The sequence below is a fragment of the Methylococcus mesophilus genome, assembly GCF_026247885.1.
Classification (GTDB): Bacteria; Pseudomonadota; Gammaproteobacteria; order Methylococcales; family Methylococcaceae; genus Methylococcus; species Methylococcus mesophilus.
Genome location: NZ_CP110921.1, coordinates 2,555,955 through 2,613,625 on the forward strand (window position 1 = coordinate 2,555,955; position 57,671 = coordinate 2,613,625).

The following is a 57,671-nucleotide window of genomic DNA, read 5'->3' on the forward strand; positions in this document are numbered from 1 at the left end:
AAGCGGACATCGAAGCGATCAATGAAACGCTGAACGCCCAGATCGAGGCCGAAAACGAGCGCCTGAATGCCGCGATCGAAGCCGAGAACGCGGCGCTGAATGCCCGGATCGAAGCGATCAACGCCGCCAGCCAGGCTCAGATCGATGCGATCAACCAACAGGCCGATGCCGCTGCCGAGGCGCGCCAGGAAGCCCAGCAGGCGGCGATGGACGCGCTCAACGAGCAGCTGCAGACCGCGAATCAGCTCAAAAACGCCATCAAAGGAATTGCCGACTACGCGAAATCGCTGCAAACGGCAGCGGATTCGCCGCTGTCGCCCGAGGCCCGGCTGAACGCGGCCAAAAATCAGTACGAAGACACGCTGGCCAAGGCGAAGGCGGGCGATGCTGAAGCGGCCGCTCGCTATCAGCAGGACGCCGAAGCCTATAAAAGTGCCGCTAAGGACTACTACGCCAGCAGCGCGGGTTATGGTCAGGTCTATGGCCAGATCCAATCTGATGCCACGGCGCTGGGCAATACCAACGTCACCAGCCCCGACAGCGTCGAATCCCAGCTCAAGGAGTTGCGCAAACAACAATCCGAAGAAAACAAGGCTGCCCAGAAGGCCGTCCAGGATCAGATCAAAGCCGTTCAGTCCTCAGCGCAGGATCAGATCAAGGAGGCGCAGAAAGAGTCCCAGGAACGCATCAAGGCGATGCAGGATGCGTCGAAAGACAGCATCGCCGCAATGAAGGCGAATGCCGAAGCACAGATCAAAGCGATCCAGACCGCATCGGCAGCCGAGATCAAGAAGGCCCAGGATCTGGACTCGCGTCCGGACGTGCAGGCGCTAAAGAAGGACACGATCACCCAGCTTGAATTGCTGGATAAGGACCTGGTCGCCGCCTACGACGCCGCCGCCAAGCAATATCAGACGTTCCTCGACTCGCTCGCGGGTGTCGTCGGCGCCAATACGACGGTGATCGGGTCACTTGTCGAGTGGCTGCGTAGCCAGGGCGTCAACGTCACCGCGCCGCCTGACCCCGATCCGGGCGTATACGAGCCAACGTCCTCGACCGCGGGCGGCTCGGGCGATCCCCGCATGCCGCCGCATCATGCAGCCGGCGGCCATTATCGCGGCGGTCTCGCTCTCGTCGGCGAACTCGGCCCGGAGCTGATCAATTTCAACCGCCCCGGCTACGTCCACACCGCGGACGAAACCGCGCGGATCCTCGCCGCCGTGAGTGGGAGCGGCTCCGCCGCGAGTCCGGATGACCAAATCAACCAGATGCTCGGCGGCCTGCCGTTCGACCCGCGCCAGCTGCTATCGATGTTCTCGGCGGCCAACGACGCCCACGGCGCCTACGCCAACATCCTCGACCTGCCGCCAACATGGCCGAACGCCGCCGCGGCCGTCCAAAGCCTGATGCTCAAGCCGACCGCCGCGCCGCAGGCGGTAGACATGCCCTCCGTCGGCTATCAGCCGCCGACCAGGCCCACCGTATCCCGCCAAACCGCCCAGATCGAGGATCGCCTCAGCCGCATCGAAGCCAACCAATCCGGCACCGAACTCAAGGGCTTGAAAGAAGCGCTGGAATCGATCCGCCGTGAGTCGAAAGCCGGGGTCAACGTGCAAAGCGCGGGATTCTCGCAGTTGCTCGCAGTGATGAACCAAATGCTGGCGCGCTTGGAAGAAATTGAGCGCCGGTCGAGATACGCGTCATAACCACCGGAGACACCCATGGCAACGAAGTCGAATTACCTGGAAAATAAGATCATCGATCACATGTTCAAAGCGACACCCTTTACGGCTCCCGCTGTCATGGCGGTGGCGCTGTTCACTGTGAACAAGGGGCAGCGCGCCAACTCGACCGCATACGTCACTACAGACTACGTATGGCTCACGGCCAACGACGGCAAAACCCATATCTATAAGTGCACCACGGCTGGCAGCACGGCTGCCGCTCAGGGCACCCTGTATCCCGGCACCGCCAACGAGGTCATCACGGACGGCACCGCCGTGTTCACCGAGCAGTCGTCGCAATTTGACGCCAATGCGCTCACCGCTCTGGAGGTTTCTGCCGGCGGCTACGCGCGAGTCGCCAATAACCCTTCGGCCACAGCCAATTGGCTGAACACCCAAGGCACGGCATCCGGGGCGTCCACGGGTGCCGGAGGCTCAACGAGCAACCAGAACGCCATCACGTTCGGGACGCCGTCAGCCTCTTGGGGCGTAGTCGCCGCGATCGGCATTTACGATGCGGCGAGCGCAGGCAACCTGCTGTATTGGGGTTACATGACGACGCCGAAAACGATCAACAACGGCGACCCAGCGCCGGCGTTTGCTGCGGGCGCCCTCACGATCCTGGAAGACAACTAGCCCTGAGTCGGCGGCGTCGCAGTGGCAAGCGTAACCCTACGCCCGGGCACGATCGTATCAGCGACCGGGGCTGGATCGGTCGCATGGTCCAATCCCGGCAATGCCGGCGCGTCGGATAATGCCTATGCCACGGCGAATGTCGGCACCTCGCCCGGCGAATCCCAGTGGCTGCGCTGCACCAACTTCAATTTCGCCAGCGTCATCCCCGCCGGTGCGATCATCAACGGATTTACGCTGACGATCGAACGCAAAGGGTCGGCGATCAACTCGGTATACGACACCCGGCTTTACCTCTATTCCGGCTCCGCCGCAATCGGCAGCAACAAGGCCGTCGCAACCAAATGGCCGACCTCCGACGGCATAGCTACCTACGGCAGCTCGTCCGATCTGTGGGGAACCACCGGGCTGACCGGGGCAGACGTCAATGCGACCGGGTTCGGCATCGAGCTCGCGGTTAACTCGTCGACGTTTACCACCACGGCGTCGGTCGATGACATCGCGCTCACGATCGACTACACGCCCCAAATCGATCTCGCCGCTTACCTCAGCAGTGAATCGTTCGTCCTTGCCGATCTCTCCACGTCGATAACGTTTCAGAGTGATCTGCAGGCGTTCGGAGGCTTGGCAGCGACGCTCTCGACCTCGATTCCGCTTCAGGCTGCCCTGGTCTCCGAGTCAGCGTTTTCGGGCTTCTTCTCGGTGGCCCTGTCGGCCGACCTTTGGGGTCAATCCGCTCTCACCGCTGATCTATCGACCGGCATCGCTTGCAGCGCGAATTTGCAGGGCAATGCCTGGACCGCTGCAGATTTGTCCACCCAGATCCCGCTCAGCGCCAGCTGCGCCGGGCAGTCCTCGCTGACGGCGGACTTCACCACGCAAATCCGTTTCTCCGCGGCCCTCTCCGGAATCTCTCAAGCCTACGCGGGACTGACTACCGAGATCGCCTTGGCAGCCGTGCTGTCGGGCAATGCGGAGGCAACCGCGGCCCTCACCATCGGCCGAGTCTTCATCCCGCCCGCGTCCCAGCGCATCTACCTCGCCGAGATCACCTGCTATGACCCGGCCTTGCCGGGTATCCGCACCTTGCGCTACAGCTCGGGGGCGGATGGCTACGACGATGCCGGCACGTTCTATCCGCCGCTGATCGAGCAACCGGCGACGATCCGGCGGGAAATCCCGGCCGATGTCGCCGGCGGGCACGTGTCGGCCAGTTATGGCGCGCTGACCCTGGTCAACGCCAGTGGCGCGCTCGATCCGCTGCGGGACTACTACTATGACGGTTACGAACTGACGCTTAAGGTGGGCGATGCCGGTGCGGGCTATGGCACGTTCGTCACTCGGCTTAGAGCGACGATCGACAACGCGAGCTTCGAGCGCAATCGCGTCACGGTCCGACTGCGCGATCGGGCCGAGACCCTGAAAACGCCGCTGCAGACCAATACCTACGGCGGCACCAACGCGCTCCCCAATGGCCTGGACGGTACCGCCGACGACCTCAAGGGCAAGCGCAAGCCGCTCATTTTCGGTCGGATCGCCGCGCTGCAGCCGGTGCTGGTCAACACCTCCCGCCTGATCTACCAGGTCAACGATGGTGCAGTGGATGCCATCATCAACATCTTCGATTCGGGCGCTTATCTCACCCGCGGTACCGACTACACCGCCGGTCAGCAGTCGACGTTTGAAAGCGCCGCGGTCGCGGCCGGATCGTTTTCCACTTATGCGCCGGCCGGGCTCATCAAACTCGGCTCCAAGCCGTTCGGTACCCTGGCCGCCTGCGTCGCCGAGCGGTGGGATTACACCCAGATATCCGCGGCCGGCGTCACCCAGCGCATGCTGCAAATGCGGGGCTATGGATCGGCCGACTGGATGGCGCAGGATTTTCTCGACCTCGATGCCGTCAACTGCGGGTCAGTCGGCGTTCAGACAGAAGATGGCGAGAACGTTGACATCCTCATCGACCGGACGCTGGGATCGGTTGGGGCGTGGTGGGGATTCGACGCATTGAACAGGTTCCGCCTGCGCCGCCTGGATGCGCCGACCGGTACCGCTGTGGCCACGATTACCGACGACCATATCCTCGAATACGACCCTGTGCAGTCCAGCCAGCGGGCGCTCTGGCAGGTCACCCTCCAGGGCGATGCCAACTATGCCGTACAGGACAAGGCGAACCTGGCCGGCATCGTCGCGGCGGACCGGGCGGCCTGGTGGGAGAAGGCGACGCGCGACCAATCGTCGACCAGCACTGCAGTGAAAACGACCCGATTGCTCTCTCAGGACGCAACATTTGCCAGCGTCGCGAACGGCATCAGCCAGACCCAGGCCGAAGCCGTCCGCCGTCGCAGCCTGTTCGACGGCCGACGCGACACCCTGGGGCTGACGGTCGCAGCCCCGAATGACTGGATGGACCTCATCGATCTCGGCAGCGAGGTGACGATCGTATCCGCCAAATGCGGCTATCCCGCCGGCCGCAACATGATCGTCGTAATGACCCAGCCGGACTTCCAACGCAACCGCCTCGACCTGATCCTGTGGGGATGACATGCAGCCTATCGTGATCGGCTACGCCAATCTGATCGACATCGCCACGCTGAGCGGTCCGGGCTGGCAGACGAGTTATCCGCTGAGCAACCTGCAGAACCGTTATGCCGGCAGCAAGGCGCGCGCGACCGGACTGACTGGTGTGATCGATATCAATCTCGGGGTGCCCGACGCGGCCATTCGGACGTTTGGGATCAAAAACCACAACGCGGCTACGATACGGCTGCAGGGCTCGTCCGCGAGTGATTTCTCGACCGTCGCCTACGACACGACGGTGCTGCCGACCTACGCCGACACCTCCTACCTGCGGGCACTGCCCGTGGCCGTTGTCGCCCCCTATTGGCGGTTAACTCTAACGGGGACGTCGGCCAATCCGGAACTCTCGCGGATTTTTCTCGGCGCCGGCATGCAGCCGGCTCCTGAGAACAACATTGAATGGGGCGCCTCACTCCGGATCGAGAGTAAAACGGAGGTGGCCGAGTCCCTGAGCGGCTACGAGGATTTCAACGTCAAGCCGAATCGCCGGGTGTTCCGCGGCCGGTTCGATTTTCTGCCCGATGCCGATGCCTGGGGTGTGCTGCTGCCGATGATGCGGTCGCAGGGCATCCACCGCGAGTATCTCCTGATCGCCGATCCGGACGATACGACCTACCAGGCGCAGCGCAACATGTTCTGCAGGATGCGCGAACTCAGCGAGATCGAGGATCCGTACCTCAACGCCCATACGGTGGGCGTGGAATTTTCGGAGCTGCTGTAGATGGCGCTTGCACTCTACCGGGAAAATGCAACCGGATTCCTGGTGCGGCGGGATACGCCCGGCGCTGGCTATACCGCCATCGCCGCCATGCCGACCGGCAGCATCGCCGCCCGCGCGAGCTGGTACCGGGACCTGGACACCCACGGCCAGTCCAGCGCCTGGCACCCGTCGCAAAGCGCGCCGGGGCCGGAAAATGCGGCGCCAAGCGTCGATTATGGCAACGTCACCGGCACAAAACCGCCAGCGGATGCGACGCATAACAAGATCTGGCCCCCCTCGACGTCCGCGCCCTCATCGGGAGTGCAGTCGGGAGACATGTGGCAAAACAGCAATACCGGCGTGTTCTACACCTACAACGGTTCGGCCTGGGTGCCGGTCGCCTCGAAGAACATCATCTGGCCTCCATCGACGGTCGCTCCCTCCGGCGCAAACGCGGGAGATTTGTGGCAGGACAGCAGCACCAAAACGTTCTACACCTACAACGGTTCACTCTGGGTGCCCGTATCCGATGTCACGGCGTATAACACGGCCGCAGCAATTACCGGGCAAGGCTCGTTTGCGACCATCAGCCAGATCGTCGCAGGGAACATTCCGGCATTGATTGCCGCCGGAATCATCGGGGCGAATTACATCACGGCAGGCGCCCTGCACTCGCAGTGGGGGACCGTTGGCAACTCAAACGCGCCATACGTGGCGGCTGGAAATTGGACAGCGGGAGCGTCCGGGTGCATCTGGACCAATGTCGCCGTGTCTGCCAATGCCTACCGAACATCCATAGTTGTATTCGCGTTCGCACAATACGGCGACGGCACTCGGCAAGCCGACAAGCCGGGGTACGTCAATGTCGTCGTCGGCGTGAATTCGCAGACACTGACCGACCAAGCCACGAACGAAATCCTTGGCGGGCAAGTGCAAAAAGACAATGCGCCAACTTACATCACCATGCCGGGCATCGCATTAGCGCCCATGATGTATTACGACGTAGCGCCTGGGACTGCGGGCCGAACCTATTACATCGGCTTTCGGCATGATGCCAGGGCCAACGGCACGGACACGATGCCGCTTCGGTACGCCATTCTGGTTATGGAATTTTCGAAGTAGGAGAAAGAGATGCCAAACAAGCAATATCGCCGCGTTGCTACTCGCACCGGAGAAATCCTCTCTGTAGTGTCGATTCCCGACACCGATGCGGCCAGGGATTTGTACAACACGCACCTCGAAGAGGGTTCCGGAGACAGTCGGACAGAGTATTCCGTGAACGGCATACTGACGCCTCGCCCGCCGATGCCCTACGTGCTCGACACGGACACGATCACTGCCGACGGAGCGGATACCGCCCGCATGACGTGCCTTCCAATCCCAGCATCAATCAGGGTGTCCGGCCCCCACGGACTTCAGGTAATGACCATCGACGACGGAGAATTCGAGTTCCAAGCCGATATGCCGGGAGACTATCAGCTGGAGATCGAGGCGTTCCCCTACCGGCAAGCGGAGGTCGTAATTCATGCGGTTTAAGGCCACCCTGCCGCTGCCGGAGCTGCGGCGGCTGAAGCAGGACCAGGTCAATGCAAAACGCGCAGAGCGCCTGGCCGAAGGCTATGCGTTCGAGGGCGCCATTTTCGCCACCGATCCGCAGTCGATCGCCAACATGACCGCGGTGCTGGCCGCCATAGGCGCCGGCGTTGACCTACCGGACGGGTTCGCGTGGCGCGATCAGAACAATGTCAACGTGCCGATGGACGCCGAGACGTTCAAGCGCTTCGCCGGCGGTCTCCTCGCACGGGTGAACCAGATTTATACCCAGTCCTGGAGCAGGAAGGATGAGATCGAGACCAGCGACAATCCGGCGTCTATCGATGCGGATTTGATGCTTTGAAAGACAGCGACTGGCCGAGTGCTACGAACACCCGGCCAGCCAGCTGACCCGCAGCGTATACCTGCAAGCCAACCCAAGGCTGCCACCGAATGGCCACTCGGTGTGGCAAGCCTAGTGGATTTCTAACGTTTCTGAAAGAGGCTTGCGTCCTATGCAAAATGCGAAACCTATCGTCCCCTGGATCGGCGGCAAGCGTCGTCTGGCGCGGCATATCCTTCCTTTGTTCCCGCCTCATGAGTGCTATGTCGAGCCGTTCTGCGGTGCGGCGGCACTGTTTTTCCTGAAGGAGCCGGCCAAGTGCGAGGTTATCAACGACATAAACGGCGAGCTGGTCACCCTGTACCGGGTGGTGCAGCATCACCTCGAGGAGTTCGTCCGCCAGTTCAAGTGGGCGCTGACGTCCCGGCAGATCTATGAATGGATGAAGGCCACGCCCGAGGAAACACTGACCGACATCCAGCGGGCGGCCCGGTTCTTCTATCTGCAGAAGCTGGCGTTCGGCGGCAAGGTGGAGTCCAGGACTTTCGGCACGTCGACCACGTCGGCGCCGCGGCTTAACCTGCTACGGCTCGAGGAGGAGCTGTCGGCGGCACACCTGCGGCTGTCACGAACCACCATCGAGCATCTGCCGTGGGAGGAGTGCATCCGCCGCTACGACCGGACGCACACACTGTTCTATCTCGACCCGCCCTATTGGAGCACGGAAGGTTACGGGGTGGAGTTCGGGTTGGAGAATTACGTCCGTATGGCGGAGCTGGCTCGGACGATCGAGGGACGGATGGTTATCTCGGTGAACGATATCCCAGAGATGCGGGCGGCATTCGAAGGGCTGCCGACGAAACACGCCGAGCTCTGTTACTCAGTCGGTGGCGGTAAGCGATCCCGCGGATCGAGCGGTGAACTGATCATTCGGAGCTGGGCATGATCTACGCGGCACATGCGTTGCTCATGAGGTTATTATGTTTCCCCACGCGCAAAATCGTCATGGACGATTTATCTCACAATTTCGTGTTCGTTTATCGCGCGCGGCTTCACCTATGTCGTCGCCGCCACCGGCAAGGGGCAAGCGGTTGCCGTGATCGATACCGGCGTACAAGCAGACCACCCTTTTCTGAGCGGAAAAGTCGTTGCCGAAGCATGCTTTTCCAACGGCGCGAACAAGAACCGGTCGCTCTGCCCGAACGGCACGCTCAGCCAAACCGGGCCAGGCGCTGCCGATCCCACGACTTCGGCCTGCGTCGAGGCTTCGGGAAATATCTGCATCCACGGCACCCATGTGGCAGGAATCGCCGCCGGCCGGGATACCGCCGGCACCGGCCAAGCGGCCAATGGCATCGCCAAGGAAGGCGGCATCGTTGCCGTTCAGGTGTTCACCCGCGTCGACGACAACACCCTTTGCAATAACCGCTCCCCATGCGTACTTGCGTATACCTCGGACGTCCTCGCGGGCCTCAACTGGGTCTACGGCAACCTCGCCGTCCTGTCCGGCGAAGCCAAGGTCGCGTCGGTGAACCTCAGCCTCGGCGGCGGCAAATACACAGGCTACTGCGACGGCCACCCCTTGAAGCCGATCGTGGACAACCTGCGCTCGGCGGGAGTGGCCACGGTCATCGCCGCAGGCAACGAAGGCTATGTCGATGCGGTGGCGAGTCCCGGCTGCATTTCGACGGCGGTGACGGTGGGATCCTCCACCAAGCAGGACGGCATTTCCTGGTTTTCCAACATGGCTTCGATGGTCGACCTGCTGGGCCCCGGCTCCGGCATCGTTTCGTCCGTTCCGGATAGCGCGTACCAATCACTGAACGGCACTTCCATGGCCACGCCCCATGTCGCCGGCGCCTTCGCGGCGATCCGCTCCCGCCTGCCGAACGCGACCGTGGCTCAAATCGAGGAGGCCCTCAAGAGCACTGGCGTTGTGATCGCCGATGACCGAGCCTCCGCCCCGCAAACGGCCAAACCACGCATTCAGGTCGATCAAGCGCTAGCTGCCCTGGGAGCCGTACCCCGGTCGCTGACCGTGAACCGGACCGGCTCCGGCACCGTCACCAGCGAACCGTCCGGCATCGATTGCGGTACCGCTTGCAACGCGAACTTTGACGATGGAGCGACGGTCACCCTGACCGCAACGGCTGGAGCCGGCCATCGGTTCAGCGGGTGGGGAGGCGCATGTTCCGCCAGCGGCGGCGCCTGTACGCTTACGATGAACTCGGATCAGTCCGTGGTTTCAACGTTCGTCCAGACACATCCATTGACGGTCGCCCTGACCGGCGACGCCACGGGCCGGGTCACCAGCGAACCCGCCGGTATCGACTGCGGCACCACCTGCGCCGCGGAGTTTCCGGACAAGGCTCCCGTCGTGCTTACAGCCATCGGCGGCACCTACGTCGCTTTCACCGGCTGGTCGGGCGATTGCCAGGGGATGGGATCGTGTTCCATCGCCATGGACGCCGCCAGGAACGTCTCCGCGAATTTCGTAGTGGGCGCACCCTTGACCGTCGTGCTCCAAGGCGGCGGACGAGTCGTCGCCGACAACGGCGGCCTCGCCTGCCAGGAAACCTGTACAGCTGCGGTCCCGAAAGGTGCCAAGGTCCTCCTGACCGCGACTCCGGCGGAAGGCTACAAGTTCAAAGGCTGGTCGGGGAGCGGCTGCACCGGGAGAAAACCCTGCCGGGTAAAGGTGCAAAAGGCCAAATCGGTCAAAGCGAAATTTCAGCCGGTGCGGTAACGGTTTGTGTTCCGGATGAATAGGTTCGTCCGGGATGTGACATATACGGTTTAGCATGTCCCGCTCATTTGTTGTCGCTATATACCCAAGCCATGAATAACTGATACCCCAACGCCAGCATGACGGACCCCAGAAACAGGCCGATGATGCCGCCGGTCGCCATGCCGCCGAGGGCGCCCAGCAGAATCACCGGCATCGGGGCGTCCACGCCCCGCCCAAGCATGAAGGGCTTGAGTATGTTATCGACAGAACCGGCAACGATTGTATAGATAGCGAACATTATCGCCACGATTGTGGAGTCGTTGGTCATGAAGACATAAATGACCGTCGGCAGCGATATCAAAAGGGCTGGAACTTGCATGATACCCAGCAGCAAAACCAATAATGCCAGAATCCCCGCGGCTGGAACGCCGACCAGGATAAAGCCGGCACCCAGCAACAGCGCCTGAATGCAGGCGATGCCAATCACGCCTTGCGCCACGGCGCGAATGGTCGTCGTCGAAAGCCTGACCAGGGCATCCCCTTGCTCGGGACCCGCCATCCGGTTGGCGATGGCTCTAGCCGCCGCGTGGCCGGACGAGGCATAGGCCATCCAGACGCCCGCAAGCACCAGGGAAACCAGGAACTTCAATACCGCGGAGCCTGCACTGGCCGCGTAACCCAATATCTCTTTGGTGACGGTGCGAATCTTGGGCTCGAATTTCGCGGCCACGGCACCGACATCATCGTATGCGGCCGACCAAAGCGCGTACAGTTTGTCTCCCAGCAAAGGCCATTCCGCAACAAAAGCGCGGGGAGCCGGCACTTTGAGGCTGCCGTCCCGGACCTGCCGTACCAGGTCGGTCGCCGAATCCGCGAAGGATATGGCAAGAAGCGCAGTGGGGATCAGCACGCACAGGAGTATCACTAGTACCAGGACAGTCGCGGCACGGCCCTGCTTGTCCCCCATTCTGCGGGCCAACGAGACCTGCATGGGATGAAACGCCACCGCCAGTATGACGGACCACAGCATCAAGCCGATAAATGGCTTGAATATCTGATAGCAATAAATGACCAGAAAACCTATCAGCCCAACCCTGATGAACAGATCTATCAGCTTGTGCGAGATCATTTTTTCCAGCATTCCGTCGGACGCCACGGTTTCACTTGTGTTCATTTGCAAGGCTCCTTTAAGGTTTCGATTCGAGGCCGTGTCTTCGCAGCCGTCCGTCCTGGCGGTCCGGCCATGCGGCCGGAACTCCCGCCGGCCACGGGCGGGCGGCCCATCCCCGGTCGGCTCGAGACCCATTTTCTCAAGTTCACTGAAGGTAAAACCATGGACATTATGATCAGGCCCGCCGAGACGCGTGACGTCGAAGCGATGGCGGAACTGCTCGGCACCCTGTTCTCGATCGAGGCGGATTTCGCCTTCGATCGGGACCGCCAGCGCCAGGGGCTAACGCTGTTGATCGGGAGCGGCGCGGACCGGGTGCTGGTGGCGGAAGTCGAGGGCCGGGTGATCGGCATGTGTTCGGTACAGACGCTGATTTCCACTGCCGAGGGCGGCCGGGTGGGGCTGGTCGAAGACATGGTGGTGGCGCAGGACGTCCGCGGGAAAGGCATCGGGCAGCGGCTGCTGGGCGAAATCGAGCGCTGGGCGGCCGACTCCGGCCTCACCCGCTTGCAGCTCCTGGCGGACCGGGCGAACGAGCCGGCGTTGGCCTTCTATGACCGGCTGGGCTGGGAGCGGACGGCGCTGGTCGGCTTGCGGAAGATGCTGCGCGACGCGGGTTGAACCCAGGTCGGTTGCGTTTCCCCCGGCATCCGTGGAAACTCCCGCGCTTCTTGAACGACTGGGAAAGTATGGACACTGCAGATTCGGTTTTCGGAGGACTCGTTTTCATTTCCGCGGCGCTTTGGAGCGTCATCCTGGCGCTTCCGTGGCGCCCCTGGCTCAACCGTGAAGTGCTGCGAACCGTATCCGGCGGGCATTTCTACGATCTCGACGATGTGACGGTGGTGATCCCAGCGCGGGACGAGGCCGAGGTGATCGGGCAAACCCTGGCCGCGCTCAAGAATCAGGGCAGCGGTCTGCGCGTGGTGCTGGTCGACGACGGTTCGACGGACGGCACCGGCGAGGCGGCCGGGCGCGTGGAAGGGCTGGCCCTCACCGTCCTGCGGAACGAGTCGCTGCCGCCGGGCTGGAGCGGCAAGCTGTGGGCGCTGAAACAGGGCGTGGCCCGGGTCGGCACCGAATATACGGTACTGCTGGATGCGGATATCGTGCTGCAGCCGGGCGTCCTGGGCACGCTGCGGGAAAAGATGCGCTGCGACGGCATCCAGTTCGCCTCCCTGATGGCCTCGCTGCGGATGGAGAACTTCTGGGAAAGGCTGCTGATGCCGGCCTTCGTCTATTTCTTCAAGATGCTGTACCCCTTCGCCCTCGCCAACTCGCCGGACCGCCGCTTCGCCGCGGCGGCGGGCGGCTGCATCATGCTGGAAACCCGGCTGCTGGAGCGTATCGGCGGGTTTGCCGCGATCCACGGCGCACTCATCGACGACTGCACCCTGGCGAAAAAGGTGAAGGCGACGGGTGCGAGGACCTGGATCGGGCTGTCGCGCTCGGTGGTGAGCCTGCGCCGCTACGATACATTGGCCGATGTGTGGGACATGGTCGCCCGCACCGCGTTCACCCAGTTGCGCTATTCGGTCTGGCTGCTGGCGCTGTGCACGCTGCTCATGCTGATCCTGTTCTGGCTGCCGGCGGCGGGCCTGTTCGCATCCGGATACGGGGTAACGCTTGCCGCCGGATGGGCGGTGTTGCTGATGGCGGGCACTTATATACCCACCCTGCGCTTCTATGGCAGAAGCGCGGCCTGGGGGTTGCTGATGCCGGTCGTCGCGGGAGCTTATCTGGCCATGACCTGGAGTTCGGCGCTGCGCTACCGGCGCGGCGAGCGCAGCCGCTGGAAGGGACGTATCTACTCGAGCGAAGAGGAAGCCGGCTGAGGCGGCAATCGGCCGCTCAGCCACAGCGCATAGCCCAGATAGCCGACCACGGCCAGATTGATGCCCAGGGTCGAGAGCTTGAGCCAGGACACGCCTTCGGCCAGTTCGTAGAGCTCGAAAGGAATGTAGATACCGCCGCTGGCCACGCCGAACCATTCGGCCCAGCGCCGCTCGCGCCACAAGCCATAGGCCTCGATGAAGCGCAGCGCGGCATAGCCGAACGCCAGGGCGGCCAGCGCCCAGAGCCGCCGGTCCGACAGGTTGCCCAGCAGATCGAGAAAAATCCGGGGATAACGGCTGGCCAGGTTGAGGTGGGTATGCCGCACCAGTTCGTCGACGACGGGCTCCAGCCCGTGATGCAACAGCTCGACCACCCCGAAGCCGGCCAGGAGTACGACGATCCCCTTGGCGGCTTCCATTGCGGCGACGACGCGGACACCGTGCATGCCCGGCGTCACGAAGCCTCCGCCGCATCGCCCGGCGCCGCGGCCTCCGCCTGTTCGAGTTCCCAGCGGCGGAAATCTTCGAGGTCGGACTTCACCTGCCTGAAGGTCCAGGCCAGGAGGGCGGCGTCGTCGGCGAACCCGAGGCTCAGGATGAAATCCGGGATCAGATCGACCGGCATGGCGAAATAGACCACGGCGGCGACGATCAGGCTGAGGCTCTGCCAGGGCAGGGAGTACCGCTTCTGGGCACAGGCTCTGAGCAGCCGCAGGCAGGCCATGAGCGAATCCCGCACCTCGCTCAGTGGCCCCTTCTTCGCCTCGGCCTTCTTGGAAGCCTTGTCCAGCAGCGACGACAGCTTTCCGGGATCGCCGGCGTATTCGTTCGCCTTGGATCGGGCCTTGGCGAACGCCACACTGTCCTGAACGGTCTTTTCGGTGAGTATCATCGGTGTGCCCTCTTACGCGGCGGTCTCGGCTTGACAAGGCCTGAGCCCAGGAGCATCGTTCCCCGCCACTTAGGTTTTTCCAGATTCTACCCCCGATGAACGACCAGAACACCGGCCTGCGCGTGGAATGGGATCCCGCGCTGATCCGCAAATACGACCGCAGCGGGCCGCGCTACACCTCCTATCCCACCGCCGACCGCTTCGTGCCCGGCTTCAACGCCGCCCGCTACGAGGAATGGCTGCACCGGCGCGCGGCCGAGGCGAATCCTTCGCCGCTGTCGCTGTATTTCCACATCCCCTTCTGCCAGACGGTCTGCTTCTACTGCGCCTGCAACAAGATCGTTACCGCCAACCGCGAGCACGCCGGCAAGTACATCGACTACCTGGAAAAGGAAATCGAACTGCAGGCGAGACACCTGGGGCGGCATCGCGAGGTGCGCCAGCTGCACTGGGGCGGCGGCACGCCGACCTTCCTGAACCACGAACAGATGCGCCGGCTGATGGGAGCGACGCGCGGGCATTTCGAGCTGGCCGAGGGCGAATATTCGATCGAGATCGACCCGCGCAAAGTGGACGAGGCCACCATCGCCCTGCTGCGCGAAATCGGCTTCAACCGGATGAGCTTAGGGGTGCAGGACTTCGACCCGGAGGTGCAAAAGGCCGTCAACCGCATCCAGAGCGAAGAGGAGACGCTGCGCGTCCTCAACGCCGCCCGCACCGAAGGTTTCTGCTCGGTCAGCATCGACCTGATCTACGGCCTGCCCAAGCAGACGGTGAGCGGCTTCCGCCACACCCTGGACCGCATCCTGGCCGCCGATCCGGACCGGATTTCGCTCTACAACTACGCCCACCTGCCGCATCTGTTCAAGCCACAGCGCCAGATCCGCGACGAAGACCTGCCCAGCGCCGACGCCAAGCTGGAAATCCTGCAAAATGCGATCGCCCACCTGACCGGTGCTGGCTACGTCTACATCGGCATGGATCATTTCGCCAAGGCGGATAACGAGCTGAACCTGGCCCAGCGCGAAGGCCGTCTCCAGCGCAACTTCCAGGGCTACTCGACCCACGCCGACTGCGACATGGTCGCCATGGGCGTCACCGCCATCGGCAAGGTCGGGCCGACCTACAGCCAGAATTTCCGCACCCTGGAGGACTACTACGCCCGGCTCGACCAGGGCGTGCTGCCCATCATGCGCGGACTGGAATGCGATGACGACGACCTGCTCCGGCGCGCCGTGATCCAGGCCCTGATGTGCCAGTTCGAACTGGACTTCGCCCGGCTCGGGCAGCAACACGGGGTTGACTTCGCCCGCTACTTCGCCGCCGAACTCGGCGACCTCGAACCGATGGCCGCGGACGGACTGCTGGCGCTGGGGCCTGACCGGCTCACGGTCACCCCCAAGGGGCGCCTGCTGATCCGCAACATCGCCATGGCGTTCGACCGCTACCTGCGCCAGGACCAGGAGCGGCGGGCCTATTCCAAGGTCATCTGACGCTCGATTGCGCCACACTTCGGGGTGGTATCATCGGGCCATCCCGAAGCCCGAAGGTGTGAACGATGTATGATCATCTCGAGACCGCCGAGAATCCCGAGAGCCTGAAGCGCGTGGTCATCGACCCGGTGACCCGCGTCGAAGGCCACGGCAAGGTCACCCTGCTGTTGGACGAGGACAACCACGTCCGCCAGGCGCGGCTCCACATCGTCGAATTCCGCGGGTTCGAGCGTTTCATCCAGGGCCGCCCCTACTGGGAGTTGCCGGTCCTGGTCCAGCGGCTGTGCGGCATCTGCCCGGTGAGCCACCACCTCGCCGCGGCGAAGGCCATCGACCAGGTCGTCGGCGTCGACCGGCTCACGCCTGCCGCGGAGAAGCTGCGCCGGCTGATGCATTTCGGCCAGTTCCTGCAATCGCATGCGCTTCATTTCTTCCATCTGGCGACGCCCGACCTCCTGTTCGGCTTCGACAGCCCCGCCGGTCGCCGCAACATCTTCGCGGTGCTGAAAGAGTATCCGGACGTGGGGCTGGAAGGCGTCCGCATGCGCAAATACGGCCAGGAGGTGATCCGGCTGATTTCCGGCAAGCGCATCCACGGCAGCGCCGCCATCCCCGGCGGGATGAACAAGGCCTTGACGGTGGAGGAAAGGGATTTCCTGCTCCAGGACATCGACACGGTCCTCGGCTGGTGCCGCAATGCGCTCGCGCTGATCCGCCGAGTATACCTCGCCAACCGCGAGCATCACGAGCGCTTCGGCCTGATCCGTTCCAACTTCATGGGGCTGATCCGCGACGACGGCGCTTTCGAAATCTACCACGGCGGCCTGCGGGCCAAGGACGCCTCCGGCCGGACGATCTTCGACAAGCTCGACTACCGGGGCTACACCGGCATCCTGCGCGAAGAAGTGCGCTCCTGGTCCTACATGAAATTCCCGTACATCGAGGCGCTGGGCAAGGAAAACGGCTGGTACCGGGTCGGACCGCTGGCCCGCATCAACAACTGCGACTTCATTCCCACCCCCCTGGCCGAAGAGGCTCGGCAGGACTTCCTGGCCCAAGGCGCCGGCGGACCGGTGCACGGCTCGCTGGCCTTCCACTGGGCCCGGATGATCGAAACCCTGCACTGCGCCGAGAGCATCCGCGAACTGCTGCACGCCCCGGAGCTGCTGGGCACCGACCTCGTCGTCCACGGCGAGCGGCAGCCGGAAGGCGTCGGCGTGATCGAGGCGCCGCGCGGCACCCTGTTCCACCATTACCAGGTCGATGAAAACGATCTCGTGACCCGCGCCAACCTGATCGTCTCCACCACTCACAACAACCAGGCGATGAACGAGTCTATCCGCCAGGTGGCGTCCGAATATCTCGACGGCCAGACGATCACGGAAGGGCTGCTGAACCACATCGAAGTGGCGATCCGCGCCTACGACCCCTGCCTGTCCTGCGCCACGCATGCCCTGGGCAAGATGCCGCTGGTCATCGAGCTGATGGACGCCGGCGGCGGGATGCTGGACCGTCTGCAAAAGCGGGCGGACGGAACGGTATCGCGCTGAGGTGGCGGGGCTGCTGGTTTTTGGCTACGGCAACCCGAGCCGGGGTGACGACGCGCTCGGGCCGCTGTTCCTCGAAGCGCTGCAAGAACGGCTGGCAAGCTCGCCAGGGGGGGACATCGAATTCCTGCAAGATTTCCAGCTCCAGATCGAGCACGCGCTCGACCTCGCCGGACGGGACCGGGTGCTGTTCGTGGACGCCCACGTCGGCTGCCCGCCGCCGTTCCGGTTCGAACGGCTCGTTCCCCGGCGCGACGGCAGCTACACCACCCATGCCGTCAGCCCGCAAGCCCTGCTCGAAGTCTACCGGCGCCTCAACCGCGGCGAGCCGCCGCCCGCTTATCTCCTGAGCATCCGCGGGGAGCGGTTCGGCCTGGGAGACGCCCTAAGCCGGGAGGCGGAATCGAATCTCGAGTCCGCGCTGCGTTTCGCCGAAGCGCTGATCCGCAAGACGACGGGGACTGGCTGGGATTCCCTTCCCAGCGGACCGGATCAGAAATACGGCTTTTCCTTGGCCTGATTGTAGCGATCGATGCTGCCGGTGATTTCCAGCAGCGCCTCGTCGATGTCGCCCCAGCCGTTGATCTTCACCCACTTGCCGGGCTCGAGATCCTTGTAATGCTCGAAGAAGTGGGCAATCTGGGCCAACTGGGGCTCGGGGATGTCGCGGTAGGACTTGACCTTGGCGTACAGCGACGAAAGCTTGTCGACCGGTACCGCCAGGACCTTGGCGTCACCGCCGGCCTCGTCCTCCATCTTCAGCACGCCGATCGGCCTGCACCGCACCACCGAGCCGCTCAGCAGGCGACAGGGCGCGATCACCAGGACGTCGACCGGATCGCCGTCCTCCGACAAGGAGTGGGGGACGTAGCCGTAATTGCACGGATACTGCATCGCCGTGCCCATGAAACGGTCCACGAACAGCGCCCCGGTTTCCTTGTCGACCTCGTACTTGACCGGGTCGCTGAACGCCGGGATCTCGATGACCACATGGATGTCCTCGGGCACCTGCCTGCCGGAACTGACTTTCATCAAAGCCATGACTTCTCTCCAGAAATGAGCAAATAGCCCATTATAACAGTCGGGATAATCGATGATGGCCGCAGGGGATGGCGTTCGCTAGCCGCCCGACAGGACGATGCGGGCCATCGCGTAATACCCCTTGAGTTTGGCGAGCAAGCCGGGCGCCGGGTGCAGGGGATAAACGCCGGGCATCGCCTGGCCCTTCGCCAGCCTGGCGATCTTGCGCCGCACCGGCGCGTCGAGCTGGCCGTTGGCCGCCAGTTCCATGAACAGCGCCTTGACGTTGCCCAGGTCGAAGAAATCGCGCTGCCAGCACCATTGATGATTGCCGCCGTAGCGGAACCAGGAACCGCCGAGCCCGGCGACCTCGTAATGGCTGCCGTCCGCCCGCCGGGCCGGCGATACCTGGCGCCAGAACCCGATGACCTCGCCCCGTGCCTCGTCGATCAGCACGTGGTCGTACGGGTAGCGCCATTGCTCGAAACCCTCCATGTGGAAGCCGAGCGCCCAGTCCATGATCTGCTGCCGCCCGCGGGCCAGGAACTCCTGATCGGGCCCCATGTTCCAGCCGTATTCGGCGTCTTCCGTATACATCGCGCCGAGCGACTGGATCCAGTCGCCGGCGCGCTCCGCGTCACGGTTGGCCGCCAGCCAGCGCGAAACCATTTCTTCCAGTTCTGCTCGGGGGTATGCGGGCATCGAAACTCCTCATTTTTGATCGTGGTTTATCGAAGGCACCGCATAGCGCGGGCCCGATCGCGTGACGCGATAGTTTACGCAGTTCAGGGCGCGGCAGCTTCAGGCCGCAGGAATCGGGCGTCAGCGTCGGGCGACAGCCGCCTGCAGATCGGCGTGATAAGACGAGCGCACCAGCGGCGCGCTGGCGACGCTGGTGAAGCCGAGTTCCCGTGCGCACGCCGCAAGCTCGTCGAATTCGGACGGCGGAACGTAGCGCATCACGGGCAGATGGTCCCGGCTGGGCTGTAGATACTGGCCCAAAGTGAGCATCTCGCAGCCATGGTTGCGGAGATCGCACAGCACTTCCCGAACCTCATCCAGGGTCTCGCCCAGGCCGAGCATCAGCCCCGACTTGGTCGGCACGCCCGGCACCCGCTCGCGGAATCGTGCCAGGAGATCCAGCGACTGGTCGTAGTCGGCGCCGGGCCGCGCCTGGCGGTAGAGGCGGGGCACGGTTTCGATGTTGTGGTTGAACACGTCGGGCGGATCGGCGGCGAGCAGATCAAGCGCCGTTTCGATGCGGCCCCGGAAATCCGGGGTCAGAATCTCGATGGAAAGTGCAGGGGAGCGTGTGCGCAAGGCCCGGATACAGGCGGCGAAATGCCCCGCGCCGCCGTCGCGAAGATCGTCCCGGTCGACCGAGGTGATCACCACGTAGCGCAGCCCCAGCAGGGCGATGGTTTCCGCGAGATGTTCGGGTTCGGCCGGGTCGGGCGGTGCCGGGCGGCCGTGGGCGACGTCGCAGAACGGGCAGCGGCGGGTGCAGATGTCGCCGAGGATCATGAAGGTGGCGGTGCCGTGGCCGAAACATTCCGCCAGATTGGGGCAGGCCGCTTCTTCGCAGACGCTGTGCAGGCCGCGCTCGCGCAGCAGCCGCTTCACACGCTGGACTTCCTCGCCGGTACCGGCGCGGATCCTGATCCATTCGGGCTTGCGCAAAGGCGACGCGACGGGTTCAACCTTGACGGGGATGCGCGAGAGCTTTTCCGCTCCCCGTTGATGGGAAGCTGGGGTCTGGCGCGAAGGCGCCCGATTGTCGTCGAAAGTTTTCATATCTCGATTTCCTCGTCGCCGAGCTGGACCATCAATTCGCGCACCAGCGCCGCCGCCGGCTCGAACACCTGCGCATCCACGCCCAGATCGGCCAGCCGCGTCACCGGCAAGCCGGCATAGCCGCAGGGATTGATCCGGCCGAAGGCTTCCAGCTCCGGACGGACGTTGAGAGCGACCCCGTGATAGCAGCAGCCGCGCCGCACCCGCAGGCCGAGCGATGCGATCTTGGCCCCCTGCACGTAGACTCCGGGCGCATCGCTGCGCGCCTGCGCACTCAGACCGTACTGGCGCAACAGCGCGACGACGGACTCTTCCAGCGCGCTGACCATCCGTCTCACCCCGAGTTTGCGTCTTTGCAGGTCGACCAGGGCGTAGAGCACGAGCTGGCCGGGGCCGTGATAGGTCACCTGTCCGCCCCGGTCGGTCCGGACCACCGGCACGTCCCCGGCATCGAGTATATGGGCGGCGTCCCCGTTCATGCCGAGCGTGTAAACCGGCGGATGCTCGACCAGCCACAGTTCGTCGGCGGTGTCATCGGTGCGCTGCTCGGTGAACTCCTGCATGGCGCGCCACACCGGTTCGTAGTCGGCTCGCTCCAGCATGCGGACACGGAAGGCCATCTGCGTTCAGTTCAGCAGAAACAGGGTGGCCAGCCCCAGGAAGATGAAGAATCCCATGCCGTCGGTGATGGCGGTGAGCAGCACGCTGGTGCCGATGGCCGGGTCGAGGTCGAGGCGGGCGCGGATCAGCGGGATGAACAAACCCGTCACCGCGGCGACCAACAGGTTGAGGGTCATGGCCGCCGCCATCACGGAAGCCAATTCCGGATCGCGGTACAGCGCATAGGTCAGAGCGCCGATGACACTGCCCCAGACGATCCCGTTGAGGAGGCCGATGCCGATTTCCTTCAGCACCAGGCGGCGCACGTTTGACGAATCGACCAGCCCCAGCGCCAGCGAACGAACGATCAGGGTGCTGGTCTGGGTGCCGGTATTGCCGCCGATGCCGGCGACGATGGGCATGAGCGAGGCCAGCGCCACCACCCGCCCGATGGTGTCGTCGAACAGGCTGATGACACGGGTGCTGGCGAACGCGGTCAGCAGGTTGATGCCCAACCATACCCAGCGGTTCTTGACGCTTTTCCAGATGCTCGCAAACAGGTCCTCCTCCTGCATCAGGCCGGCCTGCGCAAGCGCTTCGTCGTCGGACTCCTGGCGGATGTAGTCGACGATGGCGTCGATCGTGACTCGGCCCTGGAGGCGCTGCTGGTCGTCGACCACCGGCACCGAAAGCAGGCCGTAGCGCTCGAAGGCGCGGGCGGCGACGGAAGCCTCGTCGTCCAAATGGAACATCACGACTTCCCGGGACATGACGTCGCCCACCCGCGCATCCGGGCTCCGCAGCAGGAGGCGCTTCAGCGAGAGCACGCCCCGGAGCACGTTCTGCTTGTCGACCACGAACAGCTTGTCGGTGTTCTCGGGCAAGTCGCCGCGCTGGCGGAGGTAACGCAGCACGACGCTGAGTGTGGTGTCCTCCCGGATGGCCACCATGCCGAAGTCCATGATCGCAGCGACGGTATCCTCCTCGTAGGACAGGACCGATTCGAGCTGGGCGCGGGTCTGGTCGTTGAGCGACTTCAGCAGATCCTGCATGACCTCCTCGGGGAGGTCGGGGGCAAGGTCCGCGATCTCGTCGGTGTCGAGCTGCTCGGTGGCGTGGAGCAGTTCGTCCCGGTCCATGTCGGAGATCAACGACTCGCGCACGGCATCCGAGACATGCAGCAGAATTTCGCCGTCCATCTCGGGGTCCACCAGCGCCCAGATGGCCAGACGCTGCACCTGCGGCAGGGCCTCCAGCACATAGGCGATGTCGGCGGCATGGAGCGAATCGAGCTTCTGCTTGAGCGCGACCTGATGCTGCTTGTGCATCAGGCTTTCGATCAGTTCGTGCCGGGACATCGGCTGATGCTGAAGAATCGTTTCCTCCAGTTTCTGCTTGTCCAGCAGGTCCAGCACTTCGCGCACGAGCCGGCGCAGTCTTTCGTCACTGGTTTCGATGATGGAATCGGACATGGCGGGAAACGGACGTCGATGATCACGGCGCCGACGGAACCGCCGGCGGATGCGAAGAGCGTCCGGGCTTATACCATACCCGGACGGAAGTATCGTTAAAGAACCATCAGCACGCCGGGCAGCGTGCCGATACGCCCATAGATCGCTTCGATCTGGGCCTGGGTCGAGGCCGTGATCGTCACCGTCACCGCCACGAACCTGCCGCCGCCGCTGGCCCGGACGGCGACGGTCACCGCTTCCAGCTCCGGCGCGGCGAGACGCACCGCAGCCTCGACCGACGCGGCGAAACCGCCTTCGGCCGAGCCGAATACCTTGATCGGGAACTCGCAGGGGAAGTCGAGCAGCGCGTCCAGGCTCATGCCATCACGCCGCTCTTGAGTCGGCGCTTGAAATCCTGGTACAGCGCGCTGACCCGCTCCCAGACGGGTCCGGGAGTTCCCCGGCCGACCGGCCGGCCGTCCAGCTCGACCACCGGCAGCACTTCCCGCGTCGAACTCGTAATCCAGATTTCGTCGGCACCGGCAAACTCGGCCAGCGAGATCGCCCGCTCCCGTGCCGGCAGGCCTTCCGCCTGAACCAGCTCCAGCACCAGGTCGCGGGTGATACCCGGCAGCAGTTCCGGGCCCTTGGGCGGGGTGACGATCACGCCGTCGATCACCGCGAACACGTTGCTGGCCGTCCCTTCGGTGACGCGGCCATCGCGGACCAGGACAGCCTCGGCGCAGCCCCGGTCGACGGCCTCCTGCCGCAGCAGCACGTTGGGCAACAGCGTGATGGCCTTGATGTTGCACCAGCGCCAGCGGATGTCGTCCAGCGTGATGGCGCGGACCCCGGCGAACGGCACCGGCGCGATCGGCGAACACATGGCGAAGACCGTGGGCGTGACGCCGGCCGGGATCGCATGGTCGCGCCTGGGGCCCGCACCACGCGTCACCTGCAGATACACCGACTGGTCGTCCGGCCCGTCGATCAGACGGCCGACGACTCCCGCCCACTCGGCCCGGCTCAGGGGAGAAGCCATGCGGATGCCGCGCAGGCTGCCGTCCAGCCGCGTGAGATGCTCTTCGAGCCGCAGCGGCCGCCCGCCATAAACGGGGATGACCTCGTAGACGCCGTCGCCGAACAGGAATCCCCGGTCCAGGACGGACACGCGGGCCTGTTCCAGCGGCAGAAATTCGCCGTTGAGATAAACCAGGGGACTGTTCATGCCGGAAAGTTCGAATCTAGCCCCGCCGCTTCAGCCAGAGCAGGATGTGATCCAGCGCCCGGCGGAAAATGCCGCCTTCCGCGACCTCCTGCAAAGCCACCAGATCCCGCTGGACGACCGTTTCGTTGCTGAACGTGACCTGGATGCTACCCAGCTTGTCGCCTTTCTTGACCGGCGCCAGGGCGTTGGCATCCACTTCCATCGCCGTCTTCAGGTTCTGGAACTGCCCGCGCGGAAAGGTCGCATACAAATCCTCGTCCACGCCGACCGGCACCTCGGTCTGCTCGCCTTTCCAGATGCGGGCCTTCGCAAGCTCTTCGTTGCCCTTTTGAATCGGCTTGGTTTCAAAGAAGCGGAAGCCGTAATTGAGCAGGGCCTGATTGGCATTGGCGCGCTCCGTATCGCTCTTGGTGCCCAGAACCACCGAAATCAGGCGGTCGCCATCGCGCAGGGCGGACGTGATCAGGCAATAGCCCGCTCCTTCGGTGTGGCCGGTCTTGACGCCGTCCACCGTGGGATCGCGCCACAGCAGCCGGTTGCGGTTCACCTGCTTGATGTCGTTGAACACGAATTCCTTGATGGCATGCCACCCGTAGTACTGCGGAAATTCCTTGATCATCGCCCGGGTCAGCGTCGCGAGGTCGCGGGCGGTGGTGTAATGGTCCGGGTCGGGCAGCCCCATGCTGTTCTTGAAATGGGTGTTGGTCATCCCCAGACGCTCGGCATTCTGGTTCATCATCTGGGCGAACACCGATTCGTCGCCGGCCACATGCTCGGCCAGGGCTACGCTGGCGTCGTTGCCGGACTGGACGATCATGCCCTTGAGCAGGTTTTCCACCGAGATCTGGGCGCCGACCTGGGCGAACATCCGCGAGCCTTCCGTGCGCCAGGCCTTTTCGCTGACGGTCACCATGTCCTCCAGCTTGACGTGTCCCTTGGACAGCTCGCGGAACAGGATGTAGGCCGTCATCACCTTGGTCAGGCTGGCGGGCTCCAGGCGCTCATCGGCGTTGCGCTCCGCCAGCACCCGGCCGCTGAGGAAATCCTGCAGCAGATAGGCCTTGGCCGGCAGATCGGGCGGCGCGGGAATCAATGGCGGCTCCGCCCGGAGCGGCAGGCACCATCCGGCCAGAAGGACAAGGGAAAGGAAAACATGCCATCGGGCGTGAATCAGGAGGGCTTTCACGTTCATCCGCCGTAGGGGGTGGGTTGATTTGCAGTTCGGCTAGTTTAACACGCGGTCCGCCGCGGGCGTGCCCGCACAACCCCCAAAGCCCCATCGACTCCCTCCAATGACACTGCGCTAATCGAAGCTACCACCGCTGGGCGGATGCCGTGAGGCGATCCGCCATTACGGCCGGGCCAGGATACAGGGATGGCCCTGCCAGTACATCCGCACTTCGGAACCGGGCCGGTCGGCGCGGATTTCGATGTCCCGGCTCATCACGAGGGTGAGATACGGCGCAGCGCAGAGGACAAGAGCAGGACCGATCAAGCTTTCATGCGCTCAGCCCGGCAGCAGCTTGCGGTGAGTCTGGATGGACATGAGGATGCCGAAGCCGGCGAGCAGGGTCACCATGGATGTGCCTCCGTAGCTCACCAGCGGCAGCGGCACACCCACCACCGGCAGGATGCCGACGACCATGCCGGTGTTGACGAAAACATACACGAAAAACGTCAGGGTCAGGGCGCCGCTCAGCAAACGGGTGTAGGCGTCCTGCGCCTGGATCGAAATGTGGACGCAGCGCCCGATGATGAACAGATAGATCGCCAGCAGCCCCAGGCAGCCGATGAGGCCGAACTCCTCCGCCACCACGGCGAAGATGAAATCGGTCGACTTCTCCGGCAGAAACTCCAACTGGGCCTGCGAGCCCTGCAGCCAGCCTTTGCCGTAGAACCCGCCGGAGCCGATGGCGATCTTGGATTGAATGATGTGATAACCGCGGCCCAGGGCATCGGCCTCGGGATTCAGGAACATCAGCACCCGGTCCCGCTGGTAGTCGTGCAGGAAATGCCAGACCACGGGCAGCAGCCCCGCCCCGGCGCCCCCGATTACCAGCAGATAGAGCCACCGGATACCAGCGAGAAATACCACCATTGCACCCGCCGCTCCGACGAGCAATGCGGTCCCGAGGTCAGGCTGTTTGGCGATCAGTCCCGCGGGTATGGCGATGAACACGCCGGCCACGGCGATATGCCGGAACGCCGGGGGAACCGGGCATTCGGACAGGTACCAGGCCACCGTCATCGGCACCGCCAGCTTGAGGATTTCGGACGGCTGGAACCTGACCACGCCGAGGTCGAGCCAGCGCTGTGCGCCCTTGCCGATCTCCCCCATGACCAGCACCGCGGCGAGCAGCAACACCCCCACACCGTACAGCATCGGGCTGTAGAAACGGAAATGGCGCGGATGGATTTGGGCGATGGCGAGCATGACCGACATCGCCAGCAGGAGGCGGATCCCCTGGCGCAACAGCACGTCGAAGCTCTGGGCCGAAGCCGAGTAAAGGATCACGAGGGCCACGCCGGACAGGGTTATCAGGCCGGCGAACAGGGAAATGTCGATGTGGATCCGCTTCATGATGCGTTCGAGGCGGGTCTCTCCGGCACTGAAACCGGCCAGGCCGGAATCGTATCTCATCGCGCACTCCCGTTCAGATAGCGCTCCATCACAGCCCTGGCGACCGGAGCGGCGACGGAGCCGCCGTGGCCCCCGTGCTCGGCGAGCACGGCCACCGCGATACGGGGCTGTTCCGCCGGCGCGAAGGCGATGAACAGAGCATGATCGCGCATCTCCTTGCTCACCTCGGACTCCCGGTATTTCTGGCCCTGGCCGACGGAAAACACCTGCGCCGTCCCGGTCTTGCCGGCGACATGGTAGGAAAGGCCCGCGGCGATACTCTTCGCGGTGCCGCGGGCACTGTGCACGACGTCGATCATCGCCTGAATCACCGTGTCCCAGTGCTCCGGCGCAAAGGCCAGGGTATCTCCACCGGACTCGGCCGCCGCGCCGGCCCCTCCCTGCGCTGCATCCAGCAACCTCGGTATCACCACGCGGCCCCGGTTGGCGAGGATGGCAGTCGCCCGCGCCAGTTGCACCGGCGTCACCCCGACATAACCCTGTCCGATGCCGGTGATGACCGTCTCGCCGGGAAACCAGGGGTCTTTGCTGTGTTTCTTCTTCCAGCCTTTGGAGGGGTAGACGCCAGGCAGTTCGCCAGGAATGTCGATGCCGGTCCGCTTGCCGAAGCCGAAACGCCCCATGAATTCACTCAACTTGTCGATCCCAAGGCTCAGCGCGAGCTTGTAGAAATACACGTCGCAGGACTGGGTGATCGCCGATTTCAGGTCCACCGCGCCGTGGCCGCCCTTGCGCCAGTCGCGGTACTGGTGGGAAGAATTGGGCAACTGGAAATAACCGGGGCAAGACACCCTGCGGTCGGCGGGGAGATCCCCGACTTCGAGGCCCGCCAGCCCCTCGAACGGCTTCACCGTCGATCCCGGCGGATAGACCCCGCGCAGGGCCCGATTGTACAGAGGGCGGTCCGGCGAAGCCTGCAGCCGGCCGTAATCCTCTTTCGGGATGCCGTAGACGAAGGGATTGGGATCGAAGCTCGGCTTGCTGACGAAGGCCAGCACCCGGCCGGTCGCTGGCTCCATCGCCACCACCGCGCCGTTGTATTCGCCCAGGGCGTCGATCGCCGCGCGCTGCAGGCCGATGTCCAGCGAAAGGCGCAGATCGGCCCCCGGCACGGGCGGCACGGTGTTGAGGACGCCGATCGAGCGCCCCTGAACGTTGGTTTCCAGCTCCTGGTGGCCGGTCCTGCCGTGGAGCAGCGTCTCGTAGGTCTTTTCGATCCCGCTCTTGCCGATGTGGTAGGTGCCGCTGTAGAGCGAAGGATCGAGCGTCTTCAGATCGGCCTCGCTGATGCGGCTGACGTAGCCGACGGCGTGTGCCGTGAGCTCTCCGTAAGGGTAGGTGCGGATCATGCGCACGGCGATCTGGACACCTGGGAAGAACGGCTGCTTGACCGCGAACCGCGCGATCTGCTCTTCGTCCAGCCGCATCTTGAGCGGGATGCTCTCGAAGCTCTTGTGCTGCCCCTTGAGCTTACGGAAACGGCGGACCTCCTCGTCGCTCAGCCCGAGCAGGGACTGGAGTTCCGCAAGCGTAGCATCCAGATCGTCGACGCGCTCCGGCACCAGTTCCAGACTGTACGAGGGTACGTTGTCCGCCAGCACCTCGCCGTTGCGGTCGTAGACGATGCCCCGCGTGGGCGGCAGCGGCGCGATCTTGACGCGGTTGTCCTGCGACAGCGTTGCATAATGCTCGTGGCCGACGACCTGCAAATAAACCAGACGCACCACCAGCGCCGCCACCGCCAGCAGGAGCAGGACCACGCTGAAGACGATGCGGGCCTGGAACACCCGGACGTCGTTCTGGAGTCTTCGGACTGCGCGGATGCTCATGGATTCGGTCCTGCTGGCGGAACCATGAACCTATGCCGCGCCGAACCGGCGCCGCAGCCCGTCGAGCACGGCACACACGAAGGGCCAGACCAGACCGCCGGAAAGCGCCGCGAACCAGTAGCCTTCCGGCGCGCTGGCCGCACCCCGGATATGGCGGGTCCATAGGATGAGCAGGAGCCCCAAGCCGAGCAGCAGTACGACGGCCAAAACCTGCTGCACCATCGAATAGATCTGAAAACGCCGGTGAAACCGTATGCCGACATAGATGACCAGACTGTATGCGAGTGCCTGCTGGCCCAGCAGCCGGCCCGTCAGCGCGTCGGCCAGAAGGCCGGTCAGCCAGGCCGTACCGACGCCGACGCGATCGGGAGCCGCCACGGCCCAGTAGACCAGCAGCAACAGAATCCAATCCGGATTCCACGGCGCCCAGCCTTGCGGCAACGGCAGGATACGCATCGCCATCGCGACCGCCAGGCTCGCGAAAATCAGGATGCGGGGGGATGTCCGCCTAGCGGGCCGCATGCTGAGCCGCTGAGCCGGCCGTCGCGGGGGGCGGCCCCTCCCTCACCTTGTCCTGGCTTTGAACGTCGCTGCGGGTCCAGACCAGCAGAACCTCGTGGATGCGGTCCAGTGGGGCGATCGGCTCGGCGGAAACCTTCGCCAGCGAACTGCCGGTGTTGGAAATGTCCACCACCGTCGCCACCGGATAGCCGGCCGGAAACACCCCACCCATGCCGGACGTCACCAGCCGGTCGCCCTCCCGGATGTCGGCACTGCCGCTCAGGTAGGGCAGGATCAGTCGGTCGATACGGCCGGTGCCGACCGCGATGGTCCGCAGCTCGTTGCGCTCAACCTGGACGGGAATGGCGTGGTTGGGATCGGTGATCAGCATCACCTCGGCGCTGACGGGCGATACGCGCAGCACCTGCCCCACCACGCCGCGGGCATCGAACACCGGCTGGCCGACGTGGACGCCGATGTTCGAACCCTTGTTGGCCAGCACCAAGTGCTCGTAGGGCACCAGGTTGATGGACAGCAGCTCGGCGATCAGGAAATGCTCGCCGATCTTGATCGACGCCCCCAGCAGCGCCCGCAGGCGGATGTTTTCCTGCTCCAGCGCGGAGAACTTAGCCAGCCTGGCTTCCAGGCGGATGCGCTCCTCCTTGAGCCTCTGGTTTTCTTCCAGAATTCCGGCGTAGCCGGACACATTTTCCCGGAGCCACTCGGCGAAGCGAACCGGCGCGCTGACGAACTGCTGCAAAGGATAGACCGCAGCGCCCAGCCCGCTGTGGAGCGCGCCGATCGTTCCGCGGCGGTCGGCCGCAAGCAGGACCAGGGAGGCGATGGCGAAAACCAGCAGCCGGAAGTTCTGGGCCGGCTTCTTGGTGAATGCAAGTTTGATGGCGTGCCCCTCTCGTCGCACCGCTGATGGGGAACGAAATTATTCGAGGAAGAAGGGGGTACCGCCTTTCTGGTCCAGCAACTCCAGCACCTTGCCGCCGCCGCGGGCGACGCAAGTCAGCGGGTCCTCGGCCACCACCACCGGCAGGCCGGTCTCCTCGGCGATGAGCCGGTCGATGTCCTTCAACAAGGCGCCGCCTCCGGTCAGGACGATGCCGCGCTCCGCCACGTCGGCACCCAGCTCCGGCGGGGTCTGCTCGAGCGCCTGCTTGACCGCCTCCACCACCCCCGCGAGCGGCTCCTGCAAGGCTTCGAGGATCTCGTTGCTGTTCAGGGTGAAGCTGCGCGGGATGCCTTCCGCCAGGTTCCGCCCCATCACCGCGATTTCCTTGACTTCGCTGCCAGGATACGCCGAACCGATCTCGTGCTTGATGCGCTCGGCGGTGGCCTCGCCGATCAGGGTCCCGAAATTGCGGCGAACGTAGTTCATGATCGCCTCGTCCAGCCGGTCGCCGCCGATGCGGACCGAAGCCGCGTACACCACGCCGTTGAGCGAGATGATGGCGACTTCCGAGGTGCCGCCGCCGATGTCGATCACCATCGAGCCGCGGGCCTCGCTCACCGGCAGACCCGCGCCGACCGCGGCGGCGATCGGCTCCTCGATCAGGTAGACCTCGCGTGCGCCGGCGCCCTCGGCGGAATCCTTGATCGCCTTGCGTTCCACCTGGGTCGAGCCGCAGGGCACGCAGATCAGGACCCTGGGGCTCGGCCGCAGCAGCCGGTTCGGATGAACCTTGTGGATGAAATACTGGAGCATCTTTTCCGTCAGGGTGAAGTCGGCGATGACGCCGTCCTTCATCGGACGGATGGCGGTGATATTGCCCGGCGTGCGGCCGAGCATGGACTTGGCCGCGGATCCCACGGCGGCGATGGACTTGGCCCCCCGGTTCTTGTCCTCCCGGATGGCCACCACCGAGGGCTCGTTCAGGACGATGCCCTGCCCCCTGATGTAAATCAGGGTGTTGGCCGTGCCCAGATCAATCGAGAGATCGTTCGAGAAATAACCGCGCAGACGCTTAAACATCGGGAACCGGCCTGGCAAAAAAACATACTCTAGCAACGGGCTGGGGGGGCCAGCAAGACATGGGGTATGATATGAGTGGTAACGCCCATCAACAGGATACTTTACATGTCGCTCAGCGCAGCAGAAGTCAACAAGATCGCGTGGCTGGCACGCCTCGCCATCGACGACGATAAGACCGAAGCCTATGCCCGCGACCTGTCGCAGATTCTCGGCTTCGTCGAACAACTCGGCAGCGTCGACACCAGCCGGGTCGCGCCGATGGCGCACCCCCTGGACGAGGCCCAGCGCCTGCGTCCCGACAACGTCACCGAGAACGACCAGCGCGCCTTGTTCCAGGCGCATGCGCCCTTGGTCGAGGCCGGACTCTACCTGGTGCCCAAGGTCATCGAATAAATCGGTTCCGCCGTCTCCCCTTATCAAAATTCGCACATTTCGGAGCCCCACCGCATGCATCGCAAGACCATCGCCGAACTGGCCACCGGTCTCGAACGGAAAGAATTCAGCAGCGTCGAGCTGACGCAAGCCCACCTCGCGCGCATCGAGCGGCTCGACCCCTCGCTCAACAGCTTCATCACGGCCACCCCGGAAATCGCTCTGGCCCAGGCCAGTGCCGCCGATGAGCGCCTCGCCAAAGGCGAAGCCGGCCCCCTGACGGGCATCCCCATCGCCCAGAAGGACATCTTCTGCACGAAAGGCGTGCGCACCAGCTGCGGCTCCAGGATGTTGGACAATTTCGTCTCGCCCTACGACGCCTGCGTGGTCGAGCGCTTCAACGCCGCCGGCGCGGTCATGCTCGGCAAGCTGAACATGGACGAATTCGCCATGGGCTCATCCAACGAGACCAGCTACTACGGCCCGGTGAAGAATCCCTGGAACACGTCGACCGTCCCCGGCGGCTCCTCCGGCGGCTCGGCTGCCTCCGTTGCGGCACGGCTGACGCCGGGCGCGACCGGCACCGACACCGGCGGCTCGATCCGCCAACCCGCGGCCTTCTGCGGCATCACCGGCATCAAGCCGACCTACGGCCGGGTGTCGCGCTGGGGCATGATCGCCTTCGCTTCCAGCCTGGATCAGGCCGGCCCGATGGCCCGCACCGCCGAGGATTGCGCCATCATGTTGCAGGCCATGGCCGGCTTCGACGAGCGCGATTCGACCTGCGTCGACCGCCCGGTACCGGACTACCGCGCCGCCTTGGGCAACAGCCTGGAAGGCCTGCGCATCGGCTTGCCCAAGGAGTTTTTCGGCGAAGGCCTCGATCCCGCCATCGCCGCCCTGATCCAGGGTGCGGTGGAGGAGTACAAAAAGCTGGGCGCCACCGTCAAGGAAGTCTCGCTGCCCAACATGCATCTGTCGGCTCCGGCCTACTACGTGGTCGCCCCGGCGGAATGCTCGTCCAACCTGGCCCGCTTCGATGGGGTCCGCTTCGGTCACCGCTGCGAAAATCCCGCCGATCTGGCGGATCTGTACACCCGCTCGCGCGGCGAAGGCTTCGGCGCCGAAGTCAAGCGCCGCATCCTGATCGGCACCTATGCGCTGTCGGCCGGCTATTACGACGCCTACTACCTCAAGGCCCAGAAGATCCGCCGCCTGATCAGCGAAGACTTCCGCCGTGCCTTCGAGGAAGTGGACGTCATCATGGGGCCGACCGCGCCTTCGGTCGCGTTCGAGTTCGGCGCCAAGAGCGCAGACCCGATCGCCATGTATTTGTCGGACATCTACACCATCGCCGTGAATCTGGCCGGCCTGCCCGGCATGTCGATCCCGGTGGGCTTCTCCAACGGCCTGCCCGTCGGCATGCAGATCATCGGCGGCTATTTCAGCGAGGATCGGCTGCTGAACGTCGCCCACCGCTACCAGCAGGCCACAGACTGGCATACGCGCGCCCCGGCCGGCATCGCCGATTAACCTAAAGCTTCAGGTGTAACCGAACATGGAATGGGAAACCGTCATCGGGCTGGAAATCCACGCCCAGCTCGCCACCCGCTCGAAGATCTTCTCCGGCGCCGCCACCGCCTACGGTGCCGAACCGAACACCCAGGCCTGCGCCGTCGATCTCGGCCTGCCCGGCGTGCTGCCGGTGCTCAACCGCGAGGCCGTGCGCATGGCGGTCAAGTTCGGCCTGGCCATCGGCGCCGAAATCGCGCCGGTGTCGGTGTTCGCCCGCAAGAATTACTTCTATCCCGATCTTCCCAAGGGCTACCAGATCAGCCAGTACGACCTGCCCGTGGTCGCGCGCGGCCAGCTCGGCATCAACATCGACGGAAAAGCGCTGACCATCGGCATCACCCGCGCCCACCTGGAGGAAGACGCCGGCAAATCACTGCACGAGGACTTCCACGGCTACACCGGCATCGACCTGAACCGGGCCGGCACGCCACTGCTGGAAATCGTCTCCGAACCGGACCTGCGCTCGGCCAAGGAAGCCGTGGCCTACATGAAGAAGCTGCACGCCCTGGTGCGCTATCTGGAAATCTGCGACGGCAACATGCAGGAAGGCTCGTTCCGCTGCGACGCCAACGTCTCGATCCGGCCCAAAGGCCAGGAGAAATTCGGCACCCGCGCCGAGATCAAGAACCTCAACTCGTTCCGCTTCGTGGAAAAGGCGATCAACTACGAGATCGAACGCCAGATCGAGATTCTGGAGAGCGGCGGCCAGGTAATCCAGGAAACCCGTCTGTACGACTCCGCCAAGGACGAAACCCGCTCCATGCGCAGCAAGGAGGAAGCCAACGACTACCGCTACTTCCCCGATCCGGACCTGCTGCCGCTGGAAATCAGTACCGGCTTCATCGAGGAGGTCAAGGCCACGCTGCCGGAGCTGCCGGACGCCAAGCGTGACCGTTTCAAGGCGCAATACGGCCTGAGCGACTACGATGCCGAGGTGCTGACCGCGACCCGCGAAATGGCCGATTTCTACGAAACGGTGGTGCGTGAAGCCGCCTGCGATCCCAAGCTGTGCGCCAACTGGGTCATGGTCGAGCTGTCCAGCCTGGTCAACAAGGAGGGCCTGGAAGTCACCGAATCGAAGATCGACGCCGCGGGGCTGGCCGGCCTCATCCGCCGCATCGCCGACGACACCATCTCCGGCAAGATCGCCAAGCAGGTACTGGAAGCGATGTGGACCGAAGGCGGCAGCGCCGACGACATCATCGAGCAACAGGGGCTCAAGCAGATCACCGACACCGGCGCCATCGAAGCAATCATCGATGAGATCATCGCCGCCAACCCCGACCAGTTCGCCCAGTACCGCGCCGGCAAGGACAAACTGTTCGGCTTCTTCGTCGGCCAGGCCATGAAAGCGACCCAGGGCAAGGCCAACCCGGCCCAGCTCAACGAGTTGCTCAAGAGGAAACTGCAGTAAACCCGCGGTCCCCGACGGCATTCGCCGGACCGCAAATCGCGGGAGCTTTTCGCTCCCGCTTCATTGTCTCCCCTTGCACCACTTCGTAAGCGGCGCGTCCGGCGGGGGCCACATCTCACCGCGACGAGGCCAGCCCCGCGGACGCAGTTCTGCCCTAGTGTCTAATCGCAGAAATTGCAGCAACACATTCAATCCTAACCGATTGATGTGTAAAAATTCTTTCCGACAAAGGCTTCTGCAATCAAGCACCAGCCATACGCCGTGTCACCCCTGCTACGGCCCCTCCACCGCAACCCAAGGCGACCGAACGCCGTAACGGGTACCCGTGGGAATATGGATCACCGTGCCTCCGCATTGCACTTGAAACGCTTCCGTAGGGACGGCGTCGATCAGCTCTCCAAGTTCTTGCCGCGTGCGGTACGGCTGTTCAGCCCCATCCGTATGTTGACCCAGCGCCCCTGAACGGTTTTGAGCCAAGTCAGCAACCACCCATGAATAGCCGTCCACAGCGACCCAGTCCGGGTTGTTTTCGGCGATATGGCAGACTTCGAGATCGCCATCGGGCTGGTAGGTCAGTGTGACCTCTTTGACCGAGTCGGGCAGAGCGACGCTTGGCGCTACCGAATCCGGCCTAGGCACGAGGTCGTTTAGGAAGCGGTCGAGATCGTCGCCGCAACGCACCGGCAGCCCTACGTAATTGAACCTAGGCCGGTCCTGCCCGCTGTCGGTCATCGATTTGCCGCACTTCAGTTTGGAAATATCGAGTACTGGCCAGCGCGGCAGCGACACAGGCCTAGGTTTAGGGTTGTCTAGTTCCCAAAACGTAGGCGACGAAGAAATGTCAGGTCCTTCACAACCAGAAGAAGTTTTCGAAAAAATCAAGTGGAACGGCTTAAGGTAAGGAAGGTGTTGCCTGTAGCCATTGTTAAGGTCTTCCAAAATGGAAGCGGAGTTTTGTTGCACATAATTTGAACGCCACCGCATAATATTCTGAACTTCCTGTTCGGAACAAACCATGCCCTTTAGCTGTTTGCCTGGGAGTTGATCATTCCCTATCCCACTGGCGATGAAGCAATTCATCTGGACGCTATTTGGGCCGGGCCTGCAATTGCCGCTCACAAATCCAGCGTGTCCGCGCAGACCAGCCCACTTCACAGGAAACGTGTTTCCCATCCAGAATGGCCTATCGGTAATGTGCTGGAAACCGGCCTTTTCATGCATAAGCATCGGCAGATCCCTTCTCTCATCGTCCTTCATCACGAATAAAAACTCCAGCGCCAGAAATTGCCAGGACTGGGGGTCGGCGACCCAGGGGTAAGTGAAGAACTCTTTAGTCCTATCCGGGTTAGTCGGCGATGGGAGCGGGTCTGCAAAGCCACCTCTAGTATCGCCGTAGGCGTCCACGTCGCGCACCCATAGCCACTGTTTATTGGCCCATGGCTTATTATCCGGCGGACGCTTCCCCCAATCCCTCAGCCCCAGCGACAATACAATCTCATCGGAGGAATAAGGCGCGCCGGCACGCTCGATCTGCGCCACCATGTTTTTGTAAGTTCGACTGGTCAGGTTCGTCGCATCGTCACAGTGGATTTTTGCCGCTGCCCAGACCGCCGAATCCGGATCACCGGAGCCGGCCTTCTCACGCACGGTCGCGCAATATCCCACCGTGTCGCCGGGCGAATATTCGATCTTGCCCTTGCTGATTTGGTTCTGGGCATACCAAACATCGATGTCCTGCAACATTTCAAGCGCCATGCCCTGATAGCTCAGAGCATACCCCAGGATTTCATAGATGCTTTGGTAATAGCCGCGGTCGTCGAAGGGTGTTTCGGACCTCTCTTTCCATTGTTCGTAGCTTTTCACCATGCACTTTTCGAGCGGGCCGGTTGTATTCGACAAGGACGGAATCAGGGACTCCTGGATTGAGTTGAGGGCTTGCCTAAGATCCTTCTCGTAATTGTCGATGAAGCGTTGAACGTTCGGAGTGATGTCGGGGACTACCGTTTCAGGCTTGTCGGCGCGGGCCGCATAAGCCTTGAGCACGCTTTGGCTCAGATCGAGGAGTTTGGCGTATTCCTGCTGGGCGGTTTGTACCTTCACGCCGGTATTTCTCAGCTCCTGCAAGCTGATGGAGCAGGCCGTGTCAGTCAGCTCTCTTTCGATTCTTTTCAATGCGGTGTCGATATTTTTCAACTCGGCTTCGATGCGCGCGACGGCCACTTTCAGCTCCTGGAGATCCGCTTCGACCCGCTTCAGCGCCTCGGCGACCGGGTCCGGCGGTTTCGGCAGAAAAGACTGCAGCGCCGAAAGGACCAGCCCGGCAGCCAAAAGCGGTATCTGAACCTTGATGGCCTTGGCTTCCGCCTTGGCTTCCGCCTTGTCCCATTTCTGATCCGTGCCTTTGCCGTAGCCGACCAGACCGGTGCCGAGATAGGCGGCGATCTGCGTCAGAAACGCGAAGGGGAAGCTTTGCGTGCTCACCGTCGAGAACGGTCCGAACGCACCCACGGCGTTGGGCTGGCTGCCCCAGCAGTTCATGCGGCCGTCCAGTCGCACGCCGCACGCCTGATCGCCGCCGACGGCCAAGGCCTTGAAGTATTCGCCGGCTGGCACCTCGAGCTGGCCACTGTCGCTGCGCCCCCAGCACGCTACGCTGCCGTCGAAGCGCAGTCCGCAGGTATGGAATTTTCCGGCCGCGATGTCCTTGAAGGTGCCTTCAGGCGCGGCGATCTGGCCGTAGGCGTCATTGCCCCAACAGACCGCGCTGCCGTCGTCGCGGAGCGCGCAGGCGTGAATTTCACCGGTCGCCACGGCTTTGAAGCGGCCCTGCGGCGGCACATAATCCGTGAACGACCGCTCGCCCCAGCACATGATCCGGCCGCCGGTATCGACGGCGCAAGTGTGCTGGCCTCCGGCACTGAGCGATTGGAATCGCCCTTCGGGAGCCTCGACTTGGCCATAGGCCGAGGCTCCCCAGCACTTGACTCTGCCGTCGTTGCGGAGCGCGCAGGTATGGGCATCGCCGGCGGCGATTTCCTTGAACTCGCCGTGAGACAGCTTTTTCGGCCGGGTAGTCTCGGCGCCCCAGCACTTGAGCGTACCGTTATTCCGGATGGCGCAGCTATGATCCAAGCCGACGGAAACGGCGAATTAACGGCCTTTGGGCGGGCTCGCCGCACCGAATACATTTTCGCCCCAGCAGACCAGCCGGCCGTCTGCCTTGATTGCACAACTGTGCGTGCTGCCTACGCCGACGGCATGTACGGGGTCCGTTGGATTGCCTGCCGAATCGGACTTGCCGTAACCGGCCGCCATCGGGGCGGCGCTCTCCAGCGACTTCGACGCCGCCAGCGGTGAGATGACTGCCGACAGAGCGGGTCCGGCTTGGCCCGATGAAATTCCCAGAAAGACTGTAAAACAGACCCAAAAGGCACTCAGGCCCGCGGAAATCAATGCCTTCATATATTTTTCCGGATCGAAATAAAGGAGGCAGGACCGGTTCAAGCGCCGTGAACCCGCCTCGGTTCCTCAAAACAGCGGCATTGCTCCCGCATCGCATCGATGACGCATTTCCTCCACTGCCTTCCTCAACAAAACGCACCGATCTCACAGAGTCCGGGCCGCGGTGAGCGAATTCAAGAACGCTATTGCTTGTCGACAAAAATGTGATGTGCAAAGCATTTACGTCGAGGCCAGCGCTAAGCCAGAGCGAATAAACAAAAGAGCCGGCCAACTTTCTCCAGGGCAGCTTCGTTGAGTCGGGCACGCCGGTCTGACGCGGATCGCTTCTCCTTATTGAGGGTCGGGCAACACCGGCATTTGCGCCAGTGTGCCTTGGCGTATGAACCGCGCTGCAAGAATTGAAACCGGCACCAATCCATTTATGTGGGTAATACGTTGATTCTGCGCGCCCGGCTTCGCTTGCGCGCCGCTCGGAACGATGGAATCGATACCGAGCCATCCCACCCGATCGGAGCCGAGCCCCCGCTTTCGCATGGCCCGAATAAGGTTTTCCGAATTGCCCTGGGTAAAAAATGCCGGACCTCCCGTATAGTTTTCAGGTACCGGGTATGCCGATCCGGCAAACGGCACGATCTCGTCCTGTAGAATTCCGACAGCATATACTTGAGCCTGGGGCGCCCAATCAATGTTGTCGTTGTCGAACCACAGCTTGAGAGCAGGATTGCCAAGGTCCCTATCGGTAATCGCTTCGACCAGGCTGGGATTCAACAGGACCTTTGGGTTGGCATTTACAACGGGGTATCCCAGCCTGGTGGCAGCACCGCTCAGCGCGGCCAACGCGGAGTTCAATTTCTGATTTGGCATAGGAATGGCGTTTCGCTGGCTCCACTTCACCAACACCGGCCGGAGCAGACTACCGGGATCTGAGCCGGTAATTTCCCATGTTGCCTGAGCGGTAAACGTCAGCAGAACGGGCTTGGCAGCCCGTGTAGTCGAATTTTTGGGCTGCTTGACGATCAGAGACTGGGCCGTTGCCCCGGTCATATCGTAATTTCCGGCCATCGGCACGATCAGAGTGGGATGCAGGTCGGCCGCCTGCTCCTCTTCGAGCGCCCTCGCCAGCCAGAGAGCGTTCCCGCCCCCTTCGCTGTAACCGGTAACGTAGAGCCGGGAGTCCGGCGGCGCGCCCGTCAACTGGAAGACCAATTCACGGGCGGCTGTGACGATGTCGATGCCGGCCCGGACGTTGTACTTCCCGAAAGGGTAGGGATGAGGATCTTGATTCACCCCGTAGCCAAGATAGTCCGGCAGTGCAACCACACGCTCCTCTCCGGCAAAGGCCGTCAACATGCTGCAGGCCTCCGGCGAGGGCAGGCTGGCTGCGCCCGTATCGGACGCGAGTTTGGTCGCGTGCATGTACACCACCAATCCGTCGGAAGCCGGTTTCGCCGGAACGGACACCAGGCCGCTGAGGATCGTAGCCTCGCCGTCATTCCGGGTCGAGCGGTATTGGATACGGTAGATGTCCGCTCCATCGAGCGCCGGGCCGTAATCCCCCAGCGCCGAACCGTCGGGGAGGGTAAGGGCCTGATACGGAGCCGCCGCATCCTGTCGAGCCCGTTGTATCGCGTCGCGCGTGACCCGGCCGACCAACTGGCTGTTGATGAGCGACGTCCCGCCGGTAGCCTGCTGTAGCGGCGCCTGACCCACTCCAGCAAGTGCGGCCTCACCGGTATAGGGCGTACAGACATCGCGCTTTAACACCGGCTCGGGATTACCCAACACCCCGGAAGACGCTCCGGCTTCTACTCCCCCCCCAAGAATACCCAACAGACCCAGCATGATTATCGGGCCGGTATTTACGCTATGATATTTCATTCTGAATACCCCCTATATGGATGCAGAAATTAGCAGCTAATGTGGTGACCGCCGGATCGAAGAGCCAAAGCAGCGCGAGCGGCTGAGTGATTCCCACTCCTAATCAAGCGAGCCATCGCCACTCCCAAAGATCCGTCATTGTGGCGGCCACGGCTTAACATTGTTGTTCGTGTCGCCCCATTGGCTGGAAGATGCGCAGACATTACTCATGCCAGGGAGAGGCTGAGCACAGCAGGAGGGAGTAACGGCACGGTGTAGGGCTGCTTCTCGCCTACCGTAATCAAGCATCGTTCCCTGATCCTGCTTTCTCCGCCGTAACAGACGCAATAAGACAAGTTTGGATGCCTTTCCCAGACCACGGCGGGGCTTCCGATATGACACATTGATCCGAAATTGTGAACTGAGCACCGGAGTTGTCAGGATTCTGAAAAGGGCGCAACCTGCGGACCGCTCTTTGCCAAAGCCCAATACCAATTGTTCACCTGTATACCGATCCCAGGAAGGGATGAATAATCCCCAAAAATAGAGATCGAATTGCCGCCCGGCTGGATCGCTTGCTGACCGCCAGCGGAAGTGAAAATACTGGCCGTGTTACCATTCGCGCAGGGAGAAGTCTGGCTCACGTTGTTCTTAATCGCGATCCTTTTCGGAAACGTATCAAGCAGACCCAAGGAAGGCAACGGATGGGCATCTGGACAAAAGGTGACGACATAACCCGTACCTGCCGAACAAGCAGGCTGTTTTCGGTCGGTAGGCGTTTTATACGCGTCAGGGCAGGAAGCCTCCGTGCAAATGAGGTCAGTGCCGCCCTGAGGAAAAGCACACGCGCCGCTGTCGCTCACTTCAACCCTTACCGGAACATTATAGAAAATATTGGCTGTTTCATTCACGCAGGTATCAGGATCAATACCCTGCTTACACAAATCAGGCGGCGAGTAGGGTCCGCTCCCATAATTCGTACTGAGGTCGAAATAATCCTGCTTGGTTGGCGTGTTCGGAGTGATCTCGAAGGTCGTACCAAACGTCTTGTCGTAATTCATTTGGGAGCCACAGCAGGGAGTGGATGAAGCGCTGTTACACTGTTTGGCTGCCGCATTAGTGGGTTGACAATAAGCCGCATACACAGGGTTGTTGTCCCACATGTACCCCATGCGCTGACCCGGAACTTGTATATCCGCCCAGTTCTCGCATTTTATCTGGGCACATTGCGCATCCGTGGTGACTGGGGCCGCCATGAACGTGTTGGGTGCGTTTTGCGCTAAATCGCCACCCGCCCCAGTCGAATAAAATTTACTGCCGTAGGGGTCCAGCACCGATCCATTAATTCCCCCGCTGGTGGGAGACATGATTTTTAGGGGTTTGTCACAATTGTTATATAGTATGAGCTTTCCAGAAACCGGGTCGGGTGATTTGCCAGAAACGGCAGCCCTTAACGCATCGATTTCATGGATCATACCCTGCTCCAAGGGCGGCTCCGGACCGACGGTCAAGTCCTTATGCTCGATGCATAAGTCGCCACTCAGTTTCTTTACCGAATTGATCCGCCGATCATAAATGTCATCGCATTTTTGTTGAGCTGCTTTGTTTGCTGTCAGATCCTGGCCTTTTACCAAGGCAGCCTCAGCCTTCAGACGACAGGCCAAATAATCGCTTGCATATCGGTAAATCTTCGCTTGGCAATTCGTTGCACTGGAAGGCGCCCCCTGTGCTGCGGTCGTCACCAGCGGAATGCACAAGATCGCGCGGCGTAAGGCGGTCATGCCTATGCCGGGGATATTTTTCATGGTCCATTCCTTTTTCTAAATCTTTTATGACAATGAGAAATATATGCTCACAATCATTAACGCTCAGCGATTGTCTCAGAACACGAAACGCCAAGCTACCGTCCGTTCGACAAGGTGCTTACCCGCAGGTTCCACGTTGAAATATTTGTCGGCAAGCCGCAGCGGCCTGAGATGCCGCGATGGGCATGCTCGACGCGGAATCGTCTTCGGATTGGCCGCGCGGAAGACCCGCCCCGCTTGCCGGCTGAGCTTTCCACACAAGTGCCCAGCCGGCTACGCTAGGTGAACCAGCCACTCCCTGCTGCGACGGATGAAACACCGAGGACCCTCACCATGAAACGCAAGCCCCCCGCGACACGGAAATCCCACCCGTCGGCGCACTGGCACCTGCTGGAGCCGTGGCAGACCACCGCCTGGCTCAAAGTCGATCCGCGGACGGGGCTGTCGCAACGGGAAGCCGAGCAGCGGCTCGCCGAACTGGGTCCGAATCTCATCGCCGAACAGCGGCTGCGCGGCCCGCTGGCGATGCTGCTGGGCCAGTTCGCGGATTTCATGATCGTGGTCTTGATCCTGGCCGGCGTCGTCTCCGGCCTGGTCGGTGAGATCGCCGATACCGTGACCATCATGGTGATAGTCGTCCTCAATGCAGCCATCGGCTTCGCCCAGGAATACCGCGCCGAGCGCGCCATCGCCGCGCTGAAAAGCATGGCGGCGCCCACGGCGCGGGTCGTGCGGGACGGGCAGCATCACGACCTGCCGGCCCACGAGCTGGTTCCCGGCGACCTGGTGCTGCTGGAAGCCGGCAACATCGTGCCGGCCGACATCCGCCTGCTGGATACCGCGCAGTTTCGAGTGGAAGAGGCCGCCCTCACCGGCGAGTCCCAACCGGTCGGGAAGTCCACCGAAGCGATACGGAATCCGGATGCCTCGCTCGGCGACCGCAGCAACATGGCCTACAAGGGCACGATCGTCACCTACGGCCGGGGCCTGGGCAGCGTGATTGCCACCGGCATGGAAACGGAACTCGGCAAAATCGCCCAGCTCCTGCGCGAGGAGAAGGAAAGCCGCACGCCCCTGCAGAACCGGCTGGCCCAGCTCGGCAAGCGGCTGGCCCTGCTGGTGCTGGCGATCTGCGCCATCATCTTCGTGGTCGGCCTGCTGCGCGGCGAACAGCCGGTACTGATGCTCCTCACCGCCGTCAGCCTAGCGGTCGCCGCCATTCCGGAAGCCCTGCCTGCCGTCGCGACCGTCTCCCTGGCGCTGGGCGCGCGCAAGATGATCCGCCAGCACGTGCTGATCCGCCGCCTCCCGGCGGTCGAGACCCTGGGTTCGGTCACTTATATCTGCTCGGACAAAACCGGCACCCTCACCCAGAACCGCATGCGGGCAGAAGCGTTCTATGCCGATGGCCGCGCAGGCCCCGAATTGCCGGAAGCCATGCTGCGGGCCATGGCGCTGAACAACGATGTCCGGCTCGACAAGGACGGGCGTGTCCTGGGTGATCCCACCGAAACCGCGCTGTACGAAGCCGCCGCCTCCGCCGGGCATCACGGCGTACAGATCGCCGCGTCGTCTCCGCGCACTGCGGAGATTCCCTTCGATTCCGAGCGCAAGCTGATGACGACGCTCCATCGCGAAGGCGAAGGACTGATCGCCTATACCAAGGGCGCGCCGGAAAAGCTTTTGCGGCAATGCCTGACGGAATGGAGTGCCGAAGGTCCCCGTCCCATCCGGATCGACGATTTGGGGGAAATAGCCGAACGGATGGCCGCGGACGGACTGCGGGTCCTGGCTCTGGCTTTCCGGGAGTGGCCGGAACCGCCGGCGGATCTGCATTCCGAAACCGTCGAAACCGGGCTGTGCTTCCTCGGCTTCGTCGGGCTCATGGACCCGCCGCGGCCCGAAGCCGCGGAAGCGGTGGCCCTGTGCAAAACGGCGGGGATCAAGCCGGTCATGATCACCGGCGACCACCCGGCGACCGCACGCACCATCGCCCGCCGCCTCGGCATCGCCGACGAGGGCGACTCGGTCCTGACCGGCGAGGAACTGGCCCGGCTGAGTCTGGCGGAATTCGAGAGGCAGGTGGAGGAAATCCGGGTCTACGCCCGCGTCGCCCCGGAGCAGAAGATCAAGATCGTCCGGGCCCTGCAGGACAAGGGAGAGTTCGTGGCGATGACCGGGGATGGGGTGAACGACGCGCCCGCCTTGAAATGCGCCAACATCGGGGTCGCCATGGGCAAGATCGGCACCGACGTGGCGCGGGAAGCCTCGCACATGATCCTCCTGGATGACAACTTCGCCTCCATCGTCGCCGCCGTCCGGGAGGGGCGCCGCATCTTCGACAACATACGCAAGTTCATCAAATACACGATGACGAGCAATTCGGCGGAGATATGGACGCTGTTCCTCGCGCCGTTCCTCATGCTCCCCATTCCACTGCTCCCCATCCACATCCTATGGATCAATCTGGTCACCGACGGCCTGCCGGGCCTGGCCCTTGCGGCCGAGCCCCAGGAACGCGGCATCATGCAGCGCCCCCCGCGGCCGCCGCAGGAAAGCATCTTCGCGCATGGCATGTGGCAGCACATTCTCTGGATCGGGCTGCTGATGGGGGGCGTCTCCCTGCTGTCGCAGGCCTGGGCCTACCATACCGGTTCGGCTCGCTGGCAAAGCATGGTGTTCACCGTGCTCACCCTGTCGCAGATGGGGCATGTCCTTGCCATCCGGTCGGAGCGGGAGTCGTTCTTCGCACAGGCGTTCTTCTCGAACAAGCCCTTGCTCGGCGCCGTGCTGCTCACGTTCCTGCTGCAGATGGCGGTGCTCTATATTCCGGCCTTACAGCCCATCTTCAGGACACAGGCGCTGGAACCGCACGAACTGGTGGTCTGTCTCGTCCTGTCCACCGTGGTGTTCTGGGCGGTGGAACTGGAGAAATGGATGCGTCGGCGCGGCTGGATTTACCGGGAAAATACAGCGTGACCGCTCATTCGGAGGCCAGCAGGAGCTCGACTTCGCTCAACGCCGACGCCGGCCCGATCCGGAAACCCCGCAATTCCAGCACCCCCTTGGTATTCAGCGAGACAATGAGGTGCAGCGCTTCCGGATAGGCGGCGAATTCCAGATCGACCGAGGAGGGGACGGCCGCGGCCATGGGGTGCGAATGGAAAATCGCGAACAGCTCTTCCCCCCGCTCCCGCATCGTGCGCATGGCATCGATTTGCCCCTTCGAGTCGAGCAGGAAGCGGCATTCGGGGCGGTCGGCGACGTTGGGCACCGGATAACAGCGCATTCTTCCCCGCGCGGCAGCACCGATCAGGCCGCAGACCTCGATCCCAGGCGATGCCTGGGCCAAATGGAGGATCTGGTTGACCAGATGCCTGGGGAGCGCGCATTGCTCGTGGGTCACTGATGATGTCTCCTAGTAGAAGGGGGTCAGTACGACTTGGCTGAAGGAGCCGTCCGCATATGCGCTTCGATGACACCGAAGCCGCCGGGGCGGTCGCAGACCGCCTGCATCACACGTATCCGCCGGGTCTCCCCCTTGTAAGTCAGGCAGCATCCGCCCGAATTCGCCGACAGGGCAACATCATAAATTCCGGCGCTCAACCCCAGGAAAGGCAATTCCACCAGAACGCGCCCTCGCCCTCCGGCCAGGGATAGCCGGCGTTCCCCCGGCGCCACGGTGGCGGCCGCGAGCAGGCCCGCCGTGTTCCAGAACTCGAGCCGCAGCTCGACCCCCTCGAAATTCCGCTCCGCCCGGTATTCCAGTTCGAATGCAAGCGGCTGGCCGGGGACGGCCTGGATGGGCTCGGCCCCCGGACCGGTAAATTCCAGCCCGGCCGAGAAATCTTGAGGCCTGACCGGCAGCGCGCCCAGCGACTTCAGATCGCGATTGAAGTAGCCAACGGCCTCGTAGTATTTCCCGAACACCGCTTCCGGACGGCCCTCGGCCACGGTCTGGCCGTCGAACAGCAGCAGGCAGCGGTCGGCCACCTGGAGCACGTTCATCTCGGAATGGGAAACGAACACCAGCGCGCTGCCTTCTCGCTTCAGGGAATTGAGCCTCTCCAGGCAGCGCAGCTGGAACGCGACGTCACCCACCGCCAGCACTTCATCGATGAGCAGGACGTCGATCGGCATGCAGGTGGCGATAGCAAACTCCAGCCGGGCGTACATGCCGTCGGAGTAATGCTTGACCGGCCGCTCCAGCGCCGCCTCCAGGTCCGCGAAGGCGACGATTTCGTCCAGTCTGGCGTCGGTGTCGCGCTTGGACAGCCCCAGCTCGGCGCACTTGAGATAGACGTTTTCGCGCCCGGTGTACATCGGCTGGAGCCCGCTGCCCAAGCGGATCAGCGATTTCACCGCGCCGTGCAGCGCGATCCGCCCCGCATCCGGACGGTATTCGCGGCCAAGCATCCGCAGCAAGGTGCTTTTGCCGGCGCCGTTGGGGCCGATCAGGCCTAGGCATTCGCCCGCCCCAACTTTTAGGGACACGTCCCGCACCGCCCAGAATTCGCCGGCACGCAAGCCCGACGCCGGCCGGCGCCCGATCAGACGACGCCCCAGATCCTGCGCGGAATGCCACAAAGAATGTCCCAGGGCGCGGGAGAACTTCTTGCTGACCCGGTCGGCCAGGATACGGGGAAAACTCACGGTCGGGACGAAAGATGTCGGTTAGAATGCGCGGCTGCGCCGTTTTCAACTTAAACCAGGCCCGGCCACAGGTAAAGCCTTGACATCGCCCTCATCGATCCTGCTCTACTGCCGCCGCGGCTTCGAAAAGGAATGCGCAGCCGAAATCCAGGCCCAAGCCCTGGCTGCGGGGATTTCCGGCTATGTCAGGGCGAAGGAGAACTCGGCCTATGTGGTCTTCGTGGCGCACGAGCCCGATGTCCTGGCGACGCAGGCCGCCAGGCTGCGGTTCGACGCGCTGGTCTTCGCCCGCCAGCGGATCTTCGCGATCGGCCCCTTGTCCGGCATCCCGGTCGACGACCGGATCACCCCGCTCATCGGTACCGCGGCCGGTTTGCAACGCCGATATTCGTTGTTCTGGCTGGAAACCGCGGACACCAACGAGGCCAAGGAACTGGCCGCATTCACCCGCAAGTTCGAGCGTCCGTTCGCAGCCGCGGCAGCCGAAACCGGCCTGCTGAGCGGCGGACCGCATGCCCCACGCCTGCACGTATTCTTTCTGACGTCGACCGCCGCCTACGTCGGCTACACGCTGCCGGACGATTCGGCCCCCTGGCCCGGCGGTATCCCCCGCCTCAAGTTTCCCCGCTCCGCACCGAGCCGATCCACACTCAAGCTCGAAGAAGCCTTCCTGGTATTCGTCGACCAGCCCGAAACCATGCTGCGCCCTGGCATGAGCGCCGTCGACCTGGGCGCTGCCCCCGGCGGCTGGACCTGGCAACTGGTGCGGCGCCATATCCGTACCACTGCCATCGACAACGGCAACCTGGATCCAGCGCTGCTGGAATCCGGCCTGGTGACCCACTTGCGGGCCGACGGCTTCCGCTACCACCCTGCCAAGCCGGTCGACTGGCTGGTCTGCGACATGGTGGAGCAGCCCTCGCGCATCGCCCGGCTGGTGGCCGACTGGGCCGACGATGGCGCATTCCGTTACGCCGTATTCAATCTAAAATTGCCGATGAACAAGCGCTACGAAGAAGTCAGGCGCTGCCGCGAGCTGATCGAGGAACGGCTGGCCGCACAAGGGGTGTCCTACCGCCTGAGATTCCGCCAGCTCTACCACGACCGGGAAGAAGTCACCGGATTTCTCGATCTGTCGTAGCATTGCCCCTCTCCCCGAGGGCAACGCTGTTGAGTCGAGAAGAACTCGTCGTTCCGGCATGGATTGCCGGAACCCAGAAGCCAAGGAAGGCGACAGGTGCACACGTCCATGCGACCAGGGCTCGTGCCGGTATGACGAGCGATGCGAGATTCATTTCTTAACGCTTAGTAACCTAACGGCATCGTCCCCTAGAAGGGGCGATCATCTGACAAGAATTCAAACGTTCGCACAGCCACCGAGAACCGCCGATGCCTTGCACCGCTGCCTTTACGTTGATCGAGCTCATGGTCGGAATCGCGGTGGCAGCCATACTCATCACCGTGGGCATTCCCGGCTTCCGCGACCTGATTTTGGACAACCGCATGGCGGCCCAGATCAATTCGCTGGTAGCCGACTTGAGTTACGCCCGCAGCGAGGCCGTGAAGCGCAATAGCGCGGTCACTGTATGCAAGCGGAATATCAACGGCACTGCCTGCGACGATTCGAGAAGCTGGACGGACGGATGGATCGTCCTGGCTGGCACGACAGTACTGCGGGTTCATGAATCCGTGTCATCGGGCATGGCTATGAACCTCAAATATACGGGGAGCAACAAAGTTGTGTATGACGGTAAAGGCTTCCTGAACGGCGTGAACAATGGCACCTTCATCTTCTGTGACGGCCGGGGTTACACCAAAGCCCGAGGTCTGGTGCTGGCAATGACGGGACGCCTGAGGACCACCCGCGACGACGACGGCGATGACATCCAGGAGAAAGGCAGTGATCGCACCAATATTTCCCAAGACGACTGCAGCTAACGCGGACGCCTGCTGCCCTCTCCGCTCGTGTAAAGGCTTCACCCTCATCGAAGTGCTCATCAGCGTTTTCGTCTTCGCGGTGGCGCTGCTGGGGCTCGCCGCCCTGCAGATCACCGCCCGCAAAACCGCGTTCGAATCCGCCCAGCGCAGTCTGGCCGCAGCCATCGCCCAGGACGTGCTGGAGCGGATGCGGCTGAATACCGAAGCCCTGGCCAGCTACACCGCGACCATCAACGCGAACACCACGTTCAGCGACTCGCTCGACTGCACGGGGCCGGCCAACCTCGCGGCCTGTGACCGCCGCGACTTCCAGCGCAGTCTGCTGGGCTCCACCGAAACGACCGGCACCGGCGCGAACACCTCCAAGGTGGGTGGGTTGGCCAACCCCACGCTGTGTGTGACCAGCAGCAACGCCGGTGGCTCCGGCCGGTACACCGTCACCATCGTCTGGCGCGGGCGGGACCAGTCCCTGCCGGAACCCGGTTCGGAAAACGAGTCCGATACCTGCGGCAACGGCCAATATGGGACCAACAACGAATACCGCCGGATCTTCCGGCTCAGTACCTATATCTGCCGGGAAGGCATCAGCGGAGGGTGCATCTGAGCATGAAAATTCCGACACAGGGCGGCCATCCGGGATTTTCCACGGTGGAACTGCTGATATCGATGGTGCTAGGCCTTTTGGTCGTCGGCGCCATCGGCAGTCTGTTCGTGCAGCACAAGACCAATTACCGCCAGAACGAACAATTCGCGCTGATGCAGGAAAACGGGCGCTTCGCTCTCAACTTGCTGGCCAGCGACTTGGCGCTGGCGGGATTCTGGGGCGGCGCCGATTGCAAAAACATGACCAACTGCCCTCCCGCCTCGGCCATCAACGTCCAGAACGACTGCGGAACTAACTGGACCACCACGACGACGCCCTCGGCTCCGGCGACGCACTACCTCATGGCGCCGTCGGCAGGCTCGGCTCCGGCCGATTGGCCCTGCTTCAACTCCGGCGACTATCTCAAGCCTGGAACCAACCTGCTTGTCCTCAAGCATGCCGAAGGCAATCCCGTCTATTGCAAAACCGGATCGGCCGACGACTTCGCCGGACTGATCTACCTTCAAACCAGCGGCTCAGCCGGCAGCCTCGTCAAATCTCCCGTCCCGCCCGACTGCCCGGCCTCCGCCACTGCAACCGCCTTTTGGCGGTACATCGTCCACGTCTATTACATCAGTCGAGGCTACTCGGCGACACAATGCGCCAACAACCCCACCGATCCGCGATGCGTTCCCAGGCTGGTACGAAAGACTTTGGGCCGACAAACCGGAAACCCCATCATTTTCGAGTTGGGCGACGGCGGCGAACTCGCCGAAGGAATCGAATACTTCCATACCGAATTCGGCATCGACGATGGCGACGGCAGCATGACCGACGATTCCTGCGACATGGACGGCATCCCAGACAGGTATCTCTCCTCCGTCGCCGATTACGACGCCATCACTCCCGACGAACTCGACTGCGCCATCAGCGCAAGAATCCACGTCCTGGTCCGTAGCACGCAATCCGATTCAAGCTACACTGATGATAAAACTTATACATTCGGCACGGTGACACTGGGGCCGTTCCGTGACCACTTCCGACGGAAGGTGTTCACGACCACGGTGCAGTTGCGGAACCAGCAATATCACTGAGCATTTCGTCGGAAGGGAGGAAGCGGCGATGGCCCGGAAAAGAAGCTCGCAGAACGGCGCCGCCCTGGTCGTCGGCATGCTGTTCACGATCGTACTGACGGTACTGGGCATCGCGGCGATCCACTCCAGCAGCACCAGCGTCCGCATGGCGCGCAACGCCGAGGCCCGCATCAACGGCCTGCAGCAGGCTCAGGCGGCGTCCGACTACGTCGCGGCGGAGGCGCTCGATCTCAACCTGGACCGGATGGGCAGCCATGCGCGCTGCACCGCAAGCTATCCCTATGGCGGCTGCAACGGCCTGTCGCTGCCCACCCTACCCTCGCCGCTGCTGACGCCCCCGGTTCACGTCCGGGTGCGGAGCAGCGTCGCCTTCGGCTCTTCCAAGAGCGAGGAGAGCAACAAGGTCTTCGAACGCGTCATCGACAGCGATTATGACGGCTCGACCGCCGAATCGTCCGCCGATGCCACCCGTGTCGGCGTGGTATCCGCCGTGCGCGGCACCATCGTCTCCAGCGGTTCGGTGCGCTACGACAGCGAAACCCCCGACCCGACGCCGACACCCGCCGCAACGCCCGCGCCCACCCCCTCGGACGACGGCGACCATGAAGGAGACGACGACCACGAGGATGGAGATGGAGATCACGACGGCGGGGACCATGAAGATGACGGGGAGCAGGACGACGGTGAGAACGAGGGAAACCATAGCTGATTGAATCCGGCCCCGGCCATTCCTTGCCCGGGCACGCCTGTCGAATTCGGAGAATAACAATGAAAATCCAACCCGCAATCGTCGCAATCTCGATCGCCGCCCCCTTCTGCGTCAGCCGGGCGGACGATACCGACATCTATTTCGCCGGCGGCGGCTCGGTGGGCGGGAAGCCGCTGGTGATGTTCAGCCTGGACTACCGACCGAACCTGGGCGCAACGGTATGCCAGGGAAGCGGTGAGGAAGATGATGATGAACACCATGACGAAAGCGGTGCCCAAAGCGGCGATGACCTGGGAGGCGACGATGAACATGAAGACGACGATCACGAACACGGCGACGACTGCCGCTCGCTGAGGACGACGGTGTCCCCCAGTTCGGGAACGACCTATCTCCCCTCGAGCGGCGACGTCACTCATTTCGACCTGATCCGCGCCGCATTGCGCAAGACCATGGACGATCTCGGCACCGAACTCGCCGACGTCAAAGTGGGGCTCATGATCAACCACAACGACTCCACCACCGGCCAGTGCGGCGCCGGCCCCAGCGGCCAGTGCAGCAACGGCGCCTACGTGCTGAGAGGCTTCAGCACCGACAAGGCGCGCTTCCACGACGCCCTGGCCCGGATTCCCGTACCCCAGGGCAACCTGGCCCACGACTTCCAGGGGAAGGAGCTCTATTTCGAGCTGTTCCGCTACCTGACCGGCCAGGGCATCTTCAACGGCCACAAGGGCTGGCAGGACTATGGCGACACCAACGCCAACGACAATCTGGACGTCGACAATCCGGGCACGCCCTTCGATGACACCCTTCTTCAGTGGGACGGCACGATCGAGAACGGCGCCAATTACGTGAGCCCCCTGGCGGACAACTGCTCCAAGGTGTTCATGATCAACTTCATGTTCCAGGTCTCCAACAAGGACAACGACTCCGACAGCTCGATCAGGCAGAGCAAAGGTTCGGGCGGCATGAACGGCCTCAATCCAGGCACCAGCAACAGCGCCTTTGCCAACGTCATCCGCTGGATGCGCGACGCCGACCTGGCGGACGGCACCTACGGCAGCGCCGGCAACCTGGAAGACGTGCAGAACGTCACCTCGTATTTCTTCGTCGCTCCTACGCACATCAACACCACGACCAACAGTTACGCGACCGCCGGCGGAACCAACGCCGCGCTTCCCCTCAGCACCGACCCGGAGCTGTTGATCGCGTCGCTCAAGGAGGTCTTCAAGGAAGTGCTCAGCGTCAGCGCCACCTTCGTCTCGGCCGCCTCGCCGGTCAACGTGTTCAACCGCACGGAGTCGCTGAACCACGTGTTTTTCTCCATTTTCCAGCCCGAACAGGCCCCCCGCTGGAACGGCAACCTGAAACGGCTCAAGCTGGCGTCCGACCCCACGACGCACCGGCTCAAGGTCCTGGACGCATCCAGCCCGCCGATCGAAGCGATTTCCAGCGTCGACGGCAGGATCAAGCACGAAGCGCTCACCTACTGGACCGGCGCCTCCGGCTTCGACGTGCAGACCTATGCCGATACCACCAAGGGCGAGGTGGTGGGGAAGGACGGCCGCAGCGTGGGCCGCGGCGGCGGCGGCCAACGGATTCCCGGATTCCTGACGAACTCGCCCGGCGACGGTAACTCCACCAGCGGCGCCCGGAAGCTCTACACCGAACCCGACAGCCTGAGCAACGGCAGCGCGACGGCCCTGCGCGCACTGAACGCCGACTCCACCACCGCGACCGCGGTCTGGAGCACGCTCCGCCTGAACGGGGCGAAAAGCGGCGACGCCTGGAGCGATGCCGCAACCTTCGGTGCCGCCACCAGCGACGATCAGGCCACAGCCGTGAAGCTGCTCAAGTTCGCGCGGGGACAGGACGCCAATGACGAAGACGGCGACGGCAATTACACCGAGGCTCACCCCTGGGCATCGCCCGCCAACCAGCTCAAGCGCAAGTGGCTGATGGCCGATCCGCTGCATTCGGCCGCCGTGCCGCTCAACTACGGTGCGCGCACCGGCTATTCGCGGGACGTTCAGGACGTCCGGATCCTGGTCTCCGGCAACGACGGCTTCCTGCACATGTTCCGCAATTCGGCTTCGGGAAGCTCCACCACCGAATCGCCCAGCGGCGTGGAGGACTGGGCCTTCATCCCCCGCCGGCTGCTCGGCAACCTCAAGCCGCTCTCGGACAACGGCGCGGCGACCTCCCACGTTTACGGGCTCGACGGCACTGTGGCGGTCTACGTCAACGACATGGACCGCGACGGCACCGTGAACGGCTCCGACCAGGTCATCGCCTTCGTCGGCATGCGCCGGGGCGGTAAAGGCTATTACGCGCTCGACATCACTAATCCCGACAGTCCCAAGATGCTCTGGACGATCGAGAAGAACGACGCCAGCGGAAACTTCGACGAACTCGGCTACAGCTTCTCGGATCCCACCATCGCCCAGCTCGACTGGGGCGAGGGGCGCAAACCCGTGATCATCTTCGGCGGTGGCTACAGCACCAACAAGGACGAATCCAGCACGGCGAATGCCAGGAATGGAGCGGCCGGCACCGACGACACCCAGGGCAACGCGATCTACATCGTGAACGCCAAGACCGGTGCGCTGATCTGGAAGGCAAAACAAGGCTCAAGCGCTGCGTCTGCGACGACGTTCCAGCATTCCGGGCTGGCCGACAGCATCCCCTCCAAGGTCACCGCGGTCGATACCGATGAAAACGGTTCGGTGGACCGCCTGTACGTCGGGGATACCGGCGGGGTGCTCTGGCGCGCCGACCTTGCCTACGTGAAACAGGACGGCACCACGTCCTACAACGAGCCTGCGCACTGGACCGTCACGCCCGTGCTTTCGGTCGGCCGCCATGCCGGACAGCCGGACCGGCGCTTCTTCCACCGCCCGGACTTCGTGCCAACCTCCGCCGGCTCAAGCCGCTTCGATGCCATACTGATCGGCTCCGGCGACCGCGAGCACCCGCTCGACACCAACGTCCAGAACCAGTTCTACATGTTCAAGGATACCCATGTCGCCAGCGGGTCGCCGCCCACGGGGTCGGCCAAGACCGTGACCGACCTCGACAACCTGACGAGCTCGACCACCGTCCATACCGACAAATCCGGCTGGTACATCGACATCGGCAGTTCGGCCAGCGGCGAAAAAGTGCTTTCCAGCCCGCTCACCTACAACGGTTCGGTCTATTTCGGCACCTATGCGCCTCAGGGCGGGAGCGTTTCCGGACAGTGCGGGCCCAACGAGGGCGAATCGCTGACCTACGTCGTCCGTCTCGCCGACGCGTCCGGCGTTTTCAACTTCAACACCGCGACGGCGGCCAACGAGCGTTTCACCGCCACCGGCAGGGGATTGCCCAGCGACCCCGTCACCGTCGCCGTCAACGGTAAGCTCTACGTCACTGCCGGCAACCTGCCGGCGAATTCCGACCTGTCCAAGCCGGTCGGCAATTCCGGCATCAGCCGGCTCTACTGGTACGAAAAGGAGTGAGCGGACGTGGCTGAACCGAACGGAAAGGTAAGCGCTTTCCCTGGCTTCCGGGCGGCAGACGGCCGGGAGTCTGCCCCGGACTTGATCCGGGGAGGGCAGGGATTCTCGCTGATCGAACTGATGATCACTGTGGCCATCATCGGCATCCTCGCCGCCGTCGCCTACCCGTCCTACAAGGAGCACATCGTCCGGACCCGCCGCGCCGACGGCAAAGCCGCCCTGCTGCGGGCCGCCGCGCGCGAGGAGCAGTACTTCATGGACAACAAGACGTATACGAGCGACGTCACCAGACTCGGTTTCGCCTCCAACGGGAAATCCGACGAAGGCTATTACGTCATTTCCGCGACCACCGCCGACGCCAACACCTTCGCGCTGCAAGCGACGCCGCAGAGTCCGCACACCGACGCACTCTGCGGCAACCTGACCCTGAACTCCCTGGGTGTGAAAGGAAAGTCCGGCTCGGGTTCCGTTGCCGATTGCTGGAACTGGTAAAAGGCGGGAAGGGCTGTCAACCCACCGCAGCGGAAGCGGCGAAATTCAATCCCCGATTCGGGCCAGCGAATCGATCACCGCTTTGGCCTCTGCCGGTCGCAGCCCGGTCGCCTCCCTCAGCCGCTTGACCGCCCCGCCCGGATTCCCGTCCCGAATCAGGCCGCGGATTTCCGCCGCGGTATCGGAGGGCAGCCGGACCATTTTGCCGTTCACGACCACGTCGACGGGCTGCGCATCCCGCGCCACGCGGGTACCGGCGACATTCTCCTCCGCGGCACTGCGAGCGGGACCGCCAATACGGGCCACCAGCCAGCCGAGAAAGAAGCCGAGCCCCAGGCCGAGGAGCAGGAAGGTATATTCCTTGGGGAATCCGGACAGGTTCGCGGCGGCTTCGTTCATGGGCATGTCGCTGGTGGGGGTTGAAAGGACTCGAGGACTTCAGCCGTTCACGCTGGCCTTGAGCGCCTGGAACTTCTTGATCATTTCCTTCTCCATCTGCTTGCGTCCGATGGAATGCTTCAAGGCCTCGCCCACGCCGCTGACCTGGTCGGTCGACGAGCGCACCGAATACAAGACCAGGGCGCCGTCCTGGTATGGGACGGTGCCGGCGAAAATCTGGCTGACATTGTAGGAATGGCCGACGTAGAAGGCGCGCTGTAGCAGGATGGCACCGTCGTTCCTGGCATAAATGATGCGGTGGACCAGGATCGGGGTGGGCCGACCCTGCACCGTGCGGTTGGCCCAGCCGAACGAATTATCCACATCCGCCGGCATCTCCGCCGGAAATCGCAGGAGGGCCTTCTGCAGATCGGGGAACTGGTCGCCGAGCAGCTTGCTGGACCGGGCGAAGTCCGTCAGATCGGCGGCCGGATCGGCTTTTTCGCCGTCGCCCCGGTCGTAAGCGGCGATGCCGGCAAGCCCTTTGCTCCGGTAAGCCTGCATACGGGCGGCGAGCACCGACCGGTACTGCCTGGATACGGCTTCGACGACCGCCTTGTCGTCGTCGGTATCGAGGCTCGCCTTCAGTGCGGCGAAACCGGCCATTTCCGCGGCCGACAGATTGAAGTCCGAACCTGGGTGGACGTTCAGCAGGTCGCGTGCCTCGTCCGCCTCGGCCGGCGTGTAAGCGAACTTTGCGAAGGCTTCGACGCCGGCACCGGTAGGCACGACGCCGCGGGCCTTGACGTCCGGGTCGCGGGCGACGAGTTCGCCGCGCTTGACGACGTCGACGATCCGCGCCGGCGCCGTCTTGAGAACCATGGCGATGCCGGTCGCCAGTGATTTGCTGCCCGATTCGGCTACCGAATAGGAAACGATCTCTCCTTTCTGCAAGCGCGCGACGTCGGCCTGCGCGATGCCTACCCGCTCGATGAGCTGTTCCGCGGTAAACCCGGCGTGGACGGGGGATGTGGCCAGCAGCAGAAGACTCGAAAACAGGACTTTTCGGAGGCCAGTGGGAACGGGGAACGGAGAGACGGTGTTCATCATTTTCACTCCCGGCGCGAAAAAAATGGGTCTGCCTGGGACTCCGGTCCCAGGCTACGCGCACCAGCTTACAACGGTTTTTTCGCCCGGAAAATGCAGTAGCGCACCATGCCTTCGTTGAATACTTTCCACTGCGCCAGAGCCACCTTGTAGTTGGCGGTCTGGGCCTTTTTGCGCAGTCCCAGCCAATGCATCATCCATTGCATGGGCGCAGTCCAGAGCGCCGTGAGATACATGCGGCGGGACGAGGGCAGGGTTTCCCTGGTGGCTTCGGTGATGTGGACCTCGCAGAAACCGCACTCTTCCATGCCGGCCTGGAACTCCTCCACGGTCGACAAATTGGGCACCGCCCAGCCGTTCAGGCAGTCCATCACCGCCTGCCATTCGGCTTCGTCGAACTCGCGCTTGGTGGCGTAGCCGTCGCAGGCGATCAGGGTGCCGCCCGGCTTGAGTACCCGGTAGGCCTCGCGGAAGAATTCGCGCTTGTCGGTAGCGTAGCAGCTGCTCTCGACGGCCCAGACCACGTCGAAGGAGGCATCCGGGAACGGCGTCTTGCAGAAATCGGCCGCCCGGAATTCGGTCTTGTCGGACACACCATGCCGCCGCGCATTGCGACGGGCGTGCTCGACCTGCTGCTCACTGACGGTGATGCCGGTGGCGTGGGCGCCGAGGTGCTTGGCCAGCCAGATGGAGCTGCCGCCGATGCCGCAGCCGGCGTCCAGGACATGATCGCCCGCCTTGATCCCGGCGATCGCGGCCATGATCCGGTTCTTGTTGATGAGGGCCTGGCTGTGGGTCTTGATGCCCTCTTCCCAGTAGCCGTAGTGCAGCGCCAGGTTTTCATTGTCGAACCAGGCGGTGCGGTAATCCCAGTAACAGTCGTCGTAATGCTTGGCGGTATCGACGCGGATTTCGTCTTCGGAAAACTCGGTGCCCTTGCGCAGGGAATCGTTGCGGTAGTCTTTGTTGGGTTCGAGGTAATACATGGGGTTGTTCCAGAGCTGCTCGCCTTGCGCCCGATGCGGCAAAAAGATGCGAAGTGTACCCCGGAACTCTCGCCCGAGGCATGCCTGGATAGAGTTCCGGGTACAGCAACCGTTAAAATAATCGGTTGTCCTTCCCATCCTTCCAACCTGCCGTTCCGATCCGCGAATTCCATCCCAACATGAAAACTCCCCAAATCGGCTTCGTCAGCCTTGGCTGTCCCAAGGCGCTCGTGGACAGCGAGCGCATCCTCACCCAGTTGCGCGCCGAGGGCTACGGCGTCGTGCCGACCTACCGGGACGCCGACCTGGTGGTGGTGAACACCTGCGGCTTCATCGACGCGGCGGTCGAGGAGTCGCTGGAGGCGATCGGCGAAGCGTTGGCGGAAAACGGCAAGGTGATCGTCACCGGCTGCCTCGGCGAGCGTCCGGAGGAGATCCAGGCGCGTCACCCGTCGGTGCTGGAGGTGACCGGCGCCCATGCCTACGAGGAAGTCATGCGCGCGGTGCACCAGCACCTTCCGCCGCTGCACGATCCCTTCATGGATCTGGTGCCGCCGCAGGGCGTCCGGCTGACCCCTCGCCATTATGCCTACCTCAAGATATCGGAAGGCTGCAACCACCGCTGCAGCTTCTGCATCATCCCTTCGCTGCGCGGCGATCTGGTCAGCCGCCCGATCGGCGAGGTGATGACCGAGGCCGAGCGCCTGGTGGCCGCCGGCGTGAAGGAAATCCTGGTGGTGTCGCAGGACACCAGCGCCTACGGGGTGGACCTGGGCTATCGCACCGGCTTCTGGGGCAGCCGGCCGCTACGCACGCGCTTCCAGGAGCTGGCGCGGGCGCTGGGCGATTTGGGCGTTTGGGTGCGACTGCACTACGTCTATCCGTACCCCCATGTCGACGAGGTAATCCCGCTGATGGCGGAAGGGCGGATCCTGCCTTACCTCGACATCCCATTCCAGCACGCCAACGCCCGTGTGCTGAAAGCCATGAAACGACCGGCGGCGGCGGAAAACACTCTCGCCGCCATCCACCGCTGGCGCGAAACCTGTCCGGAGCTGACCTTGCGCAGTACTTTCATCGTCGGCTTCCCTGGCGAGACCGAAGACGAGTTCCGCGAGCTGCTCGATTTCCTGGAGGACGCCCAGCTCGACCGGGTCGGTTGCTTCGAATATTCGCCGGTGAAGGGTGCGGCGGCCAACGCCCTGCCCGATCCGGTGCCGGACGAGGTGAAGGCCGAGCGCCATGCCCGCTTCATGGAAGTGCAGGAGCGCATCAGCGCGGCGCGGCTACAGGCGAGAGTCGGGCGAACCGAAACTATGCTGGTGGACGAGGTGGTGGAAGAAGGCGCGGTCGCCCGCAGCCGGGCCGACGCCCCGGACATTGACGGCCAGGTATTCATCGATGGCGCCACTCACCTCAAGGTCGGCGAGTTCGTGGATGCGACTTTCGAGGATGCGGACGAGCACGATTTGTGGGCCCGCCTGGAGGACTGAAACCTTGAGCGCGACCCCGCTCCCCGGCGGGGCCG

General features: G+C 63.2%; 52 protein-coding genes and 1 pseudogene (1 of these 53 only partly in view). 26 read left to right on the forward strand and 27 right to left on the reverse strand.

Annotated elements, in window-relative coordinates; translation table 11 throughout:
* The 9 genes from OOT43_RS12135 to OOT43_RS12175 all read left to right on the forward strand — a co-directional run.
* On the forward strand, window positions 1-1,706 hold the final stretch of the coding sequence (locus OOT43_RS12135) for a tape measure protein (protein WP_266020848.1). The gene continues 4,849 nt to the left of window position 1, outside the view; the window shows 1,706 of its 6,555 coding nt (coding positions 4,850-6,555); its start codon lies beyond the left edge, outside the window; its stop codon occupies window positions 1,704-1,706.
* Between the two features lie 15 nt (window positions 1,707-1,721).
* The gene (locus OOT43_RS12140) at window positions 1,722-2,360 is read left to right on the forward strand and encodes a phage tail fiber protein (protein ID WP_266020849.1); all 639 of its coding nucleotides are present in this window, start codon (window positions 1,722-1,724) and stop codon (window positions 2,358-2,360) included.
* A gap of 21 nt (window positions 2,361-2,381) precedes the next feature.
* The gene (locus OOT43_RS12145) at window positions 2,382-4,898 is read left to right on the forward strand and encodes a hypothetical protein (protein ID WP_266020850.1); all 2,517 of its coding nucleotides are present in this window, start codon (window positions 2,382-2,384) and stop codon (window positions 4,896-4,898) included.
* A gap of 13 nt (window positions 4,899-4,911) precedes the next feature.
* Window positions 4,912-5,655: a hypothetical protein gene (locus tag OOT43_RS12150; RefSeq protein ID WP_266020851.1), complete on the forward strand. Its 744-nt coding sequence runs from the start codon at window positions 4,912-4,914 to the stop codon at window positions 5,653-5,655.
* The gene (locus OOT43_RS12155; RefSeq protein ID WP_266020852.1) at window positions 5,656-6,756 is read left to right on the forward strand and encodes a hypothetical protein; all 1,101 of its coding nucleotides are present in this window, start codon (window positions 5,656-5,658) and stop codon (window positions 6,754-6,756) included. It begins immediately after the preceding gene.
* A gap of 9 nt (window positions 6,757-6,765) precedes the next feature.
* Window positions 6,766-7,170 carry a hypothetical protein gene (locus OOT43_RS12160; RefSeq protein WP_266020853.1) on the forward strand — a complete coding sequence of 135 codons (405 nt, stop codon included), beginning with the start codon at window positions 6,766-6,768 and terminating at the stop codon, window positions 7,168-7,170.
* Window positions 7,160-7,531: a DUF4376 domain-containing protein gene (locus OOT43_RS12165; protein ID WP_266020854.1), complete on the forward strand. Its 372-nt coding sequence runs from the start codon at window positions 7,160-7,162 to the stop codon at window positions 7,529-7,531. Before OOT43_RS12160 ends, OOT43_RS12165 begins: the two co-directional genes overlap by 11 nt.
* Window positions 7,532-7,682: 151 nt before the next feature.
* The gene (locus OOT43_RS12170) at window positions 7,683-8,456 is read left to right on the forward strand and encodes a DNA adenine methylase (RefSeq protein WP_266020855.1); all 774 of its coding nucleotides are present in this window, start codon (window positions 7,683-7,685) and stop codon (window positions 8,454-8,456) included.
* Window positions 8,457-8,549: 93 nt separating this feature from the next.
* Entirely contained in the window at window positions 8,550-10,256 is a 1,707-nt protein-coding gene (locus tag OOT43_RS12175; protein WP_266024902.1) for a S8 family serine peptidase, read from the forward strand.
* A 64-nt stretch (window positions 10,257-10,320) separates the two neighbouring features.
* On the opposite strand, the gene OOT43_RS12180 is transcribed toward OOT43_RS12175, so the two are convergent.
* Entirely contained in the window at window positions 10,321-11,379 is a 1,059-nt protein-coding gene (locus OOT43_RS12180; protein WP_266020856.1) for an AI-2E family transporter, read from the reverse strand.
* A 192-nt stretch (window positions 11,380-11,571) separates the two neighbouring features.
* Here OOT43_RS12180 and OOT43_RS12185 point away from each other — a divergent pair, with 192 nt between their 5' ends.
* Window positions 11,572-12,030, forward strand: a complete 459-nt coding sequence (locus tag OOT43_RS12185) for a GNAT family N-acetyltransferase (protein WP_266020857.1) — start codon at window positions 11,572-11,574, stop codon at window positions 12,028-12,030.
* Between the two features lie 68 nt (window positions 12,031-12,098).
* Window positions 12,099-13,244: a glycosyltransferase gene (locus tag OOT43_RS12190; protein WP_266020858.1), complete on the forward strand. Its 1,146-nt coding sequence runs from the start codon at window positions 12,099-12,101 to the stop codon at window positions 13,242-13,244.
* Here OOT43_RS12190 and OOT43_RS12195 read toward each other — a convergent pair.
* Together OOT43_RS12195 and OOT43_RS12200 are read right to left on the reverse strand one after the other, a co-directional pair.
* Window positions 13,217-13,702: a DUF2127 domain-containing protein gene (locus OOT43_RS12195; protein WP_266020859.1), complete on the reverse strand. Its 486-nt coding sequence runs from the start codon at window positions 13,700-13,702 to the stop codon at window positions 13,217-13,219. The two genes, OOT43_RS12190 and OOT43_RS12195, sit on opposite strands and share 28 nt — an antisense overlap.
* On the reverse strand, window positions 13,699-14,136 hold the full coding sequence (locus OOT43_RS12200) for a YkvA family protein (protein ID WP_266020860.1): 438 nt from the start codon (window positions 14,134-14,136) through the stop codon (window positions 13,699-13,701). The genes OOT43_RS12195 and OOT43_RS12200 overlap by 4 nt, the downstream gene beginning before the upstream one ends.
* 95 nt (window positions 14,137-14,231) lie before the next feature.
* Between OOT43_RS12200 and hemN the strand changes: the two genes are divergently transcribed.
* The 3 genes from hemN (at window position 14,232) to OOT43_RS12215 (ending at window position 17,696) form a co-directional block, all read left to right on the forward strand.
* A complete protein-coding gene (gene hemN / locus OOT43_RS12205; RefSeq protein WP_266020861.1) occupies window positions 14,232-15,629 on the forward strand; it encodes an oxygen-independent coproporphyrinogen III oxidase in 1,398 nt (465 codons plus the stop codon).
* A 65-nt stretch (window positions 15,630-15,694) separates the two neighbouring features.
* Window positions 15,695-17,179: a Ni/Fe hydrogenase subunit alpha gene (locus OOT43_RS12210; protein WP_266020862.1), complete on the forward strand. Its 1,485-nt coding sequence runs from the start codon at window positions 15,695-15,697 to the stop codon at window positions 17,177-17,179.
* Window position 17,180: 1 nt separating this feature from the next.
* Complete coding sequence (locus OOT43_RS12215) at window positions 17,181-17,696, forward strand: hydrogenase maturation protease (RefSeq protein ID WP_266020863.1); 516 nt, start codon at window positions 17,181-17,183, stop codon at window positions 17,694-17,696.
* On the opposite strand, the gene ppa is transcribed toward OOT43_RS12215, so the two are convergent.
* The 14 genes from ppa to OOT43_RS12285 all read right to left on the reverse strand — a co-directional run bounded on the left by ppa (window position 17,669) and on the right by OOT43_RS12285 (window position 30,224).
* Complete coding sequence (gene ppa, locus OOT43_RS12220) at window positions 17,669-18,217, reverse strand: inorganic diphosphatase (protein WP_266020864.1); 549 nt, start codon at window positions 18,215-18,217, stop codon at window positions 17,669-17,671. The two genes, OOT43_RS12215 and ppa, sit on opposite strands and share 28 nt — an antisense overlap.
* Window positions 18,218-18,295: 78 nt before the next feature.
* On the reverse strand, window positions 18,296-18,898 hold the full coding sequence (locus tag OOT43_RS12225) for a nuclear transport factor 2 family protein (RefSeq protein ID WP_266020865.1): 603 nt from the start codon (window positions 18,896-18,898) through the stop codon (window positions 18,296-18,298).
* 120 nt (window positions 18,899-19,018) lie between these two features.
* Window positions 19,019-19,990: a lipoyl synthase gene (gene lipA / locus OOT43_RS12230; RefSeq protein ID WP_266020866.1), complete on the reverse strand. Its 972-nt coding sequence runs from the start codon at window positions 19,988-19,990 to the stop codon at window positions 19,019-19,021.
* The gene (gene lipB / locus OOT43_RS12235) at window positions 19,987-20,610 is read right to left on the reverse strand and encodes a lipoyl(octanoyl) transferase LipB (RefSeq protein ID WP_266020867.1); all 624 of its coding nucleotides are present in this window, start codon (window positions 20,608-20,610) and stop codon (window positions 19,987-19,989) included. Before lipB ends, lipA begins: the two co-directional genes overlap by 4 nt.
* Window positions 20,611-20,616: 6 nt before the next feature.
* The gene (mgtE, locus tag OOT43_RS12240) at window positions 20,617-22,062 is read right to left on the reverse strand and encodes a magnesium transporter (RefSeq protein ID WP_266020868.1); all 1,446 of its coding nucleotides are present in this window, start codon (window positions 22,060-22,062) and stop codon (window positions 20,617-20,619) included.
* Between the two features lie 95 nt (window positions 22,063-22,157).
* Window positions 22,158-22,421, reverse strand: coding sequence for a YbeD family protein (locus OOT43_RS12245; protein WP_266020869.1), 264 nt, complete (start codon window positions 22,419-22,421; stop codon window positions 22,158-22,160).
* Entirely contained in the window at window positions 22,418-23,269 is an 852-nt protein-coding gene (locus tag OOT43_RS12250; RefSeq protein WP_266020870.1) for a D-amino acid aminotransferase, read from the reverse strand. Before OOT43_RS12250 ends, OOT43_RS12245 begins: the two co-directional genes overlap by 4 nt.
* A gap of 16 nt (window positions 23,270-23,285) precedes the next feature.
* Window positions 23,286-24,461, reverse strand: a complete 1,176-nt coding sequence (locus OOT43_RS12255) for a D-alanyl-D-alanine carboxypeptidase family protein (protein ID WP_266020871.1) — start codon at window positions 24,459-24,461, stop codon at window positions 23,286-23,288.
* A gap of 159 nt (window positions 24,462-24,620) precedes the next feature.
* Window positions 24,621-24,764, reverse strand: a complete 144-nt coding sequence (locus OOT43_RS12260) for a hypothetical protein (protein ID WP_266020872.1) — start codon at window positions 24,762-24,764, stop codon at window positions 24,621-24,623.
* 12 nt (window positions 24,765-24,776) lie between these two features.
* Window positions 24,777-25,910, reverse strand: a complete 1,134-nt coding sequence (gene rodA / locus OOT43_RS12265) for a rod shape-determining protein RodA (protein ID WP_266020873.1) — start codon at window positions 25,908-25,910, stop codon at window positions 24,777-24,779.
* A complete protein-coding gene (mrdA, locus tag OOT43_RS12270) occupies window positions 25,907-27,739 on the reverse strand; it encodes a penicillin-binding protein 2 (RefSeq protein WP_266020874.1) in 1,833 nt (610 codons plus the stop codon). Before mrdA ends, rodA begins: the two co-directional genes overlap by 4 nt.
* A gap of 30 nt (window positions 27,740-27,769) precedes the next feature.
* Entirely contained in the window at window positions 27,770-28,261 is a 492-nt protein-coding gene (gene mreD / locus OOT43_RS12275) for a rod shape-determining protein MreD (RefSeq protein ID WP_266020875.1), read from the reverse strand.
* Entirely contained in the window at window positions 28,248-29,162 is a 915-nt protein-coding gene (gene mreC, locus OOT43_RS12280) for a rod shape-determining protein MreC (protein ID WP_266020876.1), read from the reverse strand. Before mreC ends, mreD begins: the two co-directional genes overlap by 14 nt.
* A gap of 18 nt (window positions 29,163-29,180) precedes the next feature.
* Complete coding sequence (locus OOT43_RS12285) at window positions 29,181-30,224, reverse strand: rod shape-determining protein (protein ID WP_218808227.1); 1,044 nt, start codon at window positions 30,222-30,224, stop codon at window positions 29,181-29,183.
* Window positions 30,225-30,329: 105 nt separating this feature from the next.
* On the opposite strand from OOT43_RS12285, the gene gatC reads away from it, so the two are divergent.
* Genes gatC through gatB form a run of 3 tightly spaced genes read left to right on the forward strand, consistent with a single transcriptional unit; the run spans window position 30,330 to window position 33,585 of the window.
* Entirely contained in the window at window positions 30,330-30,617 is a 288-nt protein-coding gene (gene gatC / locus OOT43_RS12290; protein WP_266020877.1) for an Asp-tRNA(Asn)/Glu-tRNA(Gln) amidotransferase subunit GatC, read from the forward strand.
* A gap of 54 nt (window positions 30,618-30,671) precedes the next feature.
* Complete coding sequence (gatA, locus tag OOT43_RS12295; RefSeq protein WP_266020878.1) at window positions 30,672-32,129, forward strand: Asp-tRNA(Asn)/Glu-tRNA(Gln) amidotransferase subunit GatA; 1,458 nt, start codon at window positions 30,672-30,674, stop codon at window positions 32,127-32,129.
* A gap of 25 nt (window positions 32,130-32,154) precedes the next feature.
* Window positions 32,155-33,585 (forward strand): Asp-tRNA(Asn)/Glu-tRNA(Gln) amidotransferase subunit GatB, encoded by a 1,431-nt coding sequence (gene gatB / locus OOT43_RS12300; RefSeq protein WP_266020879.1) that lies wholly within the window; start codon window positions 32,155-32,157, stop codon window positions 33,583-33,585.
* A 273-nt stretch (window positions 33,586-33,858) separates the two neighbouring features.
* Here gatB and OOT43_RS12305 read toward each other — a convergent pair whose 3' ends face one another.
* From OOT43_RS12305 to OOT43_RS12320, 5 genes and pseudogenes are all read right to left on the reverse strand, one after another.
* Window positions 33,859-36,456 carry an RCC1 domain-containing protein gene (locus OOT43_RS12305; RefSeq protein WP_394358056.1) on the reverse strand — a complete coding sequence of 866 codons (2,598 nt, stop codon included), beginning with the start codon at window positions 36,454-36,456 and terminating at the stop codon, window positions 33,859-33,861.
* A pseudogene (locus OOT43_RS20600) lies at window positions 36,451-36,726 on the reverse strand (hypothetical protein); the annotation flags it as partial. The pseudogene OOT43_RS20600 and the gene OOT43_RS12305, both read right to left, overlap by 6 nt.
* A gap of 9 nt (window positions 36,727-36,735) precedes the next feature.
* On the reverse strand, window positions 36,736-37,047 hold the full coding sequence (locus OOT43_RS12310) for an RCC1-like domain-containing protein (protein WP_266020881.1): 312 nt from the start codon (window positions 37,045-37,047) through the stop codon (window positions 36,736-36,738).
* 330 nt (window positions 37,048-37,377) lie between these two features.
* Entirely contained in the window at window positions 37,378-38,925 is a 1,548-nt protein-coding gene (locus OOT43_RS12315) for an alpha/beta hydrolase family protein (RefSeq protein ID WP_266020882.1), read from the reverse strand.
* A gap of 416 nt (window positions 38,926-39,341) precedes the next feature.
* Window positions 39,342-40,709: a glycoside hydrolase 64/thaumatin family protein gene (locus OOT43_RS12320; protein WP_266020883.1), complete on the reverse strand. Its 1,368-nt coding sequence runs from the start codon at window positions 40,707-40,709 to the stop codon at window positions 39,342-39,344.
* Window positions 40,710-41,042: 333 nt separating this feature from the next.
* Between OOT43_RS12320 and OOT43_RS12325 the strand changes: the two genes are divergently transcribed.
* On the forward strand, window positions 41,043-43,688 hold the full coding sequence (locus OOT43_RS12325) for a cation-translocating P-type ATPase (RefSeq protein ID WP_266020884.1): 2,646 nt from the start codon (window positions 41,043-41,045) through the stop codon (window positions 43,686-43,688).
* Between the two features lie 4 nt (window positions 43,689-43,692).
* Here the strand turns inward: OOT43_RS12325 and OOT43_RS12330 are convergent, their stop codons facing one another.
* Window positions 43,693-44,115, reverse strand: a complete 423-nt coding sequence (locus OOT43_RS12330) for a M67 family metallopeptidase (protein ID WP_266020885.1) — start codon at window positions 44,113-44,115, stop codon at window positions 43,693-43,695.
* A gap of 26 nt (window positions 44,116-44,141) precedes the next feature.
* Entirely contained in the window at window positions 44,142-45,362 is a 1,221-nt protein-coding gene (locus OOT43_RS12335; RefSeq protein WP_266020886.1) for an ABC transporter ATP-binding protein, read from the reverse strand.
* 79 nt (window positions 45,363-45,441) lie between these two features.
* On the opposite strand from OOT43_RS12335, the gene rlmM reads away from it, so the two are divergent.
* The 7 genes from rlmM to OOT43_RS12370 all read left to right on the forward strand — a co-directional run bounded on the left by rlmM (window position 45,442) and on the right by OOT43_RS12370 (window position 53,672).
* On the forward strand, window positions 45,442-46,503 hold the full coding sequence (gene rlmM / locus OOT43_RS12340) for a 23S rRNA (cytidine(2498)-2'-O)-methyltransferase RlmM (RefSeq protein ID WP_266020887.1): 1,062 nt from the start codon (window positions 45,442-45,444) through the stop codon (window positions 46,501-46,503).
* Between the two features lie 248 nt (window positions 46,504-46,751).
* On the forward strand, window positions 46,752-47,300 hold the full coding sequence (locus tag OOT43_RS12345) for a GspH/FimT family pseudopilin (protein WP_266020888.1): 549 nt from the start codon (window positions 46,752-46,754) through the stop codon (window positions 47,298-47,300).
* A complete protein-coding gene (pilV, locus tag OOT43_RS12350) occupies window positions 47,263-47,904 on the forward strand; it encodes a type IV pilus modification protein PilV (RefSeq protein ID WP_266020889.1) in 642 nt (213 codons plus the stop codon). Before OOT43_RS12345 ends, pilV begins: the two co-directional genes overlap by 38 nt.
* A 2-nt stretch (window positions 47,905-47,906) precedes the next feature.
* A complete protein-coding gene (locus OOT43_RS12355; protein ID WP_266020890.1) occupies window positions 47,907-48,977 on the forward strand; it encodes a PilW family protein in 1,071 nt (356 codons plus the stop codon).
* A 28-nt stretch (window positions 48,978-49,005) separates the two neighbouring features.
* Window positions 49,006-49,686 (forward strand): pilus assembly PilX family protein, encoded by a 681-nt coding sequence (locus tag OOT43_RS12360; protein ID WP_266020891.1) that lies wholly within the window; start codon window positions 49,006-49,008, stop codon window positions 49,684-49,686.
* A 59-nt stretch (window positions 49,687-49,745) separates the two neighbouring features.
* A complete protein-coding gene (locus tag OOT43_RS12365; RefSeq protein ID WP_266020892.1) occupies window positions 49,746-53,180 on the forward strand; it encodes a pilus assembly protein in 3,435 nt (1,144 codons plus the stop codon).
* A gap of 6 nt (window positions 53,181-53,186) precedes the next feature.
* A complete protein-coding gene (locus OOT43_RS12370; protein WP_266020893.1) occupies window positions 53,187-53,672 on the forward strand; it encodes a type IV pilin protein in 486 nt (161 codons plus the stop codon).
* A 45-nt stretch (window positions 53,673-53,717) separates the two neighbouring features.
* Here OOT43_RS12370 and OOT43_RS12375 read toward each other — a convergent pair whose 3' ends face one another.
* The 3 genes from OOT43_RS12375 to OOT43_RS12385 form a co-directional block, all read right to left on the reverse strand.
* Entirely contained in the window at window positions 53,718-54,071 is a 354-nt protein-coding gene (locus OOT43_RS12375; protein ID WP_266020894.1) for a hypothetical protein, read from the reverse strand.
* A gap of 39 nt (window positions 54,072-54,110) precedes the next feature.
* Window positions 54,111-55,160, reverse strand: a complete 1,050-nt coding sequence (locus OOT43_RS12380) for a hypothetical protein (RefSeq protein ID WP_266020895.1) — start codon at window positions 55,158-55,160, stop codon at window positions 54,111-54,113.
* 65 nt (window positions 55,161-55,225) lie between these two features.
* Window positions 55,226-56,143, reverse strand: coding sequence for an SAM-dependent methyltransferase (locus tag OOT43_RS12385; protein WP_266020896.1), 918 nt, complete (start codon window positions 56,141-56,143; stop codon window positions 55,226-55,228).
* Window positions 56,144-56,322: 179 nt separating this feature from the next.
* Between OOT43_RS12385 and rimO the strand changes: the two genes are divergently transcribed.
* Window positions 56,323-57,636, forward strand: a complete 1,314-nt coding sequence (gene rimO / locus OOT43_RS12390; RefSeq protein ID WP_266020897.1) for a 30S ribosomal protein S12 methylthiotransferase RimO — start codon at window positions 56,323-56,325, stop codon at window positions 57,634-57,636.
* Window positions 57,637-57,671: the final 35 nt, after the last annotated feature.

Bases quoted from the DNA above. Each gene is read 5' to 3' on its own strand.
- OOT43_RS12170 (WP_266020855.1), top strand. From the start codon at position 7,683: ATGCAAAATGCGAAACCTATCGTCCCCTGGATCGGCGGCAAGCGTCGT.
- OOT43_RS12375 (WP_266020894.1), bottom strand. From the start codon at position 54,071: ATGAACGAAGCCGCCGCGAACCTGTCCGGATTCCCCAAGGAATATACC.
- OOT43_RS12180 (WP_266020856.1), bottom strand. From the start codon at position 11,379: ATGCTGGAAAAAATGATCTCGCACAAGCTGATAGATCTGTTCATCAGG.
- lipB (WP_266020867.1), bottom strand. From the start codon at position 20,610: ATGGCCTTCCGTGTCCGCATGCTGGAGCGAGCCGACTACGAACCGGTG.
- OOT43_RS12310 (WP_266020881.1), bottom strand. From the start codon at position 37,047: ATGAAGGCATTGATTTCCGCGGGCCTGAGTGCCTTTTGGGTCTGTTTT.
- gatC (WP_266020877.1), top strand. From the start codon at position 30,330: ATGTCGCTCAGCGCAGCAGAAGTCAACAAGATCGCGTGGCTGGCACGC.
- OOT43_RS12345 (WP_266020888.1), top strand. From the start codon at position 46,752: ATGCCTTGCACCGCTGCCTTTACGTTGATCGAGCTCATGGTCGGAATC.
- OOT43_RS12140 (WP_266020849.1), top strand. From the start codon at position 1,722: ATGGCAACGAAGTCGAATTACCTGGAAAATAAGATCATCGATCACATG.
- OOT43_RS12380 (WP_266020895.1), bottom strand. From the start codon at position 55,160: ATGATGAACACCGTCTCTCCGTTCCCCGTTCCCACTGGCCTCCGAAAA.
- OOT43_RS12245 (WP_266020869.1), bottom strand. From the start codon at position 22,421: ATGAGCCTGGACGCGCTGCTCGACTTCCCCTGCGAGTTCCCGATCAAG.
- rimO (WP_266020897.1), top strand. From the start codon at position 56,323: ATGAAAACTCCCCAAATCGGCTTCGTCAGCCTTGGCTGTCCCAAGGCG.
- OOT43_RS12355 (WP_266020890.1), top strand. From the start codon at position 47,907: ATGAAAATTCCGACACAGGGCGGCCATCCGGGATTTTCCACGGTGGAA.
- OOT43_RS12365 (WP_266020892.1), top strand. From the start codon at position 49,746: ATGAAAATCCAACCCGCAATCGTCGCAATCTCGATCGCCGCCCCCTTC.
- OOT43_RS12165 (WP_266020854.1), top strand. From the start codon at position 7,160: ATGCGGTTTAAGGCCACCCTGCCGCTGCCGGAGCTGCGGCGGCTGAAG.
- OOT43_RS12160 (WP_266020853.1), top strand. From the start codon at position 6,766: ATGCCAAACAAGCAATATCGCCGCGTTGCTACTCGCACCGGAGAAATC.
- OOT43_RS12190 (WP_266020858.1), top strand. From the start codon at position 12,099: ATGGACACTGCAGATTCGGTTTTCGGAGGACTCGTTTTCATTTCCGCG.
- mreD (WP_266020875.1), bottom strand. From the start codon at position 28,261: ATGCGGCCCGCTAGGCGGACATCCCCCCGCATCCTGATTTTCGCGAGC.
- OOT43_RS12285 (WP_218808227.1), bottom strand. From the start codon at position 30,224: ATGTTTAAGCGTCTGCGCGGTTATTTCTCGAACGATCTCTCGATTGAT.
- OOT43_RS12200 (WP_266020860.1), bottom strand. From the start codon at position 14,136: ATGATACTCACCGAAAAGACCGTTCAGGACAGTGTGGCGTTCGCCAAG.
- hemN (WP_266020861.1), top strand. From the start codon at position 14,232: ATGAACGACCAGAACACCGGCCTGCGCGTGGAATGGGATCCCGCGCTG.
- OOT43_RS12360 (WP_266020891.1), top strand. From the start codon at position 49,006: ATGGCCCGGAAAAGAAGCTCGCAGAACGGCGCCGCCCTGGTCGTCGGC.
- lipA (WP_266020866.1), bottom strand. From the start codon at position 19,990: ATGAAAACTTTCGACGACAATCGGGCGCCTTCGCGCCAGACCCCAGCT.
- OOT43_RS12225 (WP_266020865.1), bottom strand. From the start codon at position 18,898: ATGCCCGCATACCCCCGAGCAGAACTGGAAGAAATGGTTTCGCGCTGG.
- OOT43_RS12385 (WP_266020896.1), bottom strand. From the start codon at position 56,143: ATGTATTACCTCGAACCCAACAAAGACTACCGCAACGATTCCCTGCGC.
- OOT43_RS12315 (WP_266020882.1), bottom strand. From the start codon at position 38,925: ATGAAATATCATAGCGTAAATACCGGCCCGATAATCATGCTGGGTCTG.
- OOT43_RS12155 (WP_266020852.1), top strand. From the start codon at position 5,656: ATGGCGCTTGCACTCTACCGGGAAAATGCAACCGGATTCCTGGTGCGG.
- OOT43_RS12305 (WP_394358056.1), bottom strand. From the start codon at position 36,456: ATGTGCTGGGGCGAGCGGTCGTTCACGGATTATGTGCCGCCGCAGGGC.
- OOT43_RS12255 (WP_266020871.1), bottom strand. From the start codon at position 24,461: ATGAACGTGAAAGCCCTCCTGATTCACGCCCGATGGCATGTTTTCCTT.
- OOT43_RS12250 (WP_266020870.1), bottom strand. From the start codon at position 23,269: ATGAACAGTCCCCTGGTTTATCTCAACGGCGAATTTCTGCCGCTGGAA.
- OOT43_RS12210 (WP_266020862.1), top strand. From the start codon at position 15,695: ATGTATGATCATCTCGAGACCGCCGAGAATCCCGAGAGCCTGAAGCGC.
- OOT43_RS12325 (WP_266020884.1), top strand. From the start codon at position 41,043: ATGAAACGCAAGCCCCCCGCGACACGGAAATCCCACCCGTCGGCGCAC.
- OOT43_RS12185 (WP_266020857.1), top strand. From the start codon at position 11,572: ATGGACATTATGATCAGGCCCGCCGAGACGCGTGACGTCGAAGCGATG.
- gatA (WP_266020878.1), top strand. From the start codon at position 30,672: ATGCATCGCAAGACCATCGCCGAACTGGCCACCGGTCTCGAACGGAAA.
- OOT43_RS12320 (WP_266020883.1), bottom strand. From the start codon at position 40,709: ATGAAAAATATCCCCGGCATAGGCATGACCGCCTTACGCCGCGCGATC.
- mrdA (WP_266020874.1), bottom strand. From the start codon at position 27,739: ATGAGCATCCGCGCAGTCCGAAGACTCCAGAACGACGTCCGGGTGTTC.
- ppa (WP_266020864.1), bottom strand. From the start codon at position 18,217: ATGGCTTTGATGAAAGTCAGTTCCGGCAGGCAGGTGCCCGAGGACATC.
- mgtE (WP_266020868.1), bottom strand. From the start codon at position 22,062: ATGTCCGATTCCATCATCGAAACCAGTGACGAAAGACTGCGCCGGCTC.
- gatB (WP_266020879.1), top strand. From the start codon at position 32,155: ATGGAATGGGAAACCGTCATCGGGCTGGAAATCCACGCCCAGCTCGCC.
- rodA (WP_266020873.1), bottom strand. From the start codon at position 25,910: ATGAGATACGATTCCGGCCTGGCCGGTTTCAGTGCCGGAGAGACCCGC.